The sequence below is a fragment of the Mesorhizobium sp. WSM4817 genome (assembly GCF_055811135.1).
In genome coordinates this window covers 1-54179 of the sequence record NZ_JBVVQQ010000013.1, presented here as the reverse complement: position 1 = coordinate 54179, position 54179 = coordinate 1, and the positions used below count along the sequence as shown (strand labels likewise).

60 protein-coding genes and 1 tRNA gene (1 of these 61 running past the window's edge) are annotated in these 54179 nt (G+C 62.7%); 29 read left to right on the top strand and 32 right to left on the bottom strand.

Features of this window, described 5'->3' with window-relative positions; genetic code table 11:
• From AC0L2K_RS18690 to AC0L2K_RS18630, 13 genes are all read right to left on the bottom strand, one after another.
• A protein-coding gene (locus AC0L2K_RS18690; RefSeq protein WP_473532020.1) for a DUF4118 domain-containing protein crosses the window boundary here: on the bottom strand, positions 1 to 268 show its beginning. It extends 2450 nt beyond the left edge of the window; only the first 268 of its 2718 coding nucleotides appear in the window; its start codon is at positions 266 to 268; the stop codon falls past the left edge of the window.
• Positions 269 to 337: 69 nt separating this feature from the next.
• Positions 338 to 907, bottom strand: coding sequence for a potassium-transporting ATPase subunit KdpC (kdpC, locus tag AC0L2K_RS18685; RefSeq protein WP_023797475.1), 570 nt, complete (start codon positions 905 to 907; stop codon positions 338 to 340).
• A 12-nt stretch (positions 908 to 919) separates the two neighbouring features.
• Positions 920 to 3013, bottom strand: coding sequence for a potassium-transporting ATPase subunit KdpB (kdpB, locus tag AC0L2K_RS18680; protein ID WP_287363678.1), 2094 nt, complete (start codon positions 3011 to 3013; stop codon positions 920 to 922).
• Positions 3010 to 3222 carry a hypothetical protein gene (locus AC0L2K_RS18675; RefSeq protein WP_023797477.1) on the bottom strand — a complete coding sequence of 71 codons (213 nt, stop codon included), beginning with the start codon at positions 3220 to 3222 and terminating at the stop codon, positions 3010 to 3012. Before AC0L2K_RS18675 ends, kdpB begins: the two co-directional genes overlap by 4 nt.
• 24 nt (positions 3223 to 3246) lie before the next feature.
• Positions 3247 to 4950: a potassium-transporting ATPase subunit KdpA gene (gene kdpA, locus AC0L2K_RS18670; RefSeq protein ID WP_473532019.1), complete on the bottom strand. Its 1704-nt coding sequence runs from the start codon at positions 4948 to 4950 to the stop codon at positions 3247 to 3249.
• Between the two features lie 33 nt (positions 4951 to 4983).
• Entirely contained in the window at positions 4984 to 5073 is a 90-nt protein-coding gene (locus tag AC0L2K_RS18665; RefSeq protein ID WP_023797479.1) for a K(+)-transporting ATPase subunit F, read from the bottom strand.
• 516 nt (positions 5074 to 5589) lie between these two features.
• Positions 5590 to 5772 carry a hypothetical protein gene (locus AC0L2K_RS18660; protein ID WP_036262205.1) on the bottom strand — a complete coding sequence of 61 codons (183 nt, stop codon included), beginning with the start codon at positions 5770 to 5772 and terminating at the stop codon, positions 5590 to 5592.
• Complete coding sequence (locus AC0L2K_RS18655) at positions 5772 to 5960, bottom strand: DUF3606 domain-containing protein (protein ID WP_023797481.1); 189 nt, start codon at positions 5958 to 5960, stop codon at positions 5772 to 5774. The genes AC0L2K_RS18660 and AC0L2K_RS18655 overlap by 1 nt, the downstream gene beginning before the upstream one ends.
• Before the next feature lie 220 nt (positions 5961 to 6180).
• Positions 6181 to 6441, bottom strand: coding sequence for a DUF982 domain-containing protein (locus AC0L2K_RS18650; RefSeq protein WP_051505610.1), 261 nt, complete (start codon positions 6439 to 6441; stop codon positions 6181 to 6183).
• A 166-nt stretch (positions 6442 to 6607) separates the two neighbouring features.
• Positions 6608 to 6838, bottom strand: coding sequence for a hypothetical protein (locus tag AC0L2K_RS18645; protein ID WP_027153036.1), 231 nt, complete (start codon positions 6836 to 6838; stop codon positions 6608 to 6610).
• Positions 6839 to 6971: 133 nt separating this feature from the next.
• Complete coding sequence (locus AC0L2K_RS18640; RefSeq protein ID WP_287239865.1) at positions 6972 to 7733, bottom strand: NYN domain-containing protein; 762 nt, start codon at positions 7731 to 7733, stop codon at positions 6972 to 6974.
• An 86-nt stretch (positions 7734 to 7819) separates the two neighbouring features.
• A complete protein-coding gene (locus AC0L2K_RS18635; protein WP_128247428.1) occupies positions 7820 to 8092 on the bottom strand; it encodes an Atu4866 domain-containing protein in 273 nt (90 codons plus the stop codon).
• A gap of 85 nt (positions 8093 to 8177) precedes the next feature.
• Entirely contained in the window at positions 8178 to 8903 is a 726-nt protein-coding gene (locus AC0L2K_RS18630) for an SDR family oxidoreductase (RefSeq protein WP_128173553.1), read from the bottom strand.
• A 139-nt stretch (positions 8904 to 9042) separates the two neighbouring features.
• Between AC0L2K_RS18630 and AC0L2K_RS18625 the strand changes: the two genes are divergently transcribed.
• The 3 genes from AC0L2K_RS18625 to AC0L2K_RS18615 all read left to right on the top strand — a co-directional run bounded on the left by AC0L2K_RS18625 (position 9043) and on the right by AC0L2K_RS18615 (position 11216).
• Positions 9043 to 9933, top strand: a complete 891-nt coding sequence (locus AC0L2K_RS18625; protein ID WP_473532018.1) for a LysR family transcriptional regulator — start codon at positions 9043 to 9045, stop codon at positions 9931 to 9933.
• Positions 9934 to 10160: 227 nt separating this feature from the next.
• Complete coding sequence (locus tag AC0L2K_RS18620; protein WP_419694682.1) at positions 10161 to 10568, top strand: hypothetical protein; 408 nt, start codon at positions 10161 to 10163, stop codon at positions 10566 to 10568.
• A gap of 207 nt (positions 10569 to 10775) precedes the next feature.
• A complete protein-coding gene (locus tag AC0L2K_RS18615) occupies positions 10776 to 11216 on the top strand; it encodes a YybH family protein (RefSeq protein ID WP_473532017.1) in 441 nt (146 codons plus the stop codon).
• 268 nt (positions 11217 to 11484) lie between these two features.
• Here the strand turns inward: AC0L2K_RS18615 and AC0L2K_RS18610 are convergent, their stop codons facing one another.
• Positions 11485 to 11673 carry a DUF3606 domain-containing protein gene (locus tag AC0L2K_RS18610; RefSeq protein WP_128247381.1) on the bottom strand — a complete coding sequence of 63 codons (189 nt, stop codon included), beginning with the start codon at positions 11671 to 11673 and terminating at the stop codon, positions 11485 to 11487.
• 70 nt (positions 11674 to 11743) lie between these two features.
• On the opposite strand from AC0L2K_RS18610, the gene AC0L2K_RS18605 reads away from it, so the two are divergent.
• The 3 genes from AC0L2K_RS18605 to AC0L2K_RS18595 all read left to right on the top strand — a co-directional run bounded on the left by AC0L2K_RS18605 (position 11744) and on the right by AC0L2K_RS18595 (position 14795).
• Positions 11744 to 12640: an ATP-dependent DNA ligase gene (locus AC0L2K_RS18605; RefSeq protein WP_473532016.1), complete on the top strand. Its 897-nt coding sequence runs from the start codon at positions 11744 to 11746 to the stop codon at positions 12638 to 12640.
• 357 nt (positions 12641 to 12997) lie between these two features.
• Positions 12998 to 13714 carry a hypothetical protein gene (locus AC0L2K_RS18600; protein ID WP_473532015.1) on the top strand — a complete coding sequence of 239 codons (717 nt, stop codon included), beginning with the start codon at positions 12998 to 13000 and terminating at the stop codon, positions 13712 to 13714.
• 724 nt (positions 13715 to 14438) lie between these two features.
• Positions 14439 to 14795: a hypothetical protein gene (locus AC0L2K_RS18595; protein ID WP_473532014.1), complete on the top strand. Its 357-nt coding sequence runs from the start codon at positions 14439 to 14441 to the stop codon at positions 14793 to 14795.
• 1073 nt (positions 14796 to 15868) lie between these two features.
• On the opposite strand, the gene AC0L2K_RS18590 is transcribed toward AC0L2K_RS18595, so the two are convergent.
• Positions 15869 to 15958 (bottom strand) — tRNA-Ser (locus AC0L2K_RS18590).
• 427 nt (positions 15959 to 16385) lie between these two features.
• Between AC0L2K_RS18590 and AC0L2K_RS18585 the strand changes: the two genes are divergently transcribed.
• The 3 genes from AC0L2K_RS18585 to AC0L2K_RS18575 all read left to right on the top strand — a co-directional run bounded on the left by AC0L2K_RS18585 (position 16386) and on the right by AC0L2K_RS18575 (position 18619).
• Positions 16386 to 16703: a hypothetical protein gene (locus AC0L2K_RS18585; RefSeq protein ID WP_473532013.1), complete on the top strand. Its 318-nt coding sequence runs from the start codon at positions 16386 to 16388 to the stop codon at positions 16701 to 16703.
• 77 nt (positions 16704 to 16780) lie between these two features.
• The gene (msrA, locus tag AC0L2K_RS18580; RefSeq protein WP_473532012.1) at positions 16781 to 17443 is read left to right on the top strand and encodes a peptide-methionine (S)-S-oxide reductase MsrA; all 663 of its coding nucleotides are present in this window, start codon (positions 16781 to 16783) and stop codon (positions 17441 to 17443) included.
• Positions 17444 to 17629: 186 nt separating this feature from the next.
• Entirely contained in the window at positions 17630 to 18619 is a 990-nt protein-coding gene (locus AC0L2K_RS18575) for a BMP family lipoprotein (RefSeq protein ID WP_128169914.1), read from the top strand.
• 67 nt (positions 18620 to 18686) lie between these two features.
• Here the strand turns inward: AC0L2K_RS18575 and AC0L2K_RS18570 are convergent, their stop codons facing one another.
• Positions 18687 to 18896 carry a SlyX family protein gene (locus AC0L2K_RS18570; RefSeq protein ID WP_128247401.1) on the bottom strand — a complete coding sequence of 70 codons (210 nt, stop codon included), beginning with the start codon at positions 18894 to 18896 and terminating at the stop codon, positions 18687 to 18689.
• A 163-nt stretch (positions 18897 to 19059) separates the two neighbouring features.
• Here AC0L2K_RS18570 and AC0L2K_RS18565 point away from each other — a divergent pair, with 163 nt between their 5' ends.
• From AC0L2K_RS18565 to deoA, 6 genes are all read left to right on the top strand, one after another.
• Complete coding sequence (locus AC0L2K_RS18565; RefSeq protein WP_287222401.1) at positions 19060 to 20592, top strand: ABC transporter ATP-binding protein; 1533 nt, start codon at positions 19060 to 19062, stop codon at positions 20590 to 20592.
• Positions 20589 to 21728 (top strand): ABC transporter permease, encoded by a 1140-nt coding sequence (locus AC0L2K_RS18560; RefSeq protein WP_287064698.1) that lies wholly within the window; start codon positions 20589 to 20591, stop codon positions 21726 to 21728. Before AC0L2K_RS18565 ends, AC0L2K_RS18560 begins: the two co-directional genes overlap by 4 nt.
• 1 nt (position 21729) lies before the next feature.
• Positions 21730 to 22701, top strand: coding sequence for an ABC transporter permease (locus AC0L2K_RS18555; protein WP_023797500.1), 972 nt, complete (start codon positions 21730 to 21732; stop codon positions 22699 to 22701).
• A gap of 78 nt (positions 22702 to 22779) precedes the next feature.
• The gene (cdd, locus tag AC0L2K_RS18550) at positions 22780 to 23172 is read left to right on the top strand and encodes a cytidine deaminase (RefSeq protein ID WP_023797501.1); all 393 of its coding nucleotides are present in this window, start codon (positions 22780 to 22782) and stop codon (positions 23170 to 23172) included.
• Between the two features lie 31 nt (positions 23173 to 23203).
• Positions 23204 to 24022 carry a purine-nucleoside phosphorylase gene (locus tag AC0L2K_RS18545; protein WP_023797502.1) on the top strand — a complete coding sequence of 273 codons (819 nt, stop codon included), beginning with the start codon at positions 23204 to 23206 and terminating at the stop codon, positions 24020 to 24022.
• Positions 24022 to 25341 carry a thymidine phosphorylase gene (gene deoA / locus AC0L2K_RS18540; protein ID WP_287230354.1) on the top strand — a complete coding sequence of 440 codons (1320 nt, stop codon included), beginning with the start codon at positions 24022 to 24024 and terminating at the stop codon, positions 25339 to 25341. The genes AC0L2K_RS18545 and deoA overlap by 1 nt, the downstream gene beginning before the upstream one ends.
• A 59-nt stretch (positions 25342 to 25400) precedes the next feature.
• Here deoA and AC0L2K_RS18535 read toward each other — a convergent pair whose 3' ends face one another.
• The 3 genes from AC0L2K_RS18535 to AC0L2K_RS18525 all read right to left on the bottom strand — a co-directional run bounded on the left by AC0L2K_RS18535 (position 25401) and on the right by AC0L2K_RS18525 (position 27851).
• Positions 25401 to 25952, bottom strand: coding sequence for a TIGR02281 family clan AA aspartic protease (locus tag AC0L2K_RS18535; RefSeq protein ID WP_023797504.1), 552 nt, complete (start codon positions 25950 to 25952; stop codon positions 25401 to 25403).
• A gap of 110 nt (positions 25953 to 26062) precedes the next feature.
• On the bottom strand, positions 26063 to 26692 hold the full coding sequence (gene upp, locus AC0L2K_RS18530) for a uracil phosphoribosyltransferase (protein WP_023797505.1): 630 nt from the start codon (positions 26690 to 26692) through the stop codon (positions 26063 to 26065).
• Positions 26693 to 26876: 184 nt separating this feature from the next.
• Positions 26877 to 27851, bottom strand: coding sequence for an adenosine deaminase (locus AC0L2K_RS18525; protein WP_023797506.1), 975 nt, complete (start codon positions 27849 to 27851; stop codon positions 26877 to 26879).
• A gap of 148 nt (positions 27852 to 27999) precedes the next feature.
• On the opposite strand from AC0L2K_RS18525, the gene ubiE reads away from it, so the two are divergent.
• From ubiE to coaBC, 6 genes are all read left to right on the top strand, one after another.
• Positions 28000 to 28776 (top strand): bifunctional demethylmenaquinone methyltransferase/2-methoxy-6-polyprenyl-1,4-benzoquinol methylase UbiE, encoded by a 777-nt coding sequence (gene ubiE / locus AC0L2K_RS18520; protein WP_128247409.1) that lies wholly within the window; start codon positions 28000 to 28002, stop codon positions 28774 to 28776.
• Between the two features lie 70 nt (positions 28777 to 28846).
• Positions 28847 to 30421, top strand: coding sequence for a 2-polyprenylphenol 6-hydroxylase (gene ubiB / locus AC0L2K_RS18515; RefSeq protein ID WP_473532011.1), 1575 nt, complete (start codon positions 28847 to 28849; stop codon positions 30419 to 30421).
• Positions 30422 to 30497: 76 nt separating this feature from the next.
• Positions 30498 to 30707, top strand: a complete 210-nt coding sequence (locus tag AC0L2K_RS18510) for a FitA-like ribbon-helix-helix domain-containing protein (protein WP_023797509.1) — start codon at positions 30498 to 30500, stop codon at positions 30705 to 30707.
• A 2-nt stretch (positions 30708 to 30709) separates the two neighbouring features.
• Entirely contained in the window at positions 30710 to 30964 is a 255-nt protein-coding gene (locus AC0L2K_RS18505) for a FitA-like ribbon-helix-helix domain-containing protein (RefSeq protein ID WP_023797510.1), read from the top strand.
• On the top strand, positions 30961 to 31368 hold the full coding sequence (locus AC0L2K_RS18500) for a type II toxin-antitoxin system VapC family toxin (RefSeq protein ID WP_031254220.1): 408 nt from the start codon (positions 30961 to 30963) through the stop codon (positions 31366 to 31368). The genes AC0L2K_RS18505 and AC0L2K_RS18500 overlap by 4 nt, the downstream gene beginning before the upstream one ends.
• Before the next feature lie 19 nt (positions 31369 to 31387).
• Complete coding sequence (coaBC, locus tag AC0L2K_RS18495) at positions 31388 to 32605, top strand: bifunctional phosphopantothenoylcysteine decarboxylase/phosphopantothenate--cysteine ligase CoaBC (protein WP_473532010.1); 1218 nt, start codon at positions 31388 to 31390, stop codon at positions 32603 to 32605.
• 139 nt (positions 32606 to 32744) lie between these two features.
• Here the strand turns inward: coaBC and AC0L2K_RS18490 are convergent, their stop codons facing one another.
• The 4 genes from AC0L2K_RS18490 to rpsU form a co-directional block, all read right to left on the bottom strand.
• On the bottom strand, positions 32745 to 34250 hold the full coding sequence (locus tag AC0L2K_RS18490) for an MFS transporter (protein ID WP_473532009.1): 1506 nt from the start codon (positions 34248 to 34250) through the stop codon (positions 32745 to 32747).
• Positions 34251 to 34531: 281 nt separating this feature from the next.
• A complete protein-coding gene (locus AC0L2K_RS18485; RefSeq protein ID WP_128173536.1) occupies positions 34532 to 35005 on the bottom strand; it encodes a DUF992 domain-containing protein in 474 nt (157 codons plus the stop codon).
• Positions 35006 to 35160: 155 nt separating this feature from the next.
• Positions 35161 to 36006 (bottom strand): tetratricopeptide repeat protein, encoded by an 846-nt coding sequence (locus AC0L2K_RS18480; protein WP_287239844.1) that lies wholly within the window; start codon positions 36004 to 36006, stop codon positions 35161 to 35163.
• Positions 36007 to 36159: 153 nt separating this feature from the next.
• Positions 36160 to 36432 carry a 30S ribosomal protein S21 gene (gene rpsU / locus AC0L2K_RS18475; protein ID WP_023675331.1) on the bottom strand — a complete coding sequence of 91 codons (273 nt, stop codon included), beginning with the start codon at positions 36430 to 36432 and terminating at the stop codon, positions 36160 to 36162.
• A gap of 406 nt (positions 36433 to 36838) precedes the next feature.
• Between rpsU and AC0L2K_RS18470 the strand changes: the two genes are divergently transcribed.
• Together AC0L2K_RS18470 and AC0L2K_RS18465 are read left to right on the top strand one after the other, a co-directional pair.
• Complete coding sequence (locus AC0L2K_RS18470; RefSeq protein ID WP_473532008.1) at positions 36839 to 37348, top strand: ferritin-like domain-containing protein; 510 nt, start codon at positions 36839 to 36841, stop codon at positions 37346 to 37348.
• Entirely contained in the window at positions 37335 to 37778 is a 444-nt protein-coding gene (locus AC0L2K_RS18465) for a DUF6766 family protein (protein ID WP_287239845.1), read from the top strand. The genes AC0L2K_RS18470 and AC0L2K_RS18465 overlap by 14 nt, the downstream gene beginning before the upstream one ends.
• Positions 37779 to 37866: 88 nt before the next feature.
• Here the strand turns inward: AC0L2K_RS18465 and AC0L2K_RS18460 are convergent, their stop codons facing one another.
• Positions 37867 to 38253, bottom strand: coding sequence for an SET domain-containing protein (locus tag AC0L2K_RS18460; protein WP_128169930.1), 387 nt, complete (start codon positions 38251 to 38253; stop codon positions 37867 to 37869).
• Between the two features lie 83 nt (positions 38254 to 38336).
• Positions 38337 to 39095, bottom strand: a complete 759-nt coding sequence (locus tag AC0L2K_RS18455) for an SDR family oxidoreductase (protein ID WP_473532007.1) — start codon at positions 39093 to 39095, stop codon at positions 38337 to 38339.
• 258 nt (positions 39096 to 39353) lie between these two features.
• Between AC0L2K_RS18455 and AC0L2K_RS18450 the strand changes: the two genes are divergently transcribed.
• The 5 genes from AC0L2K_RS18450 to AC0L2K_RS18430 all read left to right on the top strand — a co-directional run bounded on the left by AC0L2K_RS18450 (position 39354) and on the right by AC0L2K_RS18430 (position 44835).
• The gene (locus AC0L2K_RS18450) at positions 39354 to 40607 is read left to right on the top strand and encodes a sarcosine oxidase subunit beta (protein ID WP_473532006.1); all 1254 of its coding nucleotides are present in this window, start codon (positions 39354 to 39356) and stop codon (positions 40605 to 40607) included.
• An 88-nt stretch (positions 40608 to 40695) separates the two neighbouring features.
• Positions 40696 to 40992 (top strand): sarcosine oxidase subunit delta, encoded by a 297-nt coding sequence (locus AC0L2K_RS18445; protein WP_473532005.1) that lies wholly within the window; start codon positions 40696 to 40698, stop codon positions 40990 to 40992.
• Positions 40989 to 43979, top strand: a complete 2991-nt coding sequence (locus AC0L2K_RS18440) for a sarcosine oxidase subunit alpha (protein ID WP_473532004.1) — start codon at positions 40989 to 40991, stop codon at positions 43977 to 43979. Before AC0L2K_RS18445 ends, AC0L2K_RS18440 begins: the two co-directional genes overlap by 4 nt.
• Positions 43972 to 44553, top strand: a complete 582-nt coding sequence (locus AC0L2K_RS18435) for a sarcosine oxidase subunit gamma (protein WP_473532003.1) — start codon at positions 43972 to 43974, stop codon at positions 44551 to 44553. The genes AC0L2K_RS18440 and AC0L2K_RS18435 overlap by 8 nt, the downstream gene beginning before the upstream one ends.
• A gap of 51 nt (positions 44554 to 44604) precedes the next feature.
• Complete coding sequence (locus tag AC0L2K_RS18430) at positions 44605 to 44835, top strand: hypothetical protein (RefSeq protein ID WP_473532002.1); 231 nt, start codon at positions 44605 to 44607, stop codon at positions 44833 to 44835.
• Between the two features lie 83 nt (positions 44836 to 44918).
• On the opposite strand, the gene AC0L2K_RS18425 is transcribed toward AC0L2K_RS18430, so the two are convergent.
• Positions 44919 to 45164 (bottom strand): DUF680 domain-containing protein, encoded by a 246-nt coding sequence (locus tag AC0L2K_RS18425; protein ID WP_128173540.1) that lies wholly within the window; start codon positions 45162 to 45164, stop codon positions 44919 to 44921.
• A 245-nt stretch (positions 45165 to 45409) separates the two neighbouring features.
• Entirely contained in the window at positions 45410 to 46054 is a 645-nt protein-coding gene (locus AC0L2K_RS18420; protein ID WP_128247424.1) for a TetR/AcrR family transcriptional regulator, read from the bottom strand.
• A 292-nt stretch (positions 46055 to 46346) separates the two neighbouring features.
• On the opposite strand from AC0L2K_RS18420, the gene AC0L2K_RS18415 reads away from it, so the two are divergent.
• On the top strand, positions 46347 to 46964 hold the full coding sequence (locus tag AC0L2K_RS18415) for a hypothetical protein (protein ID WP_473532001.1): 618 nt from the start codon (positions 46347 to 46349) through the stop codon (positions 46962 to 46964).
• Positions 46965 to 46969: 5 nt separating this feature from the next.
• Here the strand turns inward: AC0L2K_RS18415 and AC0L2K_RS18410 are convergent, their stop codons facing one another.
• From AC0L2K_RS18410 to AC0L2K_RS18390, 5 genes are all read right to left on the bottom strand, one after another.
• Positions 46970 to 47464, bottom strand: a complete 495-nt coding sequence (locus tag AC0L2K_RS18410) for a MaoC family dehydratase (RefSeq protein WP_031254237.1) — start codon at positions 47462 to 47464, stop codon at positions 46970 to 46972.
• Between the two features lie 26 nt (positions 47465 to 47490).
• Positions 47491 to 48306: an SDR family oxidoreductase gene (locus AC0L2K_RS18405; protein ID WP_023797533.1), complete on the bottom strand. Its 816-nt coding sequence runs from the start codon at positions 48304 to 48306 to the stop codon at positions 47491 to 47493.
• Positions 48307 to 48653: 347 nt separating this feature from the next.
• Entirely contained in the window at positions 48654 to 51785 is a 3132-nt protein-coding gene (locus AC0L2K_RS18400) for an efflux RND transporter permease subunit (protein ID WP_023797534.1), read from the bottom strand.
• Entirely contained in the window at positions 51785 to 52945 is a 1161-nt protein-coding gene (locus AC0L2K_RS18395; RefSeq protein ID WP_128171160.1) for an efflux RND transporter periplasmic adaptor subunit, read from the bottom strand. Before AC0L2K_RS18395 ends, AC0L2K_RS18400 begins: the two co-directional genes overlap by 1 nt.
• A 299-nt stretch (positions 52946 to 53244) precedes the next feature.
• Positions 53245 to 53673 carry a CBS domain-containing protein gene (locus tag AC0L2K_RS18390; protein ID WP_473532000.1) on the bottom strand — a complete coding sequence of 143 codons (429 nt, stop codon included), beginning with the start codon at positions 53671 to 53673 and terminating at the stop codon, positions 53245 to 53247.
• Positions 53674 to 54179 lie beyond the last annotated feature (506 nt).

The window sequence follows — 54179 nt, the reverse complement described above, 5'->3', positions numbered from 1 at the left end:
CCTTGTACTCGACCCGATGACGGGGAATCACCTCATAGCCGTCGACCAGCACCTGGGTTTCCTTGCGGCCGTGCGTCTCGACGACGCCGATCACCACGTCCACTCCGTCGGCCAATCTTGCACGGCCCGACATCAGCATTTCATAGGTCTTGCCGACACCGGGTGCTGCGCCCAGAAAAATCCGCAGACGACCGCGCGCCTCCCGCTCCGCACGGTCAAGCAGGGCGTCGGGTGAGGGTCGGGTTTCGTTGCTTCTGTCGTCCGGCATCACAATCGATCATGAATGGCGCCGGGGATGGTGTCGATCCCCAGCCTGCCACTCATTGCTTCCCACAATTCATTGCTTGATGGCCTCGTCCAGCGCCAGGTTAAGCGCCAGCACATTGACCACAGGCTCTCCCATGAAGCCGAGCTCGCGGTCCTCCACATGGCTGTCGACAAGCGACTTGACACTGGCTTCATCGGCGCCCCTGGCCCTGGCCACCCTGGCGACCTGGAAATAGGCGGCCTCGGGGCTGATATGCGGATCGAGGCCGCTGGCTGAAGTCGTGACCAGATCGATCGGCACCTTCTGGTTCGGATTTTCCGCATTCAGCCTGTCGGCATCGCTCTTGACGCGGTCGATCAGCCTAGGGTTGGTCGGCCCAAGATTCGAGCCGCTCGAAGCGGCGGCGTCGTAGCCGTCGCCCGCAGCCGACGGCCGGCCATGGAAATAACGCTCGCTGGCAAAAGCCTGGCCAATCAGTTCGGAGCCGACGACCTTGCCGTCCCTCTCGATCAGGCTGCCATTGGCCTGGCGCGGGAACAAGGCCTGGGCGATGCCGGTCATGCCGATCGGATAGATCAGGCCGGTGAGGATGGTGAAGAAAACGATCATGGTGATCGCGGGTCTGATTTGCTTGAGCATCGACTTCATTCCTTATGCGAGGCCAAGCGCGGTGATGGCCATGTCGATCGCCTTGATGCCGACGAAGGGGACGATGATGCCGCCGAGGCCGTAGACGAGAAGGTTACGGCTGAGCAGCGCGGCCGCGCCGATGGCGCGATATCTGACGCCCCTCAGCGACAGCGGGATCAGCGCGACGATGATCAGCGCGTTGAAGATGATGGCCGAGAGAATGGCGCTCTGCGGCGTCGCCAGATGCATGATGTTAAGCGCCTGCAGCGGACCTGATGTCTGCCCCGGCGCGATGTAGAAGACGGCGAACAGGGCCGGGATGATGGCAAAATACTTGGCCACGTCGTTGGCGATGGAGAAGGTTGTCAGCGAGCCGCGCGTCATCAGCAGCGCCTTGCCGATTTCGACGATCTCGATCAGCTTGGTCGGGTCGCTGTCGAGGTCGACCATATTGCCGGCTTCGCGTGCGGCGACCGTGCCGGTGTTCATGGCAACGCCGACATCGGCCTGCGCAAGAGCAGGCGCATCATTGGTGCCGTCGCCGCACATGGCGACGAGCTTGCCTTTGGCCTGTTCGTCGCGGATGAGCTTCAGCTTGTCCTCGGGCGTCGCCTGGGCAAGGAAATCGTCGACGCCGGCCTCCGCCGCGATCGCCGCCGCCGTCATCGGGTTGTCGCCGGTGATCATCACCGTGCGGATACCCATCTTGCGCAGTTCGGCGAAGCGTTCCCTGATGCCGCCCTTGACGATGTCCTTGAGATGCACGACGCCGAGCAGGCGTCCGTCGCGCTTGACCGCAAGCGGAGTGCCGCCGGATTTGGCGACATCGTCGGCGATCGCCTGGAGGTCGCGGACGGTGTCGCCGCCGGGGCGCGTGCCATGCGTGGCGACGGTCGACTGATTGACGAACGCGAGCACCGAATCGACCGCGCCCTTGCGAATCGAAGAGCCATCGATGTCGACGCCGCTCATGCGGGTTTGCGCAGTGAAGGGCACGAAAGCGGCATGCAGTGTCGCCATGTCGCGGGCACGGATGGCGTATTTCTCCTTCGCCAGCACGACGATCGAGCGGCCTTCCGGCGTTTCATCGGCAAGCGAGGCCAACTGCGCCGCGTCGGCCAACTCCTGCTCGGTGACGCCCTTGACCGGGCGGAATGCCGTCGCCTGGCGATTGCCGAGCGTGATCGTGCCGGTCTTGTCGAGCAGCAGCGTGTCGACGTCACCGGCCGCCTCGACGGCGCGGCCCGACATCGCCAGCACGTTGAACCGCACCAGGCGATCCATACCGGCGATGCCGATGGCCGAAAGCAGCGCGCCGATGGTCGTCGGGATCAAGGTGACGAACAGGGCGACGAGAACGGTCACCGAAATGGTGCCGCCCGAATAGGCGGCGAAACTCGGGATCGTTGCCGTCGCCAGCACGAAGATCAGCGTCATGCCAACGAGCAGGATGTTGAGCGCGATCTCGTTGGGCGTCTTCTGGCGCGCAGCGCCTTCGACCAGCGAGATCATGCGGTCGAGGAACGTATGGCCGGAGGCCGCGGTGATGCGCACGCGGATCCAGTCAGACAGAACCTGCGTGCCGCCGGTCACCGCCGAACGGTCGCCGCCGGATTCACGGATAACCGGAGCGGATTCGCCGGTGATCGCTGCCTCGTTGACCGAAGCGACGCCTTCGATCACCTCGCCGTCCGATGGAATGATGTCGCCGGCCTCGACGAGCACCACGTCGTCGACCTTCAGGCTGGTGCCGGGCACCAGCTTGAAATTGCTGCGGTCGTCGCCGCTCAACAGCTTGGCCTGGCTCTCGGTGCGAGCCTTGCGCAGCGAATCGGCCTGCGCCTTGCCTCGGCCTTCGGCGATCGCTTCGGCGAAGTTGGCGAAAAGCACGGTGAACCACAGCCAGATGATGATCTGCAGCGAGAAGCCGAGATCGCCGCCACCAGTGACGAGATCCTTGACGAACAGGACTGTCGTGAGCGCCGAGACCACGGCGACGACGAACATCACCGGATTGCGCATCAAGGTGCGCGGGTTCAGTTTCCTGAAGGCGCCGTCGATGGCGGGCAGCAGAATGCGGGCATCCATGATGACAGCGGATTTGGACTGGCTCATTTGGTGGCTCCAGTATCGATGTTGTTGGTTGGCGCCGATCGATCGGATGCCGAACGAAGATGCGGAAGCCCGGAGGCCAGCAGCCAGATCACGATCATGACTGCCGCAATGCCGAAGAACGTGGACATGGTCGGGAAAGGAGGCGGGGTTGCCCCTTTCCGATCATCTCGATGCCGAATCTTGCGACGTATGGTTTCGAGCCAGGACATAATTTTGATCCAAGGTGGGACGGTTCAGAAAGTCTGCCCGTGGATGCCAGCCAGGTGCTCGACGATCGGTCCGACCGCCAGCGCCGGGAAGAAGGTGAGGCCGCCTACGATCAGAATGACGCCCACCAGCAGCCCGACGAACAGCGGCCCGTCGGTTGGGAATGTGCCGGCGGAGGCCGGCACCGTCTTCTTGGCGACCAGCGAACCAGCGATCGCCAGAGCCGGGATGATGACCAGGAAGCGGCCAATCAGCATGCCGATGGCGAGCGTGATGTTGTACCAGGGCGTGTTGCCGGTCAGGCCGCCAAAGGCCGAGCCGTTGTTGGCGGCAGCCGAGGTGTAGGCATAGAGAACCTCGGAGAAGCCGTGCGGGCCGGCATTGGCCATCGAAGCGACGCCGGTCGGCAGCACCACCGCGATGGCGGTGAAGATCAGCATCGCCAGCGGCAGGCAGAGAATGGCGAGCATCGCCATCTTGACCTCCTTGGCCTCGATCTTCTTGCCGAGATATTCGGGCGTGCGTCCGACCATCAGTCCGGCAACGAAGACGGCGATCACGATGTACATCAGGATGCCGTAAAGACCGGCGCCGACACCGCCGACAATGACCTCGCCGAGCTGCATGTTGATGATCGGGATCATGCCGCCAAGCGCTGTGAAGCTGTCATGCATGGCGTTGACGGCGCCGCAGGACGCGGCGGTGGTGATCACCGCAAACAGCGCCGACAAGGCGATGCCGAAGCGTGTTTCCTTGCCTTCCATGTTGCCGCCGTCGATGCCCAGCGCATGCCCCAGCGGATTGCCTGATGCTTCCGCCCAGTAGCAGACGGCGACGCCGGCGATGAACAGGACGCCCATCGCCGTCAAGATCGCCCAGCCCTGGCGCTGGTCGCCGTTCATGCGGCCGAATACGTTGGTCAGCGCCGCACCGATGGCGAAGATCGAAACCATCTGGATAAGATTCGAGATCGCGTCGGGGTTTTCGAAGGGATGCGCGGCATTGGCGTTGAAGAAGCCGCCACCATTGGTGCCGAGCATCTTGATGGCGATCTGCGAGGCTGCTGGCCCGACCGCGATTGTCTGCCGCGCGCCTTCCAGGGTTGTGGCTTCGAGATAGGCGCTGAGCGTCTGCGGTATGCCGAGATAGACATAGACCAGCGTCAGCACGATGCAGAGCGGCAACAGCAGGTAAAGGGTGCAGCGGGTCATATCGACCCAGAAATTGCCGATCGATTTGCCGGAAGCCTTGGTGAAGCCGCGGATCAGCGCGATTGCGACGGCGATGCCGGTCGCTGCGGACAGGAAGTTCTGCACGGTGAGGCCGGCCATCTGCACGAGATAGGACATCGTGCTTTCACCGCCGTAGTTCTGCCAGTTGGTGTTGGTCATGAAGCTGGCGGCGGTGTTGAAGGCGAGCCCGGGTTCGACGGCGCTCATGCCGGCCGGATTGTACGGCAGGCTGCCTTGCAGCCGTTGCAGGGCGTAGAGCACCAGGAAGCCGGCGAGGTTGAAGAACAACAAGGCCGCCGCATAGGTGGTCCAGTGCTGCTCCTCACGCTCGCTGATCCCCGAGATGCGATAAAGGCTGCGCTCGACAGGACCCAAAATCGGCGAGAGGAATGTGCGGTCGCCGCTGAAAACGCGATACATGTAGCCGCCGAGCGGCTTCACCAGCAAAACGACGATCCCGCAATAGACGAGGATCTGCATCCATCCGTTGAAAGTCATTGAAATAACCTTCCGTGCCTGCGCCAGTTGCCGTTAGAAACGTTCTGGGCGAATGAGGGCGTATGTCAGGTAGACGAGAAGGAACAGGGTCACAGCGCCACCGAGGATATAGTCGACAAGCATGTTGCGGTCCTTCCGCCTAAAGACTGTCGCAGGCTTTGACGAAGGCGAAGAACAGGGCGAAAAACAAAAACCGTATCCCGAGAACGATGATGTCCATCGGAGCTGTTCCTTATTTTCGTTTTTGCGCTGGCTTGCCTGCAGCCGGGCAGCGTTGAAGTCATGTGAAGACACTCTGTCGCGATGATAATGGCGACCGAGATGTGTCCTTCCCGACGGAATATGGATCCAAACCCCATAAAGGTTCGAGACGTGGCGAAGAGGAAAGAAATAAGAATCCTATAAAGACTTTGCCGTCGCGGCTCTCAGCGCGGCGCTCAAAGACAAGCCGTGCGGCGGGGCGAAGCCGCCGAAAATCAGCGATTTCGCGTATAGATCACGGCATAGTCGTCCGCATACGCCCGCTTCCAGCCGAGTTCATCGAAGAATGGGATGGGGCTGTCGTCCAGCGTGCGAATGGCTGGCGGGTGCGAAGCTGATGCGGGAACGAGGGCGGACTCGCTCCGCCAAATCGGCTGCTCAGCCTTCGGCCTTGAAGTTCTTTGCTTCCTTCTCGACCTTGGCGCTGTCCTTGCCGTGCTTGCGCATCAGATCCTTCGCCTGGTTGGGCGAAACGTCAGTTGTCTCGGCCAGTCGCAGGGCCTCCTTGTCGTCCGGTTCGCGTTTCTTCCGATCGGCCATTGCGGTCCGTTTGTCAGCCATCACAATGCCTTTATGCTCTTGGCGATTTCGTTCAGCACCTTGCGGTCGGTGCCGTGGCGCTTGATCAGCGTGCGAGCCTGGTCGGGAGTGATGCCGGCTTCCTCGGCGAGATGCCTCACCTCATAGTCTTCGTCGCCGGCTACTTGTGAGCGATCGCGGTTGTCGGTCTTGGTCTTGTCGTCGGGCATGGCAGTTCTCTCCTCGCTTGGACCTGGAGCATAACGGCGGAGATTTCGTGAGGTTCCTTAATGCCTGTCGCCCAAAAGCGCGCAGCGGTTTTGGGACAACGACATGCATAAACAGGAACAATGCATGTCGCCCAAAGCTGCGCAGCCGTCTTGGGCAACGACATCCCTAAAAACAAGAACCAAAAGCACGTGGCATCGCGCTCTTCAGACGTGACGCGCTTTAATGCCGGCCTTCGCGCACAAACACATGGGCTTCCTTGGCGGCCGCCGTGAATGCCCGCCGCGCAGTGCCAACCGCCCGCCGCTGCTCCATCGCATCCATCATGGCTTTCAAGGCCGCGCGATATTTCGGCCCGCGCTTTTCGTTTGGCCATTTGTCGACCAGAAGCGAGGCCGCCTGGACCGTCCTCGTCACAGAAAGCCGGCGTCCGGTGCGTTCGCTCTCGATCGTCACCGGAACGTCGAATTGTTCATCACGCATTGCCGTCAATCCTCGACTCCAAGGACAGCAACGGCGCAGCGGAGTTATTCGTTCCGATAGCGAATGGCGCGATCAATCCCGGTCACGATTCATGGTTACTGAATAGCTTACCTCGCCGGTGTCGTCCGGACAGTGCGCAAGCCAATTGCGGGCCGGGTGATGTGCATTAGCGGCACCGATGGTCGAACACGATCCCCATGGTCCTACCAATTGCGGTCATGACGATAAGCTCGACCAGTTGGTCGTCGCTGTCCGTACAAGCTGGGCCTGCCCGGCGGATGGTATCTATTGCGGCTCTGGTCGATATGGTGTCGCCGGCGCGGAATTTTGAAAGCGCAGATGAAACGAGTTCATGGGCCGGCAAGTCAACGACAGGCGCTCTCGAAACGATGTCCATTGGCCTCCTCCGCCATGAACTCTCTGCCACGAGAATAATACGCCGAATGGGTGGTTTTCGCCAGCGAAATTGTGGTCCGACCAGAGGTCGATCGGACACCAATTGGACTGGGACAGCTAGCTTTTTGCAGGGCTCAGCGCGATGCTGCCGACCTCGATTTCTCTCTGGCCTTCGCAGCTGGCTTGACCCTTATACGCATCGCTCCACCCTCGGGATGATCGATCTCAAAGGCATTGGTCTTGCGCACGAGATCGCTCAGCTTGCGAAAGCCGAAGGTCCTGGGATCGAAGTCGGATACCAGATTGGCGAGCTGATTGCCGACAATCCCGAGCGGCACCCAGCCGTCCTCGGTTCCCATCTGTGAAATGACTCTGGTGATGATCGGTGTCGCGGCGCTGGGCGGCTGCAAGGATTTCGTCGGCGCCGCATCTTGCGCGTTGGCTGACGCAGTCGGAAGCAGGTTCTCGGTGTAAACGAAGCGGCGGCATGCCTGCCGGAAACTCTCCGGCGTCTTCTGCTCGCCAAATCCATAAACGTCGATGCCGTGCTCCCTGATGCGAGCGGCAAGGCGGGTGAAATCGCTGTCGGACGACACCAGGCAGAAGCCTTCGAACCGCCCGCTGTGGAGAAGGTCCATGGCGTCGATGACGAGCGTGATGTCGGATGCGTTCTTGCCGGTGGTGTAGGCGAATTGCTGCTGCGGGATGATCGCATGCTTCGACAGCACGTCGGCCCACGCCTTTGAGCGGGTGCTGGAGAAATCGCCGTAGATGCGACGGACGCTTGCCTCGCCGATCTTCGCGATTTCCTCGAACAAGCCGTCGGCAATCTTGGCCGAGGTATTGTCCGCGTCGATCAGCACTGCAAGCCGTGGAGAACGTGGTTCGGTTGGCAAGGTGAGCCCCTGTTTTTGGCTGCGCACCAGAGACATATGGTGCAGCGGAGCCATGCGAAACCTCTTTATCGAGATACGGACGTCATCTACTTCTCCAGATACAAGATCATGCCGGCGTGGTGCAGCACACCGTCGATGAACGTTCCGTCAGCGGTAAAGCCGGTGTCGTCCCAGTAGTCGATGTGATTTCCCCGGATCTCATAGCGCCCCTGGTATGCGCTGTCACGGTTCCCACGCGCTTCGTCATAGCGACCATTTGGAAGCAAGTTGTGGCGGATATGGCCATCCGCCGTGACCCACATCCCGACATAGGGGTGGCTTGCCGAAGCTGGGGTAACGGAATTTTGCGCGATATTCATTTGGGCGAAGCCTTTCTGTGCGGATAAGCCGGCCGCGCCGGCAACAAGCACGGCAGCGGCAAGTATGGAAATCTGTTTCATCGGACTACTTGCTGGCTGTCGGCCGGATGACGATCTCGTTCACGTCGACATCGTCCGGCTGTTCGATGGCAAAGCGCACGGCACGGCCGATCGCGTCGGGCTGCAGCGCAATGGCGCGATAGGTCTTCATCGCTTCCACTGCGATCGGATCGGTGATCGTGTCGGCGAGCTCGCTCTCGACCACGCCGGGATGAATGCAGGTGACGCGGATGTTGTCGTGCTCCTGCCGCAAGCCATCGGAGATGGCGCGGACCGCGTATTTGCTTGCGCAATAGACAGCGGCTGTCGGCGATACCGAAAGCGCGCCGATGGAGGCGATGTTGACGACATGGCCGGAGCCTCGGGCCGTCATCTGCGGCAGCACCGCAGCGATGCCGTAGAGCACGCCCTTGATGTTGACGTCGACCATTCGGTCCCATTCATCGACCTTCATCGAGATCATCAGCGACAACGGCATGACGCCGGCATTGTTGACGATCACATCGACGCGTCCCCAGGCCTGGCGCGCCGCATCGGCAAAAGCGGCGACATCGTCGCGGTCGGTCACGTCCAGGCGGCGTGTCATTGCCTCCCCGCCCTTTGCCCTGATCTCTTCTGCGAGCGCGTCCAGCCGACCGGTGCGGCGCGCACCGAGCATGACCTTTGCTCCTGCGGCACCGAGCTCCCGGCCGATGGCGGCGCCAATGCCGCTCGAAGCCCCGGTGATGAGCACGACTTTGTTGGGGGACAAGTTTAGGTTGAGGGACATGTTCGGTCTCCGTCTGGTTGATTTTGCGAACCGCGATGCAGCGGTTGCCACGAAGATGGATCTGTTTCACTGTAGCGATAAGACGACCATTTGTTTACAGCGTCGAAAGCACAGCTAACCAATGCAGCCGGATCTCAATGCGCTTGCCGTCTTCGCCCTCGTCGCCGAGGAGCGGAGCTTTCGCGCGGCTGCGGACCGGATGGGCGTCACCCGCTCGGCCGTCAGCCAGACGATGAAGCGGCTGGAAGAGACGCTCGGTATCGGGCTGGTCCAGCGCACGACGCGAAGCGTCAGCCTGACCGAGGCTGGCGAACGCCTCTACGCCGAGATAGCGCCCGCCATCGCCGACATGCGCGCCGCAATGGAGAGCACCGGGGACCTGCGCGGGCGTCCGCGCGGGCAGTTGCGGCTCGCCGTCTCGTCGATCGCCGAGCGCTTTCTTTCAGGGCCGTTCCTGGCGACCTTTGCCGAAGCCAATCCGGAGGTCCGGATGGACATCACGGTGACGGACGAGGAATTCGATATCGTCGCCGAGGGATACGATGCCGGCGTCAGGCTCGGCGAGGTGATCGAGCAGGACATGATCGCGGTGCCTGTCGCCGGTGACGAACGGCAGCTGGCCGCCTGCGCGCCGGCCTATCGTGATCGGTTTGGCGAGCCGTCGCATCCGCAGGAACTCGCGGGCCATCGCTGCATTGGCTGGCGTCGCGCCCCGAAGGTCGCGCCCTATCTCTGGGAATTCGCCGAGGACGGCAAGGAGTTCAGCGTCGCGGTCGCGCCGGCGATCACGACCAACGACATGGCGTTGATGATAAAGCTCGCCATTGCCGGAGCCGGCATCACTTTCGGCATGGAGGAAAGCTTTCGCCCGTGGATCGCTCGGGGCGAACTGGTGCCGGTTCTCATCGACTATTGCCCGCGCTTTGCCGGCTTCTACCTTTATTATCCGAGCCGTCGCAACGTCGCGCCGAAGCTGCGCGCGCTTGTCGAACACCTACGGCGTCCTGGCTAGCGTTTTCCACGCGGACGATTGAACCGAAATCGCTTTCCGGCCGCCCGCGTTGGGACGGGAGTCCAGATCGTCAAACTCCGCTGTGCGCACCCGGTATCTCGATGTTGCATTTATATTAGTGTGAGCGCATGTTTTCATCAGCCGGCGCAAGCCGGTTAGGCCCGGTGGCCAGCCGGTCACCCCCAACAGGCTGCCGGGCCGCCTGCAACGGCTTGGGAGGATATGACATGCCGAAAATCTCGGAACTCTTTTTCAAGACAGCGATCGTCTTTCTTATTCTGGGAATTGCAGCCGGCCTGCAAATGGCAATTTCAGGCAATCACGGCGCCTATCCGGCTCACGCACACATCAATCTCCTGGGATGGGTAACAAGTGCAATATTCGGTGGGTACTACGCCCTGAACCCGACAAAAGCCGCCCGCAGTATCGCAATGGTCCATTATGGCGTCTATAATTTTGGCCTGGTGGTGATGTTGCCGGCCCTCTACTTGATGCTGCATGGAAATCCGGCGCTTGAGCCGATCGTCGCCACCGGCTCGATGATCGTCGCTGCCAGCGTGCTCATCTTTGCCTTCGTGGTTTTCTCCGCCGAAACGGCGCGCTCAGTCTCGGGAATACCCGCGGTTCCACACTAAACGGTGTCAGGATTTGCTGAGCCAAGCCCGCGCCTCTGGCGGAGAAGGCGGACCGATCGGGTAGTGGGCTGAGAGCGTCTGGCGCTTGCGTAATTAGATAAGCCTAATGCAAATCAGGTCTGGCCGATTGAGTGGGCGCGGCGGCGCACTCGGGTTGGGCGTGCTATTCATCCGGTAGATATGTCGATCACGCAAAGGGAGGACGAGATGAGACCGGTTAAGTCATTCGCATTTGCTGCTGTGCTGCTTCTATCGTCTGCATTGTCTGCGGCCGCCCAGTCGGCTCGCGAGGACATCGAAGCGGCGCTGCCGAAATTCACGAACGCCTTCAATAGCGGAAACGCGGCGGCGGTGAGTCAATTGTATACCGAGGACGCTGCCTTGCTGCCGCCCGACGGCAAGCGCGTCGATGGCCGCAAGGGCGTGGAAGAATTCTGGCAGGGCGCAATCAAAGGCGGGATGAAGAATCTCACCCTGAAGGCGCTGGAAGTGGAAGAGAGCGCGAACCTCGCCTACGAAGTTGGCGCATTTACGCTCGATGCGCCGAGCAAAGACGGCGCCCTCTCCACCCTTTGGGCAAGTACATCGTCGTCTGGAAAAAGGGCGACGACGGAACATGGCGCCTGCATCGGGACATCTGGAATTTAGGTGCCGCCCAATAGGGATTGAAAATCCAGGCCTCATTGACCGGCTTGGCGAAAGGTGCGGCTGGTTTTTGCGTTGGAACAAAGGCTTAGGTAGAAAGTTCGGCTTCCGCAGCATTATTTCCTGTGCAGACATGCTGCGAGATCGGCTCGTCCCTCCGATCAGCCCGCGTCCTCTTCCCCACCACGGGGCGCGGGCTTTTCTGCCTATCGTACGGAAATAGCCAATGACCAGCCGGCGATCGGCGGCCCCAGGTCTGAGAGTTTGGTCATCATTGTGCCGGCAATGCCTTCGCGGCGGCGGTCAGGGCTGCCCGATCGTTGCCGTGCTTGCGGATCAGTTCGCGCACCTGCTCCGGCGTGATGTTGTTCTGCAGAGCGAAAAAGTTCACCTCATAATCGTCGCTCGCCGATAGCTTGTTGCGGTCACGAAAGTCGCTTTTGCTTTGGTCGTCTGCCATATCGCACGTCCTTTAGAATTTTCTAATATTGACTATGGCTAATATACGCAGCTGACCTAGACTGGGTTCCATGCGCAGGCGGGCAGAGGCCGGCACCGGCCGGCTAGAGTTCATTCCCCCGATGGAGCCCAAGCTGGTGGCCATGCCGCCCGCGGGTGACAACTGGATTCATGAGATCAAGCTGGATGGCTACCGCGCCCAGATCATTATCAACGGCCACGAGGATATCCGCGTCTATACCGAAACCGGTAAGGACTGGACGCGTCAATATCTGGGCATCGTGGAAGCCGCGGGTGAGCTTGAGGTCAAGAACGCCATCATCGACGGCGAGGCGGTCGTCACCGACAAGGCCGGCATGCCCGACTTCAACGCGCTCCAGAACGCGGTCCACAACAATCCCTACGGCATGTACCTGTGCGCATTCGACATTCTGCACCTGAACGGCCATGATCTGCGCGACGTCGGCTGCAAGGCGCGCCGCGAAATTCTCAGCGGTATCATCAAGCCGCACAGCCGGATTCGGTTTAGCGAGGTCCTGCCTGGTGACGCGCAGTCGCTCTTCCACCTCGTCGAGGAGGTCGAGCTTGAGGGAATTGTCTCGAAGCGCGCCGACAGCAAATATCGCAGCGGCCTGACCTCGAACTGGCTGAAGACCAAGAGCTTCACGGTCGATGAATTCGAACTGCTGGGCGTCGAGCGCCAGCCCGGCGAGGCAGCCTTCGCCCTTTTGGCACAGCCCGGCACCAGGACATTTGTCGGTTCCGCCCTGATCAGCCTGGGCCGCGACATGAAGGAGCGGCTGTTGAAGCGGGTTCGGGAGCACGCCGGGCCGCCGCCAGAGGCCATGAAGAAACGGCCGGGGACACAATGGCTCAGGCCCGGGGTGAAGCTGCGCATCAGGCATCTTCGCGGCGACCACAGCCACATACGCAATGCGTCGCTGCTGGGTTTCGGTGACGAGAGCTAGTGCGCTCTGTCTGCGCCCTTTGAGCGACGGGCGCTTCGGCGCCGCTGCCAGAACGACGTCGTGACCTGGGAGTGGTTCACGCGGCTGGCCAACGACTGCCTGCCAAACCGCGCATCCTTCATCCTTGGCCGCACCAGCGCCGTCAATTACCCGAGGCAGGAGTTGTATGCGCTAATCGGGCTCGTCGGATCTGTGCGGGGCGCGCTCGGCAATGGGAGTGCCACCGCGATCTGTATTATGTGAAGATCGAGCCGCTACGGACATGCCCGGCTGGGCGGCAACCAGGCCGCGAATTGGCCGCAATGCCCCGGTTCAACTACCTGCCGTGGCTCATGCTATCGCTGAGGTGCGTGAAGTATGAAGTATCTGCTGTCTCTGGGCATTGTGCTCTTTTCGGTACCTTTATCGGCATCGGAGATCATCCTGGAGCAGGTCACATTGCGCCGAGGGATGGAAGGCGACACCAGGCAGTCGGGAGCCTTGGACGATCCGAAAACCTACATCAAAAACAAGGTGTACCGTGAGGAAAAGGCGCTCGCAGCGAACGCTGGCGTCGAGATAGACCAATTCCTGGATGATTACTATGCGAAAGGATTTCGGAAGGAATCTGGAGCCAACAGAGCAGTACACTACCTGATATTCTACAATTCAATCTCGGCACCACTGTGCAAGAGGGAATATTTGATCCAGCGGGTAAGGCACACCAAAATATACTACAGAAATAATAGAAGGATTGCGGATAAAACAGTCGAGTATCTTGTGGAAGTTTTCAAGCTGAACAACTACGGGCACACCAAACGCGCGGACGGTCACGTTCAGCTTCATTTTCTGGGGGACGTCCAATCGCGAAAGACTGTCGTCGACATCGAGGTCGGTTGCGGCGAGGTGCGCAGCGTGGCCGATGGAATGGCTTGGCCTTTCGAGCAGAAAATCCTGTTTAAAGAGTTGCAGGATTTTTCCAGCAAACCCGGCCTCGACGACAAGGTCATCTTCGAGTTCTTCAGGTCTTACAGCTTTGCTTCGGAATTCGACCGAAATGGACACAAGATAACGTTGCCGGATTTTCTTAGGTAAGCTTCCTCGAACGACCTTGCTGCCTTCCCGGCTGAAGCAGCTGATTTGAGCCGTGCCCGACGTTCCTTTCAGCCGCCGCCGGGACCCGAAGGTTTTTTCCGGTGACAGTGCACCTTTTGTCTTCTTCCGTTCCCGCATTCCACCCGTCGCCCGCTGCCTCACGGTGGCGGGGCCTTTTGATGGGCACACCGGAACCAGAGCTTGGCGATCCGGTTAACTGGATATGCCAAACAAAATCAAAGACCCGCCACCGAAGCCCGCCCCGAAGAAGACACCTGTCCGTCGTCCCGACAAGGAAGCATCGCCGGAGCCTGAACATGTGGACCCGCCGCCACGAGACGTGCGCGAGGCTCCGGCACCAAATCCAAACGGCGACAGGACGTCCTAACCGCCGCGCAAGAACGACGTATCGCCTCGCCACCTCATGAAGGCGGCTTTTTCATTTTTCGGAACCGGAGTGACCCCTCAAAAGCAAGCTTTTGCCTGATCTATAGGCAATTAGGGTGACAGCGCACTATTTCTTTTCCTCGCCTGCTGCGTCCCCATTACGCTGCGTGTTTTCAGTTTTCAGAGGCCCAACCGGCCAGCAGTATGCGAGGCAAGCAACTGCGGGAACGGATACATTTTTGTCAGCAGACAACGCTGCCCTATTCATAGCGCCTCTCCGAACTGTTGTTTCGGTGCTATGGTGTTCCTGCATGATCAGACTGCAAGGATATGAGGCATGCCCGAAGTCACCCGCCGTACACTTCTTGCGTTCATCGCTGTACCCTCGTTCGTTGAACCGACGTTTGCTGAAGGGGAAGGTGCCACACCCGAATTGCAGGCGCTGATCGGAGCCCATGAGGCCGCCTATGTCGCGCTCCACAGGGTTGTTCATCGAGTGGGCAGCAGCAGCCACGACCGCAAAAGGGCAGACCGGATTGAAGAGGACGCATTGCTGGCCATCTGCTCCTATCCTGCGATCAGTCCAGGCGACCGCCGAGCCAAGGCCGAGTACCTGTTAGCCACTGAAGCACGGGGCGAACTTGACCTGGAAGAGCACATGCAGGCCATCCTGCACTCGATGATGCGGGGCTGATACCATTGTCACCGGCAGCCACCGCAATTCGATGGCTCCAGCGAGTTCAATGGAAAGCGGATGGTTCTGCGGCTCTCTTGGACTGCTCGGCCCGACGACGTGGGTGCCCGAACACGCGGGAGAGCATCACATCGAGCCCTTGAGACCGGTTCGAGGTGCAGCCGCCCGGTAACTACTTACGCGGCGCGTCGTTGAGCGAGGTGGAAACCCGAACGGGCTCGACGAGGCTCGACGGCAGTCACGATGCTGTGGTGGTGATCGCAGTACACGCGGTCAGGCGAAGTTGGCCCAGCACAAAAGCGGTGACCGCCGGGTACTGACCGATCTTCGCGAACCGGGAAGCGGCATTGACAGCTGCCCAGCTTGATGAGGGGGACGTCGCTCGTTGGCAGTCTGGTATTTTCAGTCATGATGTCTTTCTGGTTCCTAAAGGTTGGCCGTACGTCATCGCCATATCCAAAGTCTGATTTCCACCGTGGAGGGCAGCGACTGCGTCGGGCGAGTTCATCTCGCTTGGCTGGCTATGGAACACCATGTGGTGTCGGGAACTGCTTCAAGCAATTGCTTGCGGCTAGAAGCCACACCGCTGCTGATGGGTGCGCGAAGCAGGCATCCTTGTCCGTGCCGGTTGACCCCCGGGGGAGCTTGTCCGAAGGCGGGGTGGGTGCGGATTGTGGGGGCCTACCACGCTGCATTTTTTTCGGCTTTTAGGGAACCGGCCAGCAATGCGGATACATTTCGTCAGCAAACGATGTAGTCGCGTCCTAGAGCGCCTCTCCGAAGTGTTGCGCCGGCCGGCCTGTCAGATAGCAAGGATGACGCATGCCCGAAGTCACCCGCCGTACACTACTTGCGTTCACCGCCGTGGCGTCCGTCGTTGAACCACGTTTGGTGAAGGGGAAACTGCGGACGCGAATGCAGGCGGAAGCGTCGTTTCGGATGGTTCGAGAATGCGGCATGCTGTCGCGGATCTGGCCTGCGCAAAGCGCCAACCGAAGGTGCAAGGAAAGGTGCAAGTAAATTTGCCGTTTATCGATATTTCTCAGCTAAAACAACCTTTTAGTAGGGAAATGTGGCGGAGAGAGCGGGATTCGAACCCGCGTTACGGTCTCCCGTAAACACACTTTCCAGGCGTGCGCCTTCAACCACTCGGCCACCTCTCCGTCCTGGCATTTTCGCTGCGGCCGGTTTCGCCGCGCGGGTTGGGGAGATGCCGTCTCCTTGTTGGGGGATTCCCGGTCCGGAACTTCGCACCGTAGGCGCCGTCAACCAGCGGACACCTTTTCCCCACACCTGAGCCGTCAAAGCAAAAGGCGCGGGGCTCATCTAGTCGATCCGGTGCCGAATGCCAAGACATAACAGCACTCTATTCGCTTTGTCGGATAGGGATGCTCTGTCCATGCCGCCAGCGTTGCTTGGCAAGCCGATCGCCGCGATCGGCGGCGTCGTCTTGGCCGACCGGCGCCTCAGCGGCGAAAACCGGCGGCGCAGGTTCAACTTCGCGTGTCGCGATTGCGGATAAAGCGCGCAGATCCTATTTATCAGGCCGATACAAATATTTCTGAAAGCTTGCGGGGAGGTAGGGTCTGGATGTTCCGCTTCGTCTTCCGTCTTGCCGCAATGGTTGCGCTTTCGGTTTCGGTCATCATGGCGGTGATCGACGCGACGCGCTCGGTGGCGGCTTCCGCGCTGGTCATGACCCCGCTCAACACCAGCTGGCGCGCCGTCGCGCCGGATACGCGAAGCGCCTTCGAAAGCTTCGTCCGCGACAGGCTTGGTCCGCTGCTGTGGGACGGTGCGACCGCCTGGTTGCTCAACCAGCCCGGCTTCGCGGTGTTCGCGGTGCTTGCCTTCGTTCTCTACATGATCGGCTACCGGCGGGAGCGGGCGACCGGGCGGTTCGCCTAGACTTGATAATTTGTTGTTAAGGATCTTCTGGCGTCCCCAACCAAGGCGTCCCAACCAACGAGAAAGGGAGACTGCACATGTTTCTCAGCGACATGCTGAACAAGAAGCTCAACCTGCCGAAACCTGCCGAGGCGCTGCCGGGCCGCGCCAATCCTATCCCGACGGCATCCAATCACTTTGTCTCGAAGCGGCCGCTGAAGGGGCCCTATCCAGACGGGCTGGAGAGGGCCATGTTCGGGCTGGGCTGCTTCTGGGGCGCGGAACGCCTGTTCTGGCAGGTCGAGGGCGTATGGGTCACGGCCGTCGGCTATGCCGGTGGCGTAACCCCCAATCCGACCTACCAGGAAACCTGCACCGGTTTGACCGGTCATGCCGAAGTCGTGCTGGTCGTCTACGACCCGAAGGTCGTGTCCTATGCACAGCTTCTGAAGCTGTTTTGGGAAAGCCATGATCCGACGCAAGGCATGCGCCAAGGCAATGACTTCGGCACCACCTACCGCTCGACGATCTACACGTTTGGTGATGCGCAATACCAGGCGGCGATCGCCTCGCGCGACGCCTACGAGGCCTCGTTGGACGGCGCCGGGCGCGGCAAGATCACCACCGAGATCGCTCCGGCACCGGAATTCTACTTCGCCGAGGAAGACCACCAGCAATATCTGGCGAAGAATCCCTACGGCTATTGCAATCTGCAGGGCACCGGCGTCACCTGCGCCATCCCGGCTGCCGTCTCCGCCTGAGGCCTTGGCGGGACGATGATCCCGGCTTTTCCAACAGGTCAAAATTCCGCGTGAATTTTGCTTCGGGCCGTGCCAGATTGGCCCGAAGCGGGAGGAAGACACTCCTGTCTGATGTCGCATGCCTGCCGGAGAACCGGGCAGGCAGGCGGTGCATAACGGAAAAATAACCGACAGGGTGTGGATCACATGAAACGTATCGTTCTCGGCCTCCTGGCCGCAACTGCGATGGTTCTTCCGGCCTTCGCCGCGGACATCCAGCCAGCACTTCTCTACGATCTCGGCGGCAAGTTCGACAAGTCGTTCAACGAAGCGTCCTACAACGGCGCCGAAAAGTTCAAGGCCGAAACCGGCATCGCCTATGTGGAATTCGAGGTCTCAAACGCCACCCAGCGCGAGCAGGCGCTGCGCCGTTTCGCCGAGGATGGCCGCAATCCAATCGCCATGGCGGGCTTCTCCTGGGCAGATGCGCTGGAGAAGATCGCTGTCGAGTTTCCCGAGACCAAATTCGCCATCATCGACATGGTCGTCGACAAGCCCAACGTCCGCTCCGTCGTCTACAAGGAGCAGGAAGGCTCCTATCTCGTCGGCGTGATGGCGGCGATGGCCTCGAAGACCAAAAAGGTCGGCTTCATCGGCGGCATGGACATTCCGCTGATCCGCCGATTCGGCTGCGGTTATGTCGGCGGCGCCAAGGCGGCCGGCGCGACCGATGTCATCCAGAACATGACCGGCGACACGCCGGCAGCCTGGAACGATCCGGCCAAGGGCGGCGAGATCGCCAAGACGCAGATCGACCAGGGCGCCGACGTGATCTACGCAGCGGCAGGCGGCACCGGTGTCGGCGTGCTGCAGGCAGCGGCCGACGGCGGCAAGCTCGGTATCGGTGTCGATTCCAACCAGAACGGCCTGCAGCCCGGCAAGGTGCTGACCTCGATGGTCAAGCGCGTCGATGTTGCCGTCTACAACACGTTCATGGATGCCAAGAACGACAAGTTCACCGGCGGCATCAACGATCTCGGCCTCAAGGAAGGCGGCGTCGACTATGCCATGGATGACAACAACAAGGCACTTGTCGACGACGCGATGAAGGCCGCGGTCGAAAAGGCCAAGGCCGATATCATCGCCGGTACCATCAAGGTGCACGATTACATGTCGGACAATGCCTGCCCCTATTGACCGCGAGATTGCCGATCTGCTCGACGCCGCCGGGTGAAAACCCGGCGGCTTTTTCTTATCCGCAAGCTCACCAGTGCGGCGGCTTGGTCACCGGCACGTCGGGCGCGGCCTGATCCTCCAGCTCCAGGAAGCGGTCGGCCAGCGCATCGAGCTTGCGCTGCATTCGCTCGATCACCTTCCACTGCTCGGCGATCTGGCCGGACAGTTCCTCGATGGTCTTCTCCTGCTCGGCGGCGCGGATTTCCAGCGTCGTCAGCCGGTCGTCGGGCATGGTCATTTGAAATCCTCGATCCAGGCGATTGTGCAGGCTGCGGCCACGTTCGAAATTGACAAGCGCGCGGGGATTTGTCGAGAGTGAACGCTGCTCCGGCAATTGGCACGGGCGGGGCGTCATGCTAGGCGTTTTGACCAAGCGATAAAAATACGATGGGAAAGGCTGCATGGCGCAAGCCGCAATCGAGCTGATCGGCATCAACAAGAGTTTTGGCGCCGTGCGCGCCAATCGCGACATCAATCTGGAGATCGCGCGCGGCACCATCCACGGCATTGTCGGCGAGAACGGCGCCGGCAAGTCGACGCTGATGTCGATCCTTTATGGTTTCTACCAGGCCGACAGCGGCGAGATCCGCGTCGGCGGCCAGCCGGCGTCGATCAAATCGCCCAACGACGCCATCGCGCTCGGCATCGGCATGGTGCATCAGCATTTCATGCTGGTCGACAATTTCACGGTGCTGGAAAACGTCATTCTCGGCGCTGAAAGCGATGCGCTGCTGAAGAAGAGCATCGCCAAGGCGCGGTCCGAGCTGGAACGGCTCGAGCGCGAATATGGGCTGGAGGTCGATCCCGATGCGATCATCGAGGAGTTGCCGGTCGGACTGCAGCAGCGTGTCGAAATCCTCAAGGCGCTGTATCGCGGCGCCGAGATCCTGATTCTCGACGAGCCGACGGGCGTGCTGACGCCCGCAGAAGCCGACCATCTGTTCCGCATCCTCAGGCAGTTGAAGGAGCAGGGTAAAACGATCGTGCTGATCACCCATAAGCTGCGCGAGATCATGGCGATCACCGACACGGTCTCGGTCATGCGCCAGGGCACGATGGTGGCGACACGGGAAACCACGAAGACCACGGTCGGGGAACTGGCCGAGCTGATGGTCGGGCGCCGCGTGCTGCTCAGGGTCGAGAAGGGCGAGGCTGAAGCCGGCGGGGTCAAGCTCGCGGTGAGGAACCTGACGGTGAAGGATTCGCGTGGCGTCACCATGGTCGACGACGTCTCCTTCGATGTGCGCGCCGGCGAGATCGTTGGCATCGCCGGCGTCGCCGGCAACGGGCAATCCGAAATGCTCGAGGCGATTTCCGGCATCAGGCGCGCCGTCTCGGGCTCCGTCATGCTCGACGGCAAGCCGATCGATCTGACCGGGGCCGCCGATCCCGGCGAACTGCGCGACCGCGGCCTCGCCCATGTCCCGGAAGACCGTCATCATGTCGGGCTGGTGCTGGCCTTCGAGGAGAACGAGAATTCGATACTCGGCTATCACGACGATCCGCGATACCTGAAGGGACCGTTCCTCGACATCGACGCGATCCGCGACGACGCGAGGGACAAGATCGCCAAATACGACATCCGCCCGGCGGACTGCCGTCTCAAGACCGCGAATTTCTCCGGCGGCAACCAGCAGAAGATCGTGCTGGCGCGGGAAATGGAACAGGACCCGGGCGTGCTGATCGTCGGCCAGCCGACGCGCGGCGTCGATGTCGGCGCCATCGAATTCATCCACAAGCGGCTCATCGCCATGCGCGATCAGGGCAAGGCGGTGCTGGTGGTGTCGGTCGAGCTCGACGAGATCCGTTCGCTCTCCGACCGCATCCTGGTGATGTTTGCTGGCCGCATCGTCGGCGAGCGCGGCCCCGAGGCGAGCGAAGGCGAGCTTGGACTGCTGATGGCCGGCGTCGAGCACCGGGAGGCGGCGGAATGAGCACGCCTTACGCCAAGCTGCCGGCCTGGGCGGATTACGGGCTGATCCCGGTGATCAATCTCGCCGTTGCCTTCGTCGTCGCCGGCCTCGTCGTGCTTCTGGTGGGCGAAAATCCGTTCCGCGCTGCCGCTGTCCTGATCGAGGGCGCCTTCGGCCGTGGGCAAGGCATTGCGTTCACGCTGTTCTACGCCACCACCTTCATCTTCAGCGGGCTGTCGGTGGCGGTTGCCGCGCATTGCGGCCTGTTCAACATCGGTGGCGAGGGCCAGGGCTATATCGCCGGTCTCGGCATCGGCATCGTCTGCCTGGCCTTCGACAGCGTGCTGCCATGGTGGCTCACCTTTCCGCTGGCGATCATTGCCGCTGCGGCGATGGGGGCGCTGTGGGCGCTGATCCCGGCCTATCTGCAGGCCAGGCGCGGCTCGCACATCGTCATCACCACCATCATGTTCAATTTCATCGCCGCCAGCGTCATGGTCTACGCGCTGGTCGGATTCTTGAAGCCGGCCAATTCGATGGCGCCGCAGACACGCACCTTCCTCGACGGCGCGCAACTGCCAAAGCTCAACTGGGTCATCGAATTGTTCGGCGCCAAGATCCGCTCGGCGCCGTTCAACATCAGCTTCCTGCTGGCGCTGGCCATGGCGTTTCTGGTCTGGATGCTGATCTGGCGCACCAGGCTCGGTTACGAGATGCGCACCTACGGCCACAGCGCGAAAGCGGCGCGCTATGCCGGCATTTCGGAAACCCGCATCATCATAGTCGCCATGATGATTTCGGGCGCGCTGGCCGGCATGATGGCGCTCAACCCAACGATGGGCGACCAGCACAATGTCGCGCTCGAATTCGTTTCGGGCGCCGGTTTCGTCGGCATCGCAGTAGCGCTGATGGGGCGCCTGCACCCGGTCGGCATCGTGCTCGCCGCAATATTGTTCGGCATGCTCTACCAGGGCGGCGCCGAGCTCGCCTTCGAAATGCCGGCGATCAGCCGCGACATGATCGTCATCATCCAGGGCCTGGTCATCCTGTTCGCCGGCGCGCTCGAGCATATGTTCCGGCCCTATGTCCAGGCGCTGTTCGCCTCGCTCAGCCCGAGATCTGTCGGCATCGAAGCGATCAAGGGGAAGGGTGCCTGAGATGGATCTGTTCAACGCCATCATCCAGGTTCTGGACTCGACCATCCGCCTGTCGGTGCCGTTGCTGCTCGCATGCCTCGCCGGTCTCTATTCGGAGCGGGCCGGCATTTTTGACATCGGGCTCGAGGGCAAGATGCTGGTCGGCGCCTTCGCCGGTGCTGCCTCCGCCTCCGTCTTCCATTCCGCCTATATCGGCCTCGGCATGGCCATCCTCATCTCGGTCGCTTTTGCGCTGGTCCACGGCTTTGCCTCGATCACCCATCGCGGCAACCAGATCGTCTCCGGCGTGGCGATCAATTTCATCGCCGCCGGATCGACGATCATGCTCGGCCAGGCCTGGTTCCAGCAAGGTGGACGTACGCCGGCTCTGGCATCGGATGAGCGGTTCGGGGCGATCGTCTGGCCCGGCGCGGACGCGCTCAGGGGCGTGCCGATCCTCGGACCGATATATTCGGAACTGATCTCCGGCCATTCCGTGCTGGTCTATGTCGCGTTCCTCGCCGTGCCGTTCACCTGGTGGGTGCTGTTCCGCACCCGTTTCGGCTTGCGCATGCGCGCGGTCGGCGAGAACCCGGCCGCGGTCGACACCGCCGGCATCTCGGTCGCCTGGCTGCGCTACCGGGCGTTGATCTGCACCGGCGTGCTCACCGGTATTGCCGGCGCCTATCTGTCGATGGTGCAGAATGGCGGCTTCGTTAAGGACATGACGGCCGGCAAGGGCTACATCGCCCTGGCCGCGCTGATCTTCGCCAAGTGGAAGCCGGTCAACGCCATGTTCGCCTGCCTGTTGTTCGGCTTCCTCGACGCGCTGTCGATCCGCCTGCAGGGCACGCCGCTGCCGCTGATCGGCAAGGTGCCGGTGCAGCTCATGCAGGCGCTGCCCTATATCCTCACCGTCATCCTGCTCGCCGGCTTCATCGGCAAGGCAATTCCGCCGCGCGCCGGCGGCGTGCCCTATGTCAAGGAACGCTAAGCGTGATTTCGAACCGCAGGTCAGCGTCAGCGAAATGTAGAAGCCGGTTTTCGGACAAGATCATGCAATGGAAAAACAATGTCGCATGATCTGTTCGAAGAGGCCAAGGCCGCCATGGCCAAGGCCTATGCGCCCTATTCGAAATTCCCGGTCGGGGCGGCACTGCGCACCGAGGACGGCCGCGTCTTTACCGGCGCCAACGTCGAGGTCGCGTCCTATCCGGAAGGTTGGTGCGCCGAAACCACCGCGCTCGGCCACTTCATCATGGCCGGCGGCGGCAGGATAACGGAGATCGCTGTCATCGCAGAGCGCATGGCTAAATGCTCGCCCTGCGGCGGCTGCCGGCAGCGGCTGGCCGAATTCTGCCGGCCGGAAACCAAACTCTATCTTTGCGACAATGCCGGCGTGGTCGAAACCGTGACCATGGGCGAGATGCTGCCCTACGGCTTTCAGGGCGAAATGTTGAAATGAGGAGCTTGGTTGAAATGAAGAGCTGGTTGACATGAAGGAAGCGCTTGATCGTCTGGTCGAAAGGCTGGACGGGCTGGCGCCCGCCACCGCGCTGGTGCTGGGTTCGGGCCTTGGCGGGCTTGTCGACCAGGTCGAGGATCCTGTCCGCATTTCCTATGGCGAATTGCCGGGCTTTCCCAGAAGCGGCGTCACCGGCCATGACGGCGAGGTGGTGGCGGGACATTTTGCCGGCACGCCTGTGCTGATGCTGTCCGGCCGCGCTCACTACTACGAACACGGCAACGCGGCGGCGATGCGGCCGGCGCTTGAAGTGCTTGCCGGCCTCGGCATCTCGCAACTGATCCTCACCAATGCCGCCGGCTCGGTCGATCCGGGCATGGGGCCGGGCTCGGTGATGCTGATCACCGACCACATAAATTTCTCGGGTTCCAATCCGCTGATCGGCGAGCCGAGCGACCGCCGCTTCGTCGGCCTGACCGAAGCCTATGATGCCGGCCTTCGCTCAGCGATCGAGACGGCGGCGAAGGCGACGGACACCGCGCTGCACAAGGGCGTCTATATGTGGTTTTCGGGGCCGTGCTTCGAGACGCCCGCCGAGATCCGCATGGCGCGCGTCATGGGCGCCAATGCCGTCGGCATGTCGACGGTGCCGGAGGTCATTCTCGCCCGTTTTCTCGGCCTGCGCGTCGCCGCCTGCTCGGTCATCACCAATCTCGCCGCAGGGTTGACAGGGGCGGAGCTTTCGCACCAGGAGACCAAGGACATGGCGCCGATTGGCGGCGCGCGGCTGGCGACGATCCTCCAGCGTGTGTTCCAGGATGGGTTGCCGGAGCGTAAGGTCCCGGCCTGATGCTTCCCCAGGAAATCATCCGCAGCAAGCGCGACGGCCACAAGCTGTCGACGCAGGAGATCGCCAGCTTCATCGAAGGCCTCACCGCCGGCACCGTCTCGGACGGGCAGGTCGGGGCCTTCGCCATGGCGGTGTTCTTCAACGGCATGAGCCGCGACGAGGCGGTGGCGCTGACCCTGGCGATGCGCGATTCCGGCGACGTGCTCGATTGGTCGGACCTGCCGGGCCCGGTCACCGACAAGCATTCGACAGGCGGCGTCGGCGACAATGTCTCGCTATTGGTGGCGCCGATCGTCGCTGCCTGCGGCGCTTATGTGCCGATGATTTCCGGCCGCGGCCTCGGCCATACCGGCGGCACTCTGGACAAGATGGACGCCATCCCGGGCTATACCAGCCAGCCGGATGTCGCGGGATTCCGCAAGGCAGTGCTCGAAGCCGGCTGCGCCATCATCGGCCAGACCGCCGATCTCGCGCCCGCCGACCGCCGGCTCTATGCGATCCGCGACGTGACGGGAACCGTCGAATCGGTGCCGCTGATCACCGCCTCGATCCTCTCGAAGAAGCTGGCCGCCGGCCTGCAGTCGCTGGTGCTCGACGTAAAGGTCGGCAACGGCGCCTTCATGGAAAAGTCGCGCGACGCAACGACACTGGCGAACAGCCTGGTCGAAGTCGCCACTGGCGCCGGCCTGAAGACCTCGGCGCTGGTCACCGGCATGAACGAGCCGCTGGCCTCGGCAGCCGGCAACGCGGTCGAGGTACGCAATGCCGTCGATTTCCTCACCGGCCGCTTCCGCGACCGGCGCCTGGAGGATGTGACGGTGGCATTGGCCGCAGACATGCTGCAGTCGGCCGGGCTGGTCTCGTCCAACCAGGACGGCATGCGGCGCGCCGCCGAGACGCTTGCCGGCGGCGGTGCCGCCGCCGTCTTCGCGCGCATGGTGGCGGCGCTCGGCGGTCCGGCCGACTTCGTCGAGAACCCGGAAAAACACCTGCCGAGGGCGGCGATGGAGTTTGCGGTCAAGGCGACCGAAAACGGCTTCGTCACCGGTATCTCCACCCGCGACATCGGGCTTGCCGTCGTCGGGCTTGGCGGCGGGCGCATCCGGCCGGACGACAGGATCGACCATGCGGTCGGCATCACCCGGCTGCTGCCTGTCGGCGCGGAGGTGCGGGCCGGCGAGGCGCTGGCGCTGGTCCACGCCCGCAATGCCGGGGATGCCGAGGCGGCCGCCGCCGCCGTGCTTTCGGCCTATTCGATCGGCGCTTCGAAGCCGCCCGCGGAAAAAACCGTCATCCGGCGCATCCTGCCGCGCGGATGAAGTTTTTTTATTGGACCATGATCTTCCGAAAACCGGTTTCCACTTTTCGGGATCATGGTTCACTGGACGAGCAGCAGCGCGCCGTTCTCGACCTGGTATTTTTCCAACCTCTGGAGAAAGCTCAGGCCGATCAAATTGGTGCGCAGCGCCTTGTCGTCGAGCACGACCGCCTGGACGCCGTCGAGCGTGATCTTGCCGATCTGCAGCCGATCGACGGTCACCAGCGCAGCCTTGATCGCGCCGTTGGCGGTGTTGACCTGGTGCTTGAAATCCGACGCGTTCAGCGAAACGCCGATCCTGCGCGCCGTCGAACTGTTGATGGCGACCAGCGTTGCGCCGGTGTCGATCATGCCGTCGACCGTTCGACCGTTGAGCTTGAACGCCGACGTGAAATGCCCGCGCGCGTCAGCCGGGATCACGACCTTGCGGCCGAGCGGCTGCGCCGGCCTGTCGGGAACCGTGGCCAGGTTCAGGTCCGTTTCGACCGCCGGGCTGGCCCCGACCGCCGATTTCAGCAGGCCTTCGAACATCTGCGGATTCGACTGGTAGAGCATCGGGAACGACGCCGATGCTACGGCGAGCACGCCAAGGATGAGAAGATTGCGCAGCATGGACCGGCCTTCGTGAAGACCCATGCTTATCGCGGCATGGTGTTTGCCGCTTTAAGAGATGCAGAAAGCGGTCGTTTGCGTAAACGATCGGTAAACGAGCGGCGCCACGGTCATTTGGTCCCGTACATGCGGTCGCCAGCATCGCCGAGGCCTGGCATGATGTAGCCCTTCTCGTTGAGTTGGCGGTCGATGGAAGCGGTGAAGACCGGGACATCGGGATGCGCCTTGATGAAGCGATCGAGGCCTTCTGGCGCCGCCAGCAGGCAGAGGAAGCGGATGTTGGTGGCGCCGCGCCCCTTCAACTTGTCGATCGCCGCGATCGCCGAATTGGCGGTCGCCAGCATCGGATCGACGACGATCACCAGCCGGTCGGCGAGATCGCTCGGCGCCTTGAAGAAATATTCGACCGCTTCCAGCGTTTCGTGGTCGCGGTAGAGACCGATATGGGCGACGCGCGCCGCCGGCACCAGGTCGAGCAGGCCTTCGAGCAGGCCGTTGCCGGCGCGCAGTACTGAGGCGAAGACCAGCTTCTTGCCCTCCAGCGTCGGCGCTTCCATCGTCTCGATCGGCGTTTCGATCGTCGTCGTCGTCAATTCGAGGTTGCGGGTGACCTCGTAGCCGAGCAGCAGCGAGATCTCGCGCAGCAGCCGCCGGAAGCCGGCCGTCGAAGTTTCCTTCTTGCGCATGATGGTCAGCTTGTGCTGGACAAGCGGGTGGTCGACGACGGTGACGCCCTGCATGGTGGTCTCCTAGCTGCGCAGGTGAAAAGTGAGTAGTGAATGGTGAATAGTGAATAGTGAACAGGTTTGCGAGTCCTTGGTTCAGCGGAGAACTCGCGGTTGACGGACCGAAGCGCCGGGTGGACCATTCACCATTCACCATTCACCATTCACCATTCACCATTCACCATTCACCATTCACCATTCACCTGCCCTTGACGTCGAGCCGGCCTAGCAGCATTGCCTTGGTCTTCCTGTCGACGAAGGCGGCGTCGATGGCGGTTCTGGTGACGGAGGCGAGCGCCTTGTCGTTCATCGAAAAATGCTCGGCGGCAATGTCGTATTCGCGCTTCAGCGACGTCCGGAAATAGGGCGGATCGTCAGAGTTAAGCGTCACCTTGCAGCCTGCCGCCAACAGGGCCGGAAAGGGGTGATCGGCGAAACTGTCGAACACCCTTAGCGCGATGTTAGAGCTCGGACAGCATTCGAGCACGACGCCTTCATCGGCGATGCGACGGACAAGGTCGGGGTTTTCGATGGCGCGCACGCCATGGCCGATGCGAGCGGGGCGGATGTGATCGAGCGCGGCCTTGACGCTCTCCCAGCCCATCAGTTCGCCGGCATGGACGGTGATGCCAAGGCCGGCCTCGCGGGCGATTTCGAAGGCCCTGACATAGTCCTCCAGATCGCCCATCCGCTCGTCGCCGGCGACGCCGAAGCCGGTGACCAGCGGATGCCCGCAGCGGGCGGCGAAGCGCGCCGCCTGCTCGATCGATTCGACGCCGGCATTGCGCACGCCGGTGACGATCATGCGGCCCTCGATGCCGGTCTTGGCCTTTGCGCGCGCCATGCCTTCGCCGAGCGCGTCCGTATAGGCCCTGGGCGACAGCCCGGCCTTCCCGGCGTGGTCCGGCGAGGTGAAGATCTCGGAATAGATGGCGCCGTCGCGGGCGAGGCTGGTCAGATAATGATCGGCCAGCCGCGCATAGTCCTCTTCGGTGCGGAACAGGTCGGAGGAGAAGTCATAGGCGGCGAGGAAGGAGCTGAAATCGTGCCAGACGAAAGAGCCGTCCTGAATGTAGGGCGAGGTGTCCTTGCCGTATTTCTGCGCCTGGCGGATGACGAGTTCGGGCGCCGCTGCCCCTTCGATATGGCAGTGCAGTTCCGCTTTCAAAGGCATGCAATCATCCCGTCAGGTCAGTCCAGGACATGGAGCCATAAGCATGATTCCACGACCGGGAAGCGCGGCCGAACACCGCGCCTTAAACAATAGCGTCGGCACCATCGATCGGCTATGGTCCCGCCGGTTTTATGGCGGATCAAAAATAATGTCGGTTGAGAGAACCACGGCCGTTGGCGGCATGGAAACCTCCTATGGTTTCAAGCGCGTAGGGGCAGGCGAGAAGCAGTCCCTGGTCAACGACGTTTTCCACAAGGTGGCGAACCGCTACGATCTGATGAACGACCTGATGTCGGGCGGCCTGCATCGGCTGTGGAAGGACGCCATGGTCACATGGCTCAATCCACCGAAACGACCGGGCTGGAGCGTTCTCGACGTTGCCGGCGGCACCGGCGACATCGCCTTCCGCATCGTCGAGGCGAGCGGCAGGAACGCCCATGCGACGGTTCTCGACATCAACGGCTCAATGCTCGCCGTCGGCCGCGACCGGGCCGAGAAAAAGGGCCTGACTGATAACACCGATTTCGTCGAGGCCAATGCCGAGGAGCTGCCTTTCGCTGAGGCCAGTTTCGACGCCTACACGATCGCGTTCGGCATTCGCAACGTGCCGCGCATCGATGTGGCGCTTGCCGAAGCCTATCGCGTGCTGAAACCCGGTGGGCGCTTTCTCTGCCTCGAATTTTCCGAGGTCGACATGCCGCTGCTCGACAGGGTCTACGAGGCGTGGTCGTTCAACGCCATCCCCAGGATCGGCAAGGCGGTGACCGGCGAAAACGAACCCTATTCCTATCTGGTCGAATCGATCCGCAAATTTCCCAATCAGCAGAATTTTGCCGCGATGATTTCCCGCGCCGGTTTTGACCGCGTGTCTTTTCGCAATTATGCCGGCGGCATAGCTGCGCTTCATTCGGGCTGGAAGCTTTGAGGCTGGCCCGTATTTTTTATACGCGACCTGCCCTTCGCCGGTCTAGAAAACCGGCAGGACAAGCGCAGTCATGAGCAGCGTCGGCGCTGGTTTCAGGCTCGTACGGGCCGGCTGGGTGCTGGTCCGCGAAGGCGTCGTCGCGGCGTTGCCGGGCGATGAGCTGTTCGGCCTGCCGAAATTCGGCTGGCGGGTGGCACGGCTGTTCACCCGCCGCCGCGCGCTTGCCTATGAACGTGGCGATCGGCTGGCCAAGGCCGTCGTCCGGCTCGGCCCATCCTATGTCAAGCTCGGCCAGTTCCTGGCGACACGGCCCGATGTCGTCGGCAACGACATAGCGCTCGATCTCGCCATGCTGCAGGACAAGATGCAGACATTTCCGCAGGCCGAGGCCATTGCGGCGATAGAGGCCTCGCTCGGGCGCAAGGTCGGCGAGCTCTACGCCAGTTTCGGCGAGGCGGTCGCCGCGGCCTCGATCGCTCAGGTCCATACCGCCGAAACCTTGCAGAACGGCGTCGGTTCGCGGGTGGCGGTGAAGGTGATCCGGCCGGGCGTGCGGCGCCGTTTCTTCCGCGATCTCGAAAGCTATTTCCTCGCCGCCCGTCTCCAGGAAAAATACATCCCGTCGTCGCGCCGGCTGCGGCCGGTCGAGGTGACCCAGACGCTGGCGCAGACCACCAAGATCGAGATGGATCTGAGGCTTGAGGCGGCAGCGCTTTCGGAGCTCGGCGAAAACACCAGGGACGATCCCGGCTTTCGCGTGCCGACGGTCGATTGGGAACGCACCGGCCGCGACGTGCTGACCATGGAATGGGTCGACGGCATCAAGATGAACGACATTGCCGGCCTGACTGCCGCCGGCCACGATCTGAAGGCGATCGCCGCCAATCTGGTCCAGTCGTTCCTGCGCCATACGCTGCGCGACGGTTTCTTCCACGCCGACATGCATCCGGGAAACCTGTTCGTCGAGCCCGATGGCACCATCGTCGCTGTCGATCTCGGCATTGCCGGCCGGCTCGGCAAGAAGGAGCGCCGGTTCCTCGCCGAAATTCTCTACGGCTTCATCACCCGTGACTATCTGCGCGTCGCCGAAGTGCATTTCGAGGCCGGCTACGTGCCGCGCCTGCATAACGTCGCGGCATTCGCCCAAGCGATCCGCGCCATCGGCGAGCCGATCCACGGCCAGCCGGCCGAAACCATCTCGATGGCCAAGCTCTTGGCGCTTCTGTTCGAGGTAACCGACCTCTTCGACATGGCGACACGGTCCGAACTGGTGCTGCTGCAAAAGACCATGGTGGTCGTCGAGGGCGTTGCCCGCACGCTCGACCCGGCATTCAACATGTGGAAGACGTCAGAACCGGTGGTCGGAGGCTGGATATCAGGCAATCTCGGCCCGCGTGCCCTGCTGGCCGACGCACGCGACGGCGCCAACGCGTTGCTGGCGCTGGCCCGCCAGGCGCCGGACCTCGCCGCCCGCACCGAGCGGCTGTCGCGCGAGATCGATCTGATGGCCGAACACGGGCTGCGTTTCGATGAAAGGACGGCGCACGCCATCGGCAAGGCCGAGGCGCGCTATAGCAGATCCGGCAGGCTGGCGCTGTGGGTGATCGCGCTGACGCTGGTCTTTATCGCCTCGAAGCTGCTCTGACTGCAAGCAATGACAGCACTGCTGTCATTGCAGTCATGCTCCGGTGTCGCTATATTAGGTTCGCGGGAGCGCGATCATGGCCCGGATTACTGTTCGCAATGTGGATGAGAGTGTCATGCGGCGACTGCGGGAGCGTGGCGCCGCGCGTGGCGTTTCCATGGAGCAGGAGGCGCGGGACGTGCTCGCCGCATCCGTAGGGCTTCCGACCACCAAAGGTTTCGACTCGTCGGGCATTGCAGCCGAGGACGAAGCCAAGTTCAGACCGACCACACGGGGGCAAGGGTAGTTATGGGCACCCTGACCATTCGCAATCTCGACGACGATCTGAAGCAAAAACTGCGCGAGCGGGCTGCCAGACATGGCGTGTCAATGGAGCAGGAAGCAAGAAATCTCTTGCTGAAGGATGTGGCAGTCACCAAAGAACGTGACGGGGATTTTGTTACGGCGGAGGAAATCCTCGAATTCGGCCGACGATTGCAACAAGCGGATTTCGATCAGAAGAAATTCACTGATGACCTCTGGTCCTTCATCGAGGAGGAATGACCGTGGTGGTCGACACCTCAGCGATCGTGGCCATCCTGAAGCAGGAGCCCGACGCTCCGGCGATCGCCCAGCGCCTCGCCGGAAATCAGCGGATACTGATGAGCGCCGCAACCCTGATGGAATGCGGCACAGTAATTGTCCGCCGCTATGGCGCGGCTGGCACGGCCGAGTTGACGGGCCTTCTTGCTAGACTCAAAGTCACGATCGTCGCGCTCTCCGCCGAACATGCGCAAGCCGGAATTGAAGCCTATGCACTGTATGGCCGAGGTACTGGCCATCGCGCCAATCTCAACATGGGCGACTGCTTCGCCTACGCCTTGGCCAAGACGCGAAACCTGCCGCTGCTTTTCAAGGGCGACGATTTCATCCATACCGACATCGAACCGGCGCTGAAGCCGGCATGACATCGGACAAGAACTGGGCATGACCCTCTCCGGCAAGCGCATCCTGCTGATCATCGGCGGCGGTATCGCCGCCTACAAGGCACTCGACCTGATCCGCCGGCTGCGCGAGCGGGGTGTTGTGGTGCGCGTGGTGATGACCGCCGCGGCGCAGGAATTCGTCACCACGCTGTCGGTCGGGGCGTTGTCGGCCGACCACGTGTTCACGGACTTGTTCGACCGCAATGACGAGCACGATGTCGGCCACATCCGCTTGTCGCGCGAGGCCGATCTTGTCGTCGTGGCGCCGGCTACCGCCGACCTGATGGCGAAGCTCGCCAACGGCCATGCCAACGACCTTGCCTCGACCGTGCTCATTGCGACCGACAAGCCTGTGCTGATGGCGCCCGCCATGAACCCGAAAATGTGGTCGCATCCCGCGACCCGGCGAAACCGGGCGACGTTGCGGAAGGACGGCGTCGCATTCGTCGGCCCGGCAAAGGGCGAAATGGCCGAGAGCAACGAGGCGGGCGAAGGCCGCATGGCCGAGCCGCTGGAAATCGTCGCTGCGATCGAGGCGCTGCTCGATATCAGTCCGAAGCCGCTGGCAGGCAGAAAGATCATCGTCACCTCAGGGCCGACGCATGAGCCGATCGACCCGGTGCGCTATATTGCCAACCGTTCGTCCGGCAAGCAGGGCCATGCCATCGCGGCGGCGCTGGCAAGGCTGGGCGCCGATGTGCGCCTCGTCTCCGGTCCGGTCGGCATTGCCGATCCGGCTGAGGTCACCACGTTGCATGTCGAAACCGCCAACGAGATGAAGGACGCGGTCGAACAGCTTTTGCCGGCGGACGCGGCGGTGTTCGTCGCGGCGGTTGCGGACTGGCGCAGCGAGACTTCGGCCGGCGAGAAGATAAAGAAGGTGGCGGGCGAGGGGCCGCCGGCGCTGCAGATGATCGAAAACCCTGACATCCTTGCCGGTGTCGGCCATCACAGAAAGCGGCCCAGCCTGGTCGTCGGCTTCGCCGCCGAGACGCAGGATCTCGTCAGGAACGCCGAGGCCAAGCTCAGGAAAAAGGGCGCCGATTTCATCGTCGCCAACGATGTATCCCACGAAAGCGGGGTGATGGGCGGCGACCGCAACACGGTGCGGATCGTCTCGAAGGCCGGTGTCGACGAATGGCCTGAGATGAGCAAGGACGAGCTGGCGACGCGGCTCGCAGCACTTATAGCGGAGCGGCTGAAGACGATCGTCGTCTAGTCAATCTCCCCCCTTGTGGGGGAGATGGCCGGCAGGCCAGAGGGGGGCGCTGTCCCGCCGACGTTTCGAAAGATCGTGTCCCGCAGCGGCGCTCGAAATAACAGGATCCCAGGAATCTGCGCTGTCTCGTATGGGTAGGTTAACCCCACGTTTGGCGATCCTTCGCGCCCCCCTCTGCCCTGCCGGGCATCTCCCCCACAAGGGGGGAGATTGGCAGCTCCGCCGGCCGTGGGGCTGCTGGCCCCGAGATCCTCAGCGCGGCAAGGCATCCCAGAATCCCGAGTGGCACGAAGGCGAGGAACAGCCAGGTGGCGACATTCGCCGCCGCCTCACGATTCAGGCCTTCGGAAAAACCGCTGGCGTTTGCGACGATGCCGGTCAACGCGGCACCGACCGCATAGCCGATGCGCTGCATGGTCGGCACGGCGGCGGAAGCGATCGTCTGCTCGCCGTCACTGGCCGATGCGACGATCACGCGTGTGACGAAGGGCCAGGCAATGCCGAAGCCGCCGCCTTGCAGCAAGGCGCAAAACAGGATCAGCGGAATCGAACCGGCCGGCACGGCATAGGCGAAACCGGCGATGCCCGTCGCAATCATCAGCGCGCCGCCGGTGATGATCAGTCTCTCCCGCTCCGGCGGCGCATTGGCGACGAGGATCGACAGGATCGACCAGGCGATCGATTCGGCGGCGATGATATAGCCGGTGGTCAGGATCGGAATGCCGTGCAGGCTGGTCAGAAGCAGCGGCCCGTAGACGGCGAAGGAACAGGTCGCCACCGAAAACGCGGCGACCATGGTCATGCCTGCGCCGACCGGCGAGCGCCATGAGAACAGCCGCGACGGGAACAGCCGCGAGCCCGGCTTCAGCGCGTCGATGCGGACGAACAGCGCGAGCCCGATCAGGCCGAGGATGAGCAGCAGGGACGAGCGCAGCAGGGCAATGTCGACACCGGCCGTGGCGATCAGCACGACGCTGACGGCAAGGCAGCCGAGCGCGGCAAAGGGGAAGGGCGGCGCGGTTCCAGTGATCGCCTGCGGCCGGGTCGCCTCGGGCGTGTCGAGCACGATGAAGCTCGCCAACGCCATGGCGGTGCCGCCAAGCGTGAAGACGCCGAAAGCCCAGCGCCAGGAGAGCAACTCGGTCATCAACGCACCGAGCACCGGCCCGCTGAAGGCGGCGACGCCCCAGATCGCCGACATAACGCCGAAAAGCTGCGGCCACATGGCGCGTGGAAACAGCCGCTCGACCGAGACGAAGGCCAGCGACACCAGCGCGCCGCCGCCAAATCCCTCGATCAGTCGCCCGGCCAGGAACAGCGGCATGGACGGCGCGATGGCGCAGACCAGGGCGCCGGCCGCGTAGAGCAAGGCGGCAACCACCATGTTGGTGCGCAACGCGACATAGCTCACCAGCCGTCCGGCGGCAGCGCCGGCGACGATGGCGCCGAGCTCGTAGATCGCCAGCGACCAGCCGACCAGCTGAACCCCGGCGAGTTCGCCGACCATCGCCGGCATCACCGTTGCCACCATGGTTTCGTTGGTGGCGTGCAGCAGGATGCCGAGGCTGATGAAGCAGAAGCGCGCCAGATCGCCGCTCGCCCATAGCGCCCGCCAGTCGACCCTGTTTGCGCTGGTTTCCGTCACCCGCCCTCCCGAATTTTCTTATACGCCGATTCAAAAAATGGTGGAGCGCTCTTCGTCTCCAATGGGCACGCGGCGCTTCGGAGACGGTTGTAAAACCTCAACCGCGGTTGAGCTCAAGCGGTTTTTGCGGGTGCGCTGAGGGTGCTATGAAGGCGGGATGGCAAGATTGGCGATCATGGCGTCAGCGATGATCTTCCCTCGCATGGCGGTTCCCCAAAAGTCGTGCGGCGCGGAACAGTTCTATCCTGTTCCGCGCCGCATGCAGAGCTACGCTGTGGCGTTCATTTGAAAGAGTGGATCAGTTGCAGTGAGGTGACGGCGACTGCCAGGTTGACGCCGGTCTGCGCCTGTACGTTGAGAGGCTGCAGCGAGAAGGCGCTGTTCAGCCCGCCGACCAGAAGGTTGGCGCCGCCGCCGGTCACCACGCTGGCCTCGGCGTTGACGCCATAATAGCTGCCGGCAAGATCGCCGGCATCACGGTTGCGGGTGGCCGCCAGAACCGCCCATATCAATTCGCCCTGGTGCGTCCTGCCGACGTCGACGCCGAGCTTGGAAATGACCCCGGTATAGGCTTCCGGGGGACCACCATGATGAGGGCGAAAGGTGCAGGCCACGCCCTTGTTGGATGTCACGATATAGCCGGTGCCGCCGTCGATGGTGCAGTCGAGCACACCGAGCTGCAGCCTCCCTGCGCTGGCAGGGGCGGCGAGAACCGTAGCGGCGAGGGCGGCGGCACAGGCGAGTTTCTTGATCATGGGAGGGGGTCCTCTTCGCGAATAGCCTTGAACAACGGCTAAGCGTCCCGAGCGTTCCGCGGAGAACTTGGCGCGATCAAGGCGTCAGTCGTTGAAGGTTTCGAAGCCATGCCAAACGGCAGGCCTGCCATGTCAGGCCGAAACGCCGCCGTCGGTCAGACGGCGCTGGTGCGCGCCAGGCCGTCCTTGGCCGGCTGGTAGGTGGGGCTGAGGCGCACGGCCTCGCGGTAGGCTTTTGCCGCCTTGGCCTTGTCGCCGCGCCGCTCGTAGATCAGCGCCTGGTTGGACCAGGCCTCGGCATTCTTGCCGTCGAGCTTGATCGCCATGTTGATGTCGGCGAAGGCATTGTCCTCGTCGTTCATGGCAAGATAGGACAGGCCGCGGCCATTGTAGGGATCGGCGGCGTCCGGCGCCAGCGAAATGGCTGTCGAGAAATCCTCGATAGCGAAAGCGTGCTGGCCCTGGCTCTGATAGATCAGGCCCCGATTGTGATAGGCGCGAGCGTCTGTCGTGTCGAGCTGGATCGCCTTCTGGAAATCGTTGAACGCGTCTTGGATGCGGTTGGCTTTGCGGTAGAGATTGCCGCGCCCGATATAGGCTGCGTCATAGTCGGGATTGATCTGGATCGAGCGGTTGTAGTCGGCAAGCGCGGCCGTCTGATCGCCGAGGAAACGCTGGATGAGAGCGCGGTTCGAATAGGCCTGGTAGAAATTCGGATTGAGCTGGATGGCGGTGTTGAAGTCCTTGAGCGCCGCCTGATACTGGCCGCCGCGGCCATAGGCCGAGCCACGCACATTGTAGCCTTCCGGATCCTGGGGACTGCGCTGGATAACGGCTGACAGCGAGGAGATGTTCTCGGCCGACCCTTGTGCCTTGTCGATGTTGGTGAATTCACCGGTCGGGGCTGTCTGGCAGCCGGCGATCGCCAAGCCAGAAAGCAGGGCTGCCGTCAGGGCGAAGCCGCGCATTGCGGTTCTGCGCTCCACGCTAATTGCGTTCATGTCTGCTCTGTCCTCACTGCCCGCCCGCGCCGTCAGGTCTGTTCCCTCTCCGAACCGGCCCTCTGCGAGCTGGTCGAATTCAAAACAAAAAGGTGGCGGCGATTTCGCATCGCGCCACCTTGGGTATCCTTCGAAAAGGACGAAAAATTGGCGTCAGAACCGCGGCGGACGCGGAGCGCCGGCCCCAGCGGCACCAGCCGCCACCGGGCGCGGCGTCATCGGCAGCAGGCCTTCGCGCTGGGCGCGCTTGCGGGCCAGCTTACGGGCGCGGCGAACGGCTTCCGCCTTTTCGCGGGCGCGCTTCTCAGAGGGCTTCTCATAATGTCCGCGCATCTTCATTTCGCGGAAGATGCCTTCGCGCTGCATCTTTTTCTTGAGCGCGCGAAGCGCCTGATCAACATTGTTGTCGCGGACGAGTACCTGCACGGGCAATCCTGTCTTTCGGGTTTGTTAACAACAGGCAAGTGGCCATAGTCGCTTGCCTCCGCGGCGGTCTACACCACGAATTGTGGCGGCTGATAGCAGAATCACGCCGCTCTGTCCACTGCCGAAACGAAAAACCCGCCTCGGCGGCGGGTCGTCGGCGCAATCAGCACCATGCATAAATCATTAGCATAACTGCCGTCAGAAAGCAAGGAATTACGACCCTTGGTAGTAGATTTGCCTTATCGGGCGGGCTCTCCGCGCCGATGAGAGCATCGTTGACGTTTTCTCAGCCACCGATAAAACCTGCTGCCTCAATCCGGCAAAACGGTCCGCCCGGCTTTATCGAGGAAGGAACAAACCTCGTTCCCCATGGTTGTTTCGCATACGCAAGCACAGGAGAAAACCGATGTCAGAGACCCGTGAATGGCTCGTCCAGTGGCTCAGGGACGCGCATGCGATGGAGGAGCAGGCCGAAACCATGCTGAACGGCCAGCTGAGCCGGCTGGAGAGTTATCCCGAACTCCGTGAGCGCATCAGCCTGCACCTCAACGAGACGAGAGGGCAAGCCGCGCGCCTCAGGACCTGCCTGGAACAAGTGGGCGAAAATACGTCCACGCTGAAGGACGCCGGCGGCAAGCTGCTGGCGATGGCACAGTCCCTAAGCGGCGTCTTCGCCGGCGACGAGGTGATGAAAGGCTCACTGGCAAGCTACACCTTCGAGCACATGGAGATCGCATCCTACACGATCCTCATCGCAGCCGCCGAATCCCTAGGCGAAACAGAAGTCGCCCGGGCCTGCGAAGAAAATCTGCGTGAGGAGGAGGCGATGGCCGAGTGGCTGAAAAACAAGCTGCCCGCGACAACGGAGCAGTTCTTGGCTCGCTCGGGGTCGGACAGCGACAATGCCAAACGATGAGAACGACAGGCAAGCGGCCAAGGTGACACCACCTTCGGTGTGGCGGGCTTACAGCTATGCCTGGATTACCCTCGGCTTCTTCATCATTTCGATCGTCGGCCACTGGGTTTTCGGCTGGTTCGCCTATCTCGACGAGCAGCGAGCGCTGAGCCAACCGCCAGAGTTCGGCGGCTATCTGATCGAGATGAGCCGCGACACGCTCGAGAACTGGCAATCGGAATTCCTGCAGCTGCTCTGGCAGGTCGGTGGCCTGGCGTTCCTGCTCTTCGTCGGTTCGCCGCAATCGAAGGAGAGTACCGACCGGATGGAGGCCAAGATCGACGCGCTTCTCAGGCTTGTCGATCCGAAGAAAGGCAAGGACGCGATTCGCGAGCTGGACCTGCAGTATGACGGCCGCCACACCGACGAGCCGCACGCCCACCGGAACTGATCTGGGAATGGAAATGTGGCCCGGAGCCGCTCACCACTCCGGGCCCGTTTGATGGTCCTTGCATTCGCAAGCGGCGACAGGCGCTCCTCTATGCCGTGGCCAAATGAAGCCGCTCGAAATCTTCGAAGAACTCGCCGTAATCGCAGGTTATTTCCTCGCCCGCCGCTATGGCGCGGATCGCGGTTGCCCCACCATGCCGAGAAAAATCCGTGTTCGGCCTTTCAGAATGGTTCATGAAGCGGCCATTGTCGACCTCATAGACGATGAATCCGGGCCGGTCCGGGCTTGGATAGGCATATCTGTCGAGCAATTCCCTGAGGTGCGGCGGCGCGGCCCCATATTTTTCCAGCGGGATCAGCCGATCGAAGTCGGGATCGAGCCGCCAGATCGACGCTCCCTTCCTGATCGGCTCGGCGGCGAACACGCCGACGCCCTCGATTGCGCTAGCAGCGATGTAGGTCCTGATCAGCAGCATGTTCTAGGCCTGTCTTCGAACAGAAGTGTCCGAAGAAATCGCCAAATCGCACCGGAAAGCAAGACCGCTTTTGCGAGATTGCCTCACGTCCGATTGATCGAGACCCCGCCATCGGCAAACAGCGCAGTTCCAGTGGTGAAGCTCGATGCGTCGGAAGCCAGATAGAGCGCCGAATGAGCGATCTCCTCAGGCTCGGCGACGCGCTTCAAGGCATGCAGGTTTTCGACGAAGGCTCGCGATTCAGGTGTCTTGAACGTGGCCGAAGGCGTGTCGGTGCCGCCCGGCAATAGTGCGTTGACCCGCACGCCTTTGGCGCCGTATTCGGCGGCAAGCACCTGCGTCAACCCGATCAGCCCGGCCTTGCTTGCGGCATAGCTGGTCATGCCGGGCATGCCGACGGTATGGCCGACAAAGGTAGAGGTGAAGATCAGCGATCCGCCGCCGCGTTCGACCATCGCCGGGACCTGATATTTCGCGCCGAGGAATGCGCTGGTCAGGTTGGTGTCAAGCGTCTCTCGCCAGCCTTCCAGCGACAGCTCCGAGATTGGACCCATCTTGCCGGTCGAGCCGGCGTTGTTGAAGGCGATATCCAGCCCGCCGAATTTCTCGACCGCCAGGTCGACAAGGGCTTTGGCATAGGCTTCGTCGCGAACGTCGCCGGCAAGGGCGATCGCCGAGCCGTCGGCTTCCTCGATTTCCGCGACGAGCGCGTCCAGCTCTGCCTGGCGACGGGCAGCGACGACCACCTTGGCGCCTTCCTCGGCAAAGAGTTTTGCCGTGGCGCGGCCGATGCCGGAACTGGCGCCGGTGACGATGGCGATCTTGTTGGCGAGTGCGAGCATTTTTGCATCCTTCTTTCGCGCCAGCTTTCGCCGGCAATCGGATGCTTGGTCGCAGATCGAGGCGGCACGAGCCACCCGATACCTGAAGGCGTCCGGATGCGTCGTCGGCTCGTTGCTCGACAGGTCTTTTTGGCCGTGGCGCAAAACGGCAAGCGCCGTCGCAAACAGCGCAAGGGTGGCAGCGCTGTTTCGCTAGTGATACACCTCGCGCGCCGGGGCTCGATTGGATGTCCGGCCGCTATCTGCGAGGCTGGAACGTTGAAGAAATACTCGGTATTCGCCATCGCCCGCGAGGCCATGCGCGGCCACAAGGGCTGGGAGGAACAGTGGTCCTCGCCAGAGCCGAAGAAGGAGTACGACGTCATCATCGTCGGCGCCGGCGGCCATGGCCTGGCCACCGCCTATTATCTCGCCACGGTGCACGGCATCACCAATGTCGCGGTGCTGGAAAAGGGCTGGCTCGGCGGCGGCAATACCGGCCGCAACACCACCATCATCCGCTCCAACTATCTCTATGACGAGAGCGCCGGCATCTACGACCACGCGCTGAAGCTGTGGGACGGGCTCAGCCAGGAGCTCAACTACAACGTCATGTATTCGCCGCGCGGCGTCATGATGCTGGCCCACAATGTGCACGACATCCAGGTCTTGAAACGCCACGTCCATGCCAACCGTCTGAACGGCATCGACAATGAATGGCTGACGCCGGAAGCCGCCAAGGAATTCTGCCCGCCGCTCAACATTTCGCGCCATGCCCGCTATCCGGTGATGGGCGCGACCCTGCAGCGTCGCGGCGGCACCGCCCGCCACGATGCGGTCGCCTGGGGCTATGCGCGCGGCGCTTCGGCGCGCGGCGTCCACATCATCCAGAATTGCGAGGTCACCGGCGTCAAGCGGGCGCCGAACGGTTCGGTCACCGGCGTCGAGACGACGCGCGGCTTCATCGGCGCCAAAAAAGTCGGCGTCGTTGCCGCCGGCCATTCGTCCGTCATCATGGACATGGCCGGCGTGCGGATGCCGCTGGAAAGCTATCCGCTGCAGGCGCTGGTTTCCGAGCCTGTCAAGCCGGTCTTCCCCTGCGTGGTGATGTCGAACACGGTGCACGCCTATATCTCGCAGTCCGACAAGGGCGAACTGGTCATCGGCGCCGGTACCGACCAGTATATCTCCTATTCGCAGACCGGCGGCCTGCACATCCTGCAGCACACGCTCGACGCCATCTGCGAGATGTTCCCGATGTTCACGCGCATGAAGATGCTGCGCTCGTGGGGCGGCATCGTCGACGTGACGCCCGACCGTTCGCCGATCCTGGCCAAGACGCCAGTGCCCGGCCTCTATGTCAATTGCGGCTGGGGCACGGGCGGCTTCAAGGCGACGCCGGGCTCGGGCCATGTCTTTGCCCACACCATCGCCAGGGACGATCCGCACCCGATCAACGCGCCCTTCACCATCGAGCGCTTCCGCACCGGCCGCCTAATCGACGAGGCAGCGGCGGCAGCGGTGGCGCACTGATGATGGCCCGCTTTGTGATGTTGGGCCAGAGGCTTTGCGATCAACCGGCCGGCGCCTGCGTCGGCCACGGCGAATTGTAGGAACAACCATGCTTCTCATCCGCTGCCCCTATTGCGAGGAAGAGCGTCCGGAACTCGAATTCCGCAACGCCGGCGAGGCACATATCGCGCGTTCGGCGGATATGGCCGCGACAAGCGGCGACGATTTCGAAAAGTTCTTTTTCATCCGCTCGAATCCCAAAGGCATCATCTATGAGCGCTGGCGGCACATGCATGGCTGCGCGCGGTTCTTCAATGCCGTGCGTGACACCGTCAGCGACAGGTTCCTGATGACCTACAAGGCCGGCGAGCCGAAGCCGGCGAAGCTGCCGGGAGCCTCCGAATGATCGCGACGTTCCGCATTCCCGGCGCCGGGCGCCTCAAGCAGGCAGAGACCGCGCGGTTCAGCTTCGACGGCCAGTCCTATGCCGGCGTCGAAGGCGAAACGCTGGCCTCGGCGCTGCTCGCCAACGGCGTCCATCTGGTTGGCCGTTCGTTCAAATATCACCGGCCGCGCGGCTTCCTGTCCGCCGGGGCGGAAGAGCCCAACGCGCTGGTTGAGATCAAGCGCGACTCGGCCAGGAGGACGCCAAATGTCCGTGCCACCGTGCAGGAGCTCTATGACGGGCTGACGGCACAGTCGCAGAACCGCTGGCCGTCATTGGCCTTCGACGTCAGCGCGCTCGGCGACATCGCCTCGCCGTTGCTTTCGGCGGGCTTTTACTACAAGACCTTCATGTGGCCGAAGTCCGCCTGGAAGAACTTTTACGAGCCCAGGATCAGGGCTGCGGCAGGGCTTGGCGTCGCTCCCGACCAGCCGGATCCCGACCACTATTCGGCGCGTTTCGCACATTGCGACGTGCTGGTGCTGGGCGGCGGTGCTGCCGGCATCGCCGCGGCACTTGCCGCGGCCGAAACCGGCGTACGCGTCATCCTTGCCGACGAGCAGGTGGATTTCGGCGGCAGCCTGCGCTTCGAAAGCGGCGCCAGGATCGACGGCCAGGATGGTTTTGCCTGGGCGCAAGGCGCAGTCGCGACGCTCAGGGCCATGGACAATGTCCGCGTGCTGTCGCGCACCACGGCCTTCGGCTATTACGCGCAGAATTTCGTCGGGCTGGTCGAGCGCGTCAGCGACCATTTGCAGAACCCCGGCCGCGAGCTGCCGCGCGAGCGGCTGTGGCAGGTTCGTGCCAAACGCGTCGTGCTGGCGACCGGTGCCATCGAGCGGCACATGGTGTTTGCCGACAACGACCGGCCAGGCATCATGCTGGCGTCGGCGGCGCGCACCTATCTCAACCATTTTGGCGTCGCGGTCGGCAGGAATGTCGGCGTCTATACGGCCAATGATTCCGCCTATGCGGCGGCGATCGACCTGAAGAAGGCCGGCGTCGGCGTGGCGGCGATAGTCGACCTGCGCGACAACCCGACCGGGTCGGTAATCGACGAGGCGAGGTCGCTCGGCATCGAGGTCAATTTCGGCCGCGCGGTGATCCGCGCCGGCGGCAAATTGCGGGTTTCGTCGATGACCGTTCAGCCGAAGAATGGCGGCGGCGAGCGCACCATCCCGGTCGACGCCATCCTGATGTCGGCCGGTTGGACACCGTCGGTGCATCTGTTCTCGCAATCGCGCGGCAAGGTCGCCTTCAACGACGAGACAAAGCGTTTCGTGCCCGGTACCTACGCGCAGGATTGCGTGTCGGTCGGCGCCTGCAACGGCACGGACGGACTGTCGGCGACGATCGACGAGGCCTATGCGGCGGGCGCCAAGGTGGCCAAGGATGCGGGCGTCAAGAATGCCGGCGCCAAGCCGAAGGTCGACGCCAGCGAGAGTTGGTCGCGTGGCATGCTGGGCGCGGCGCCCGGCGCCGGGCCGGACACGACGGTAAAAGCCTTCGTCGACTTCCAGAACGACGTCACCGCCAAGGACATCCGCCAGGCGGTGCATGAAGGCATGCGCTCGATCGAGCACGTCAAGCGCTTCACCACCAACGGCATGGCGACCGACCAGGGCAAGACCTCGAACATGCACGGCCTGGCGATCGCCGCCGAGACGCTGGGCAAGCCGATCCCGCAAGTCGGCCTGACGACGTTCCGGGCGCCTTACACGCCGGTGACCTTCGGTTCGATCGTCGGGCACGCGCGGGGTCCGCTCTTCGACCCGACCCGCAAGACGGCGATCCATCCGTGGGCCGAGGCTCAAGGTGCGGTGTTCGAGGATGTCGGCCAATGGAAGCGCGCCTGGTATTTTCCCAAAGCAGGCGAGGACATGGACGCCGCGGTCGATCGCGAGTGTGTCACGGTGCGCAAGACGGCCGGCCTGTTCGACGCCTCGACGCTGGGCAAGATCGAGGTGGTCGGGCCGGATGCGGCGAAGTTCATGGAGCTGCTCTATACCAATCCGTGGGAGAAACTGGAGCCCGGCCGCTGCCGCTATGGCATCATGCTGCGCGAGGATGGTTTCATCTATGACGACGGTGTCGTTGGCAGGCTTGCAACCGACCGTTTCCACGTGACGACGACGACGGGCGGTGCGCCGCGCGTCATGAACCATATGGAGGATTACCTCCAGACCGAGTTTCCGCATCTCAACGTCTGGCTGACCTCGACCACCGAGCAGTGGGCGGTGATTGCCGTGCAAGGACCGAAGTCGCGAGACATCATCGCGCCGCTGGTCGAGGGCATCGACATGTCGGACGGGGCGCTGCCGCATATGTCGGTGCGCGAGGGCAGGATTCGCGGCGTGCCGACAAGGCTGTTCCGCATGTCGTTCACCGGCGAGCGCGGCTTCGAGGTCAACGTGCCGGCCGACTACGGCCAGGCCGTCTGGGAAGCGCTGTGGGCCGAGGGCCAGAAGCACGGCGCCTGTGCCTACGGTACCGAGGCGATGCACGTGCTGCGTGCCGAAAAAGGCTACATCATCGTCGGCCAGGACACCGACGGCACGGTGACGCCTGGCGATGCCGGGCTCGACTGGGCGGTCGGCAAGAAGAAGACCGATTTCGTCGGTATCAGGGGTCTGGCTCGGCCCGACCTGGTCGCCAAGGGCCGCAAGCAGCTTGTCGGCCTGAAGACCAAAGACCCAAAAGTCGTGCTGGAAGAAGGCGCGCAGATCGTCGGCGATCCGAAGCAGGCGATCCCGATGACGATGATCGGCCATGTCACCTCGAGCTACTGGTCGGAAAATTGCGGCCGCTCGATTGCGCTGGCCCTGGTTGCCGGCGGCCGCGACCGGATGGGCGAGACGCTCTACGTGCCGATGCCCAATGCGACGATCGAGGTGGAGGTCACCGGCATGGTGTTCTTTGACGACAAGGGGGAGCGCCTCAATGGCTAAGGCTGCCGCGAAGGAATCTGCCGCCGCTGGGCCGTCGGTCGAACGCCGGCCGGCTCTCGCCGGTCAGGAGCTTTCCGTAACCGGAGTTACGCTTGCTGTGTTGCCGCCGGCGCAGCGTATTTCGCTGCGCGCGCCGGACGCCTCGGTCGCGGCGCTTTCGAAGGCGCTTGGAGTGAACCTGCCGCGGAAGCCCAAAACCTCGGCGGCAAATGCCGGGCGCACGGCATTGTGGCTTGGGCCGGACGAATGGCTGGTCATCGACGAGGTGGGAAAAGACCCGCTCGCCGATAGCGCCGAGGTCACAGTGCTGCATTCGGCGGTCGGCATCTCGCATCGCAACGTCGCCATCTCGGTTATCGGTCCAGCGGCGGCGGCGACGATCAATTCAGGCTGTCCGCAGGATCTGTCGCTGGACGTCTTTCCGGTGGGCGCGGCCTCGCGCACCATCCTGGGTAAGGCCGAGATCGTGCTATTGCGCATCGCAGCCGACGCGTTCCGGGTTGAATGCTGGCGCTCTTTTTCCGATTATGTCTTTACTTTCCTGTCGGAGGCGGCCGGCGACGCAGCGGCTTAGGAATGTTCGCTGGGCTCGACCGTTTGCCGGAGCAAGTCGGGGAGAATGTCGATGCCGTCGAAATCCGTGCCGAATCCAGCGGCTCAGAAGACGCCGGCCGTGCGCTCGTTCGAACACGAGCAGCACAAAGAACCAACCATTGAAGAGGAACTCGAGGAAGGGCTCGAGGACACGTTTCCGGCCAGCGATCCGGTGTCGATCACCGGGACTTCGATTCCCGGCGCTCCTGCAAGACCTGGCAAGGCCAAGATCGTGGCCGGAATGAAGAACCGCAGGAAATAACATTCATCAGGCTCCGGCGAGCCGGGTCGCCGGCCACGAGAGCAGGCGGTCAGGATTTCCTGTCGTCGCTTTTGTTTCGAACGTCAGAACGTGCTGGGCACGATCCACGGGTCGATGTCGATGCCGAGCCGCGGGCCCTTGCTTTCCGTTGAGCCCTTGTGGGTGGCGGCGCCTGCCTTCTCGACCGATCCGGTCGCGCCGCAATCGAGCTTGATGCCAGTGTCGGCGCAGGCCGCGGCCGGCGCCTGTTTGCCGGGCTGACTCTGGTCGGCGAAGGCAGCGCCCGAGAATGCAAGCACTGCCGCGACGGTGAGGATTGTCTTTTTCATTGTCTGTCTCCGGGCTGGATCTCTGAAATCTTTCTGTACATGTACAACATTGCGTACATATACGGCCGGCGAACATAAAGTTCAAGTCGGAAATTGTACATGTACGGAATTTTTGATGGCGAGCGTGGCGCTAGCCCGCCGGGTCGCGATCCCAGCCACCAGGGTCCTACACGCATAGATTGGTTCCCCAGGCCTTCGCCCTGTTTCGCTTGCCTGTCAGCTATCCGAAACCGAACAAAAACCCTTCAGCAGTTGACCGGCGTCTCGGTCAGCGGCGGCACGTCCTGCGTGGCCAGAGCGGCAAGCGTGAAGTCGCACATCCGCTTGACGAAAGCCTGCTGGTCGCCGAACGGATAGAAGGGAAAGGTGATCAGCAGCGAGATCGTGCCGTGGCCGACCGACCACAGCATGGTGGCGATGGCGCGCGGATCGCCCCTCAGCCTGCCGGCGGCCACGCAGGCTTCGACCCTCTTGATCAGCACCTTCATCAATGGGTTGCCCTCCTGCATCTCGGCGAAGGTCCTGCCTTCCGGGGGCTTGACCTTCTCGGTCATGAATATCGTGCGATACTCGTTGGGGTTGCCAAGGCCGAAGGCCGCATATTCGGTCATCACCACTTGCAGCGCCTCGATCGGATCGTCGGCCGGGTGATCCTCGATACGCTTTGCCAGAGTCTTGAACGCGTCCTCGGCCAACGCGAACAAGATGTCCTGCTTGTCGGCAAAATAGGAATAGACCGACATCGGCGCATAGCCGACACGCTTGGCCAGCTTGCGGATGGTGAGGCCTTCATAGCCTTCTTCCTGGACGAGCTTGTGCGCGGCGTCGACAAGTTCGGAGCGCAGTTCGGCCTTTTGTTTCTCGCGGCGTGTCTGGACGCTAAGCGGCAATTTTCGCCTGCCTTCTGTTTGTGGCTGGCTAAATTATATACGCTGTACGGAATCGGACAAGGCGCGGTCAAAAATCGGCGTCCTTCTCAGCCATTTTCGCCTAAACATCGATCACACGTGTTACCCGGGCAGAAACGACGCGGCATCGGACTGTTACAACCAGAGGTTAGCTGCGGCCCGGCCAAGAGATTTTGTTGCTAGGGCCGAGATGACCATGACCGAGCTTTCTTCCGTTGCGCCAAACGCAGATCCACTTTCTCACGATGCCATGCTGGCCCTCAGGCGGGTGGTCATGGTTGCATCGTTGGCGATCGCGCTCGGATTCGCCATGGAGGCGCTTACTCTGGCTGGCAGGCTTGCAGCGGGTTCTCACCCGGCTACCACCCTGATCCTGATCGAATTGGCGCAAGGCGTGACGTGGGCGTTCTTCGTCTGCGCCGGTCTCAGCCTCGGCACGGCGATCGCCAAGGTACGAGCCTCGCTCGGCGGCCTGATCGCTGCAATCTCGGCACCACTGGCGATGGCCATCGCCAAGGGGTCGCAAAAGGTCATGGTAACTGCTCTTGATGCGGCCACAAAACCGGCCACCCTCTCGCTCACCACGCTGGGCGTGCTACGGGCGATCGAATACGGCCTGCTCGGCTGGATCCTGGCCTCGCTGGCGTCGAAGGAAAGGCCCCGTCCGCTCCATTTCGCGCTGGCAGGCACCGCGATCGGCGCGGTGTTCGGCGGCGGAATCACGGTCCTGACGATTGAGACGGCCGCGGTGAACGGCGTTGCCCTTGAATTGCCGCGGGCGATCACAACCGGCCTCAACGAGATCGTGTTCCCGATCGGTTGCGCGCTGGTCGTCTACATCGCCCTGCAGGTCGGCCGGCACATGAAGATGATCTCTGGCGAGGTTCGTTGAGCCGTTCAGGCCGCTTCTGGCTCGCGCTCGATCAATGTCAGCGTCAGCCAGCGCGCGGTCAGCGCCGGCTTTTTCGAGCCCTCGATCTCGATCGTCACGTCATGCGCGGTCTGCACCCACCCCGACGGCCTGACCTTGACGTCGGCCAGCACGAAACGGGTGCGGATGCGCGCGCCGGTCTTCACCGGCGCCAGGAAGCGCAGCGAGTCAAAACCATGGTTGACGCCCATCTTGCTGTTTTCGAGCGGCGGCATGGTCTCGAAGGTCATCGCCGATAAAAGCGAAAGCGACAGAAAACCATGCGCGATGGTGCCACCGAACGGCGTCTCGCGCTTGGCGCGCTCCGGGTCGCAATGGATGAACTGGTGGTCGTCGGTGGCGTCGGCGAACTGGTCGATCATGCGCTGCGAGACCACCCGCCACGACGACACGCCGACCTCCTTGCCGACGCTGGCCAGAAGCACATCGAGACTGATCGGTTCCACGCTGATGTCCTCCATTTCAACCGTCCGGAGCGCGAGCGGCTTCATTCCTTGAACAGTGTCAGCCCATGCTGCACCGACTGCCCGCCATCGATCGGCAGGATGGCGCCGGTGACATAGCTGCCGGCACGGCTGCACAAATAGAGCGTTGCGCCGGCAATGTCATCCGACGCGCCGATGCGACGAAGCGGAACATGGCCGCCGACTTGTCTTGCCTGTTCCTCGCTCGCGGTGGCAAAAGCTGTCATCCGGCTCTGGAAGGGGCCGGGGGCGAAGGCATTGACGGTGATGCGGCGGGCGGCGAACTCGATCGCCAAGATGCGCGTCAGATGGTGAACAGCAGCCTTTGAGGCAGAGTAAGAGTAGGCGTCGTCGGCCAGCGGCTGCGTGCCCATCACCGAACCCAGATTGATCACCCGGGCCGGATCGGCATCGCTGGCGGCGGCATCGAGCAGCGGCAGAAGCTCGCGCGTCAGTTGGAAGACCGCAGTGACGTTGACGCCGAACACCCTGGCCCAGGCATGGTAGGGAAAACTTTCCAGCGGCGCCCCCCAGGAGACGCCGGCATTGTTGACCAGGATGTTCAGCCGCTCGGTCCGCGCCTTGACCTCGTCGACCAGCGCCGCGATGCCAGCCTCGCTGGAGACATCGCCGGCAAAGCCTTCGGCCCGGCCGGTGCCGCCGAGGCCGTTCAGTTCATCGGCAACCCTGATGCAGTCCTCACCCTTGCGCGAGGCGATCATCACGGTGGCGCCGGCACTGACCAAAGCGGTCGCCGCCATGCGGCCGATGCCGGTCGCAGCCCCGGTCACCAGCGCGGTCTTGCCGGCCACCGAAAACAGCTCGTCCAGATAGCTCATCGCAATTCCTCCGCGCGCCCGTGCCTCGCCCAGCAAAAGGCTGCCATGGTCAGGGCCGCAAATCTCTTCAGGCAAATGATAGTGCCCAATTTGTATTGGAGATCAACTTGTTGAAGTCGGCGCCGCCCCTCATCGCCCTGCCGGGCACTCCTCCCCGTATAGTGACGGGGAGGAGGAGCTGACCGCAACGCCGGCGCCCTTCTTGCGACGCCAGTGATTGGCGAAATCGGTGACGAGAGCCCCTCTCCCCGTCCCTATACGGGGAGAGGATGCCGGCAGGCAGGTGAGGGGCAGCGCAAACGCTCGGAATGAGCGGTCACCGGTCTAAGCTGAAGCGATTGTCCTGCCTACTCAGCCGGCTCGACATTGGTGTAGGCGGCTTGTTCGAGTTCGCGCTTCAGCCGTGACGCCTCTTCCACCTTCGGCGTGACGAAGCGGCCGAGCAGGAGATAGGCGACCGGCGTCAGGAACAGCGTCGAGACGGTGGCCAGACCCAGGCCGCCGACGATCACCCAGCCGAGCGCGATCCGCGCCTCGGCGCCGGCGCCGCTCGCCAGCACCAGCGGCACGCCGCCGAGCACGGTGCAGATCATCGTCATCATCACCGGCCGCAGCCGGATGGTGGAGGCCTGCTCGATCGCCTCACGCACGCCGAGCCCGCGGTCTCGCAACTGATTGGCGAACTCGACGATCAGGATGCCGTTCTTGGCCATCACGCCGACCAGCAGCACCAGGCCGATCTGGCTGTAGGCGTTGAGGCTGGTGCCGCTGAGCAAAAGGGCAAAGATCGCGCAGGCGAGGCCGAGCGGCACCGTCGCCATGATGATGACCGCGCTGACGAAGCTCTCGAACTGAGCGGCGAGCACCAAAAGGATGATGACTAGCGAGAAGCCGAAGATGGTGATCATGGCGCTGTTGGTCTCGCCCAGCGTCGCCGCCTCGGCCAAGGGGACGATGCGGCTGCCCGGCGGCAGAAGCGGCGTGGCGATTGCCTCGGCGCGGGTGAGCGCCTGGCCGAGCGCGAAATCGCCGCTGAGGTTGGAGGTGATCGCCACCGACGGCTGCTGCTGCTCGCGGGTCAGCGAGGGCGGTACGGCGCGCTCGGTCAAAGTGGCGATGGTCGACATCGGCACGAAGCGGCCGTCGGCCGTCTTCAGGAAGATGTTCTCCAAATCGGTCGGATCGTTGATCGGGTTGGTCGTCGAGACGAGCTTCACGCCGTAGCTGCGATCGGCGATATAGACGTCGACGACATCATTGCCGTCGAGCATGGCCTGGAAGGAATCGGCCAGCCTGGTGATGTCGATGCCGAGGTCGGAAGCGCGCTCGCGGTCGATGGCGACGGAAAGCTGGGGCTGCGTCGGGTCGACGGAGAGCCGGGGCGACTGGAAGCGGGCGTCCTTCTGCATCTCGGCGATGATCTTCACCGCAGCGTCGCCGAGCGCCGCACGGTTGTTGCCGACCAGCGCGAACTGCAGGCCGTTGCCGGCGCCGCGAATCCCGAGGCTGTTGGGCTGCATCGGAAAGACGCGCACGCTCGGCACCTGCCGGGTGAGCCGTCTGATGTCGGCCATGATCTGCTGCTGGCTGCGGGTGCGCTCGTCCCATGGCGCCAGCGTCATCACCATGAAGCCGGCATTGTAGGCGCCGTTGCGGCCGGCGCTCTCGAACGTATTGCGGATTTCGCCGGAATCGCGCAGCGGCTCGATCAGTTTTTCGATCTTCTGCATCTGCTGCGTCGTGTAGTCGAGGCTGACGCCTTGCGGCGCGTCGACGCGCATGAGCACGACGGCACGATCCTCGGTCGGCGTCAGTTCCTGGCGAATCGTGCCGAACAGCGTGAAGGCGGTGGCTGCAAACAGCAGCGCGACCAGGAGCACGATCCACGGCGCATCGAGGCAGGTGCGCAGGCAGCGCCGGTAGAGCCTGTTCAGCGCGCCGCCGATGCGGGCGCCGATGCCGCTGCCGCCTTCGTGATGAAGCGGCGCGACCGACAGCATGCGCGAGGCAAGCATCGGACAAAGGGTCAGCGCCACGACGGCGGACAGAAGCACCGATATGGCGAGAACGAAGCCGAATTCGCGAAACAGGCCGCCGGTCTGGCCGGGCAGGAAGGAGATCGGCACGAAGACGGCGACCAGCGTCAGCGTCGTGGCGATGACGGCGAAGAACACTTCCTGGGCGCCAAGCACGGCCGCGGCGCGTGGCCCCATGCCTTCGTTGCGTCGTCGCACGATATTTTCCAGAACAACGATGGCGTCGTCGACGACCAGGCCCGTCGCCAGCACCAGGGCCAGCAGCGTCAATATGTTGACCGAGAAGCCGGCAAGATAGATGGCGGCGATCGTCCCGATCATGGCGACCGGCATCGCAAGCCCAGGAATGAGCGTCGCGCGCCAGTCGAGGAGAAACACATAGATGACGATCAGCACGATGGAGACGGACAGGCCGAGTGCGATCTCGACCTCATGCACCGCGCCGTTGACGAAGACCGCATCGTCGCTGGTGACCTTGATCGACATGCCCTGAGGCAGATCCGCCTGCAGCGCGGCGACGGCGGCCCTGACGCCGGTCGAAATATCCAGCGTGTTCGATTCCGCCTGGCGGATGATGCCGAGACCGATGCCGGTCTTGCCGTTCGATCGCAATGTGGTCTGACCGATGTCGGGGCCGAGCGTGACGGTGGCGACGTCGCGGATGCGGGTCGTGCCGCCGATGATGATGTTTTCGAACTCCTCCGGCGTGGTCACGTCCGCCGTCGGACGCACGATCAGATCCTGGTTGGTCGTGGTGATCGAGCCGGCAGGCGAATCGAAAGCGACCGAGGCCAGCGCTGTCCTCAGGTCGGCGACGGTGAAGCCCAGGCCGGCGAGCTTGTTCTGATCGACATCGATGCGAAATATCTTGTCGCGGTCGCCATAGACCTGGACGTCGGCTACGCCAGGCACGGCGGCAAGCTCGTCCTCGATCTGGTCCTGGACCAGCACCGTCATGTCCTGCACCGACATGGTGTCGGAGGTGACAGCCAGCCGCATCACCGGCTCGGAATTGGCATCGGCCTTGACGATGCGAGGCGCATCCGCCGTATCTGGCATCTGGTCGGCGACGCGGCCGACGCCATCGCGCACATCGGAGGCGGCGACGTCGAGGTCGACGCCGTCGTTGAATTCGATGGTGACGCGGCTTGTGCCGAAGGACGAGGTGGACGAGATCGACTTCACACCAGAGACGCGGGCGACCGCGCCCTCAATCACGTCGGTCAATTCGCGGTCGACGGTCTCGGCTGCAGCGCCTTCAAAGGTCGTGTTGACGGTGACGACGGCGCGATCGACATCCGGCAGTTCGCGGATTTCGACACCGTAAAAGGCAGCAAGGCCGGCGACCGCGATCAGCGTGTTCAAAACGAAGGCCATCACCGGCCTGCGGATGAACAGCGCGGTGAATCCTGTGTCGCTGGCTGCGTTGTTGGTTGCGGTCATCAGCCGTCGGCGTCCGCGGCGCGCAGTTGTTCGCCGGCGATGCGGACCTCGCCGCCTTCGCTGACACTCTGGGTGCCCTCGGTCACCACCATGTCGCCGCTGACGATCGGGGCATCGATCAGCACGGTCTCAGTGTTGCGCTGGATGATGCGCACCGCAACCCGCTTGGCCTTGCCGTCCACGATGGTCCAGATATAGGCGCCGTCCGAACCCCATTGTATCGCCAGCGGACTGACCGCAGGATAGCTGTCGCCGGGGAACTTCATGGTGATCTGGAAGGACATGCCGGCACGCAGCGAATCGGCCGGATTGGCGATCTTTGCCTTGACCAGAAGGGTACGACTGGCTTCATCGATGTGGTTGTCGATGGCGGAGACCGTGCCGGTATAGGCTTTGTTTGGGTTGGCGATTGGCGTCGCCGACAATTGCGCGCCGACTTTGACGACGGCGGCGAAGCGCTCCGGCACCCAGAATTCGACCAGTATGCTGGAGCGGTCGTCAAGGGTGGCGACCGCCGACTGGCTGGTCACATAGTTGCCGGCTGATATCGGCAGGATGCCGACGACGCCGGCGATCGGCGCGACGATCGAGCGGCGCTGCAAGGCCAGTTCCGCATCGCGAAGCGCCAGCTTGGCATTGGCCAGCACCACCTCGGCATCGGCAACAGAGACCGCCGTCGCAGCGTTGGAAGCCCGCAACGATTTGACCCGGTCGAGCTTGGCCTGCGCGTCCTGCAAGGCAACCTTTGCGCGGTCCTGTGCGATCACCTCGGTGTCGGAATCGAGGGTGGCAATGATCTGTCCTTTTTCGACATGGGCGCCGGACTCGACCAGAAATTCGACCAGGCGGCCTGAACTGTAGGGATTGACCGTCACCGAGGCGTAGGCTCGGCCGGTGCCGATTGCCCGCAGGCGATCATTGATGACGGCCGTGGCCGCCGGCAATGCGACGATAGTCGCCAGTTGGCCGGCGTCGCTGCGGCGGCCCGCTTGCCCGGCGTTGTCGACGGCGCTCGTCGCTGTCGGAGGCGTCGCGGCATCAGCCCATTCGATGCCCCAGCGCGCCAGCACATCCGGCGCGCCTGGAAAAAAGCGAACCCAGGCGGCCGCGGCCGCGACGAGGATCACAAATGCAAAAACAATCTGTTTCCAGGCGGCCATCGGCACTCCGGTTGGCAAAGCTACCGTCTACCCCTTCCCAAGCTGAAGTAGACGCGACAGCACCCTCCGACACAGGGGATGGCCCGTCGATATCAAAGCTTTATGGCAATTCTCCCGCTCGCTTGCACATTAAATCGGTGTAACGTTGGTAAGGGCCCCGGCTGGCTCACCGGCCGATCGGCGCGGGCGGCAGAGATCACCAATGCGCTCGCCGTTTCGATCGCCGCCTCAGGGCCATGCCGACGACGCCGCTCGGCAGGTCGTCCATCGGATCCCGTCTGCGTGCCGGCGGGATTTTTTTACGTCGCGTGTGCGCCGCCGGGCACGACGACGCCGGACATCGCGATTCCGGCGGTTGCCGGATCTTCCTTCAGCGCCGCGTCCGCGAGCGAGACCACGCCCACCAGGCGCTTGTCGCGATTGAGGACAGGCAACCGCCTGACCTGGATATCACCCATGTTCTGGACGACGTGCTCGATATCTTCGTCCTCGAAGCAGTATTTGACATCCTCAGTCATCACGTCGCGGACCGTCGCGTTGCCGTCTTTGCCTTCGGCGACCGCACGCACGACGATGTCACGGTCGGTGATCGTTCCGACGAGTCGGTCGTTTTCTCCGACGGGGAGGAATCCGACATCGTCAACCGCCATGCGTTTCGCGATTTTCTGCAACGACTCGCCAGGACTGGCGAGATGAACGTTGGGGGTCATTATCTCAGCGACTTTCATGGTGAATCTCCCTGTTCGCGCGCAGATCGGCACCGGCGCCGGCGGTCGTCGAGCGAGATTGGTCTGGAAGACGTGTTGAGAGTCTCAGGCCTATCGCGCTGCGACGCTCGCTCGGCGGCCTCGTTCTTCGCTGATGGAACTAACAGCCGGGCCGAATGGTTCCAGCCGTTTGGCCGCGCCGCCATAGATATCTGCCGGAACCATCGGGCTCCGGTCCCGTTTGCCGTGAATACCGCCTTGCAGACCGGACATGGGCGGCGTGACCCTTGAAGCTTCCCGTTTTGTTCCCATATAGGATGAAAGGACGGGAGACTGTTCCTCCGCCGGGTCCCGCGCGGAGACATAGGTAACAAATCGCACCTAAGACATGGCCTAGCGAGCCCCTGAACTGGGACGCCAAAAGCGTAACAGTTCTCCGCAAAAAAGATTGAAATGGTTGTTGACACTTTGGATGGGCGCCGACTATATACGCCTCACCAACGAGGGCGGCGCGCCGCTGGCGACGA

Bases quoted from the DNA above. Each gene is read 5' to 3' on its own strand.
- AC0L2K_RS18445 (WP_473532005.1), top strand. From the start codon at position 40,696: ATGCTTCTCATCCGCTGCCCCTATTGCGAGGAAGAGCGTCCGGAACTC.
- kdpC (WP_023797475.1), bottom strand. From the start codon at position 907: ATGCTCAAGCAAATCAGACCCGCGATCACCATGATCGTTTTCTTCACC.
- AC0L2K_RS18535 (WP_023797504.1), bottom strand. From the start codon at position 25,952: ATGCTGCGCAATCTTCTCATCCTTGGCGTGCTCGCCGTAGCATCGGCG.
- AC0L2K_RS18615 (WP_473532017.1), top strand. From the start codon at position 10,776: ATGAGACCGGTTAAGTCATTCGCATTTGCTGCTGTGCTGCTTCTATCG.
- AC0L2K_RS18400 (WP_023797534.1), bottom strand. From the start codon at position 51,785: ATGACCGCAACCAACAACGCAGCCAGCGACACAGGATTCACCGCGCTG.
- AC0L2K_RS18595 (WP_473532014.1), top strand. From the start codon at position 14,439: ATGCCCGAAGTCACCCGCCGTACACTTCTTGCGTTCATCGCTGTACCC.
- AC0L2K_RS18660 (WP_036262205.1), bottom strand. From the start codon at position 5,772: ATGGCTGACAAACGGACCGCAATGGCCGATCGGAAGAAACGCGAACCG.
- kdpA (WP_473532019.1), bottom strand. From the start codon at position 4,950: ATGACTTTCAACGGATGGATGCAGATCCTCGTCTATTGCGGGATCGTC.
- ubiB (WP_473532011.1), top strand. From the start codon at position 28,847: ATGAGCAGCGTCGGCGCTGGTTTCAGGCTCGTACGGGCCGGCTGGGTG.
- AC0L2K_RS18415 (WP_473532001.1), top strand. From the start codon at position 46,347: ATGGTTGCATCGTTGGCGATCGCGCTCGGATTCGCCATGGAGGCGCTT.
- AC0L2K_RS18645 (WP_027153036.1), bottom strand. From the start codon at position 6,838: ATGGACATCGTTTCGAGAGCGCCTGTCGTTGACTTGCCGGCCCATGAA.
- AC0L2K_RS18675 (WP_023797477.1), bottom strand. From the start codon at position 3,222: ATGTCCTGGCTCGAAACCATACGTCGCAAGATTCGGCATCGAGATGAT.
- msrA (WP_473532012.1), top strand. From the start codon at position 16,781: ATGTTTCTCAGCGACATGCTGAACAAGAAGCTCAACCTGCCGAAACCT.
- AC0L2K_RS18480 (WP_287239844.1), bottom strand. From the start codon at position 36,006: ATGAACGCAATTAGCGTGGAGCGCAGAACCGCAATGCGCGGCTTCGCC.
- AC0L2K_RS18525 (WP_023797506.1), bottom strand. From the start codon at position 27,851: ATGCCTTTGAAAGCGGAACTGCACTGCCATATCGAAGGGGCAGCGGCG.
- AC0L2K_RS18650 (WP_051505610.1), bottom strand. From the start codon at position 6,441: ATGCGTGATGAACAATTCGACGTTCCGGTGACGATCGAGAGCGAACGC.
- AC0L2K_RS18620 (WP_419694682.1), top strand. From the start codon at position 10,161: ATGCCGAAAATCTCGGAACTCTTTTTCAAGACAGCGATCGTCTTTCTT.
- AC0L2K_RS18565 (WP_287222401.1), top strand. From the start codon at position 19,060: ATGGCGCAAGCCGCAATCGAGCTGATCGGCATCAACAAGAGTTTTGGC.
- AC0L2K_RS18430 (WP_473532002.1), top strand. From the start codon at position 44,605: ATGCCGTCGAAATCCGTGCCGAATCCAGCGGCTCAGAAGACGCCGGCC.
- AC0L2K_RS18510 (WP_023797509.1), top strand. From the start codon at position 30,498: ATGGCCCGGATTACTGTTCGCAATGTGGATGAGAGTGTCATGCGGCGA.
- AC0L2K_RS18405 (WP_023797533.1), bottom strand. From the start codon at position 48,306: ATGAGCTATCTGGACGAGCTGTTTTCGGTGGCCGGCAAGACCGCGCTG.
- AC0L2K_RS18395 (WP_128171160.1), bottom strand. From the start codon at position 52,945: ATGGCCGCCTGGAAACAGATTGTTTTTGCATTTGTGATCCTCGTCGCG.
- AC0L2K_RS18605 (WP_473532016.1), top strand. From the start codon at position 11,744: ATGCGCAGGCGGGCAGAGGCCGGCACCGGCCGGCTAGAGTTCATTCCC.
- AC0L2K_RS18440 (WP_473532004.1), top strand. From the start codon at position 40,989: ATGATCGCGACGTTCCGCATTCCCGGCGCCGGGCGCCTCAAGCAGGCA.
- AC0L2K_RS18560 (WP_287064698.1), top strand. From the start codon at position 20,589: ATGAGCACGCCTTACGCCAAGCTGCCGGCCTGGGCGGATTACGGGCTG.
- AC0L2K_RS18575 (WP_128169914.1), top strand. From the start codon at position 17,630: ATGAAACGTATCGTTCTCGGCCTCCTGGCCGCAACTGCGATGGTTCTT.
- coaBC (WP_473532010.1), top strand. From the start codon at position 31,388: ATGACCCTCTCCGGCAAGCGCATCCTGCTGATCATCGGCGGCGGTATC.
- AC0L2K_RS18635 (WP_128247428.1), bottom strand. From the start codon at position 8,092: ATGAATATCGCGCAAAATTCCGTTACCCCAGCTTCGGCAAGCCACCCC.
- AC0L2K_RS18390 (WP_473532000.1), bottom strand. From the start codon at position 53,673: ATGAAAGTCGCTGAGATAATGACCCCCAACGTTCATCTCGCCAGTCCT.
- deoA (WP_287230354.1), top strand. From the start codon at position 24,022: ATGCTTCCCCAGGAAATCATCCGCAGCAAGCGCGACGGCCACAAGCTG.
- AC0L2K_RS18570 (WP_128247401.1), bottom strand. From the start codon at position 18,896: ATGACCATGCCCGACGACCGGCTGACGACGCTGGAAATCCGCGCCGCC.
- AC0L2K_RS18470 (WP_473532008.1), top strand. From the start codon at position 36,839: ATGTCAGAGACCCGTGAATGGCTCGTCCAGTGGCTCAGGGACGCGCAT.
- AC0L2K_RS18465 (WP_287239845.1), top strand. From the start codon at position 37,335: ATGCCAAACGATGAGAACGACAGGCAAGCGGCCAAGGTGACACCACCT.
- AC0L2K_RS18410 (WP_031254237.1), bottom strand. From the start codon at position 47,464: ATGGAGGACATCAGCGTGGAACCGATCAGTCTCGATGTGCTTCTGGCC.
- AC0L2K_RS18655 (WP_023797481.1), bottom strand. From the start codon at position 5,960: ATGCCCGACGACAAGACCAAGACCGACAACCGCGATCGCTCACAAGTA.
- AC0L2K_RS18610 (WP_128247381.1), bottom strand. From the start codon at position 11,673: ATGGCAGACGACCAAAGCAAAAGCGACTTTCGTGACCGCAACAAGCTA.
- kdpB (WP_287363678.1), bottom strand. From the start codon at position 3,013: ATGAGCCAGTCCAAATCCGCTGTCATCATGGATGCCCGCATTCTGCTG.
- AC0L2K_RS18435 (WP_473532003.1), top strand. From the start codon at position 43,972: ATGGCTAAGGCTGCCGCGAAGGAATCTGCCGCCGCTGGGCCGTCGGTC.
- upp (WP_023797505.1), bottom strand. From the start codon at position 26,692: ATGCAGGGCGTCACCGTCGTCGACCACCCGCTTGTCCAGCACAAGCTG.
- AC0L2K_RS18600 (WP_473532015.1), top strand. From the start codon at position 12,998: ATGAAGTATCTGCTGTCTCTGGGCATTGTGCTCTTTTCGGTACCTTTA.
- AC0L2K_RS18485 (WP_128173536.1), bottom strand. From the start codon at position 35,005: ATGATCAAGAAACTCGCCTGTGCCGCCGCCCTCGCCGCTACGGTTCTC.
- AC0L2K_RS18425 (WP_128173540.1), bottom strand. From the start codon at position 45,164: ATGAAAAAGACAATCCTCACCGTCGCGGCAGTGCTTGCATTCTCGGGC.
- AC0L2K_RS18460 (WP_128169930.1), bottom strand. From the start codon at position 38,253: ATGCTGCTGATCAGGACCTACATCGCTGCTAGCGCAATCGAGGGCGTC.
- AC0L2K_RS18500 (WP_031254220.1), top strand. From the start codon at position 30,961: ATGACCGTGGTGGTCGACACCTCAGCGATCGTGGCCATCCTGAAGCAG.
- AC0L2K_RS18665 (WP_023797479.1), bottom strand. From the start codon at position 5,073: ATGCTTGTCGACTATATCCTCGGTGGCGCTGTGACCCTGTTCCTTCTC.
- AC0L2K_RS18545 (WP_023797502.1), top strand. From the start codon at position 23,204: ATGAAGGAAGCGCTTGATCGTCTGGTCGAAAGGCTGGACGGGCTGGCG.
- AC0L2K_RS18625 (WP_473532018.1), top strand. From the start codon at position 9,043: ATGCAGCCGGATCTCAATGCGCTTGCCGTCTTCGCCCTCGTCGCCGAG.
- AC0L2K_RS18585 (WP_473532013.1), top strand. From the start codon at position 16,386: ATGTTCCGCTTCGTCTTCCGTCTTGCCGCAATGGTTGCGCTTTCGGTT.
- AC0L2K_RS18505 (WP_023797510.1), top strand. From the start codon at position 30,710: ATGGGCACCCTGACCATTCGCAATCTCGACGACGATCTGAAGCAAAAA.
- AC0L2K_RS18455 (WP_473532007.1), bottom strand. From the start codon at position 39,095: ATGCTCGCACTCGCCAACAAGATCGCCATCGTCACCGGCGCCAGTTCC.
- cdd (WP_023797501.1), top strand. From the start codon at position 22,780: ATGTCGCATGATCTGTTCGAAGAGGCCAAGGCCGCCATGGCCAAGGCC.
- AC0L2K_RS18555 (WP_023797500.1), top strand. From the start codon at position 21,730: ATGGATCTGTTCAACGCCATCATCCAGGTTCTGGACTCGACCATCCGC.
- ubiE (WP_128247409.1), top strand. From the start codon at position 28,000: ATGTCGGTTGAGAGAACCACGGCCGTTGGCGGCATGGAAACCTCCTAT.